This window comes from Kitasatospora sp. NPDC052896 (assembly GCF_044547075.1).
In the GTDB taxonomy this organism is placed as follows: Bacteria; Actinomycetota; Actinomycetes; order Streptomycetales; family Streptomycetaceae; genus Kitasatospora.
This window is the reverse complement of record NZ_JBITZU010000004.1, coordinates 1-52,924: the sequence shown is the minus strand read 5'-3', so window position 1 is coordinate 52,924 and position 52,924 is coordinate 1. Positions and strand designations below refer to the sequence as shown.

At 72.1% G+C, this 52,924-nt stretch carries 48 protein-coding genes and 2 pseudogenes; 25 read left to right on the top strand and 25 right to left on the bottom strand.

Annotated features, from left to right (window positions below; all coding sequences use genetic code 11):
• Positions 1–248 precede the first annotated feature (248 nt).
• From ACIGXM_RS11075 to ACIGXM_RS11060, 4 genes are all read left to right on the top strand, one after another.
• Positions 249–563 carry a hypothetical protein gene (locus ACIGXM_RS11075; protein ID WP_396559269.1) on the top strand — a complete coding sequence of 105 codons (315 nt, stop codon included), beginning with the start codon at positions 249–251 and terminating at the stop codon, positions 561–563.
• Positions 564–707: 144 nt separating this feature from the next.
• A complete protein-coding gene (locus tag ACIGXM_RS11070; protein WP_396559268.1) occupies positions 708–899 on the top strand; it encodes a hypothetical protein in 192 nt (63 codons plus the stop codon).
• Between the two features lie 812 nt (positions 900–1,711).
• Complete coding sequence (locus tag ACIGXM_RS11065) at positions 1,712–2,941, top strand: alpha/beta hydrolase family protein (RefSeq protein ID WP_396559266.1); 1,230 nt, start codon at positions 1,712–1,714, stop codon at positions 2,939–2,941.
• A gap of 12 nt (positions 2,942–2,953) precedes the next feature.
• Positions 2,954–4,186, top strand: coding sequence for an MFS transporter (locus ACIGXM_RS11060; protein ID WP_396559264.1), 1,233 nt, complete (start codon positions 2,954–2,956; stop codon positions 4,184–4,186).
• A 223-nt stretch (positions 4,187–4,409) separates the two neighbouring features.
• On the opposite strand, the gene ACIGXM_RS11055 is transcribed toward ACIGXM_RS11060, so the two are convergent.
• Both ACIGXM_RS11055 and ACIGXM_RS11050 read right to left on the bottom strand, forming a co-directional pair.
• Entirely contained in the window at positions 4,410–4,973 is a 564-nt protein-coding gene (locus tag ACIGXM_RS11055; RefSeq protein ID WP_396559262.1) for a DUF4291 family protein, read from the bottom strand.
• A gap of 136 nt (positions 4,974–5,109) precedes the next feature.
• The gene (locus tag ACIGXM_RS11050) at positions 5,110–6,600 is read right to left on the bottom strand and encodes a carboxylesterase/lipase family protein (RefSeq protein WP_396559260.1); all 1,491 of its coding nucleotides are present in this window, start codon (positions 6,598–6,600) and stop codon (positions 5,110–5,112) included.
• 108 nt (positions 6,601–6,708) lie between these two features.
• Here ACIGXM_RS11050 and ACIGXM_RS11045 point away from each other — a divergent pair, with 108 nt between their 5' ends.
• On the top strand, positions 6,709–7,344 hold the full coding sequence (locus tag ACIGXM_RS11045) for a TetR/AcrR family transcriptional regulator (protein WP_396559258.1): 636 nt from the start codon (positions 6,709–6,711) through the stop codon (positions 7,342–7,344).
• Between the two features lie 100 nt (positions 7,345–7,444).
• Here the strand turns inward: ACIGXM_RS11045 and ACIGXM_RS11040 are convergent, their stop codons facing one another.
• Positions 7,445–8,677: an epoxide hydrolase family protein gene (locus tag ACIGXM_RS11040; protein WP_396559256.1), complete on the bottom strand. Its 1,233-nt coding sequence runs from the start codon at positions 8,675–8,677 to the stop codon at positions 7,445–7,447.
• A 76-nt stretch (positions 8,678–8,753) separates the two neighbouring features.
• Positions 8,754–9,197 carry a nuclear transport factor 2 family protein gene (locus ACIGXM_RS11035; protein ID WP_396559254.1) on the bottom strand — a complete coding sequence of 148 codons (444 nt, stop codon included), beginning with the start codon at positions 9,195–9,197 and terminating at the stop codon, positions 8,754–8,756.
• Between the two features lie 398 nt (positions 9,198–9,595).
• On the opposite strand from ACIGXM_RS11035, the pseudogene ACIGXM_RS11030 reads away from it, so the two are divergent.
• Both ACIGXM_RS11030 and ACIGXM_RS11025 read left to right on the top strand, forming a co-directional pair.
• Positions 9,596–9,835, top strand: a pseudogene (locus ACIGXM_RS11030) (transposase); the annotation flags it as partial.
• A 99-nt stretch (positions 9,836–9,934) separates the two neighbouring features.
• On the top strand, positions 9,935–10,594 hold the full coding sequence (locus ACIGXM_RS11025) for an SMI1/KNR4 family protein (RefSeq protein WP_396559252.1): 660 nt from the start codon (positions 9,935–9,937) through the stop codon (positions 10,592–10,594).
• Positions 10,595–10,834: 240 nt separating this feature from the next.
• Here ACIGXM_RS11025 and ACIGXM_RS11020 read toward each other — a convergent pair whose 3' ends face one another.
• From ACIGXM_RS11020 to ACIGXM_RS10995, 6 genes are all read right to left on the bottom strand, one after another.
• The gene (locus ACIGXM_RS11020) at positions 10,835–11,563 is read right to left on the bottom strand and encodes a sulfurtransferase (protein WP_396559250.1); all 729 of its coding nucleotides are present in this window, start codon (positions 11,561–11,563) and stop codon (positions 10,835–10,837) included.
• Positions 11,505–11,756 carry a hypothetical protein gene (locus ACIGXM_RS11015; protein ID WP_396559248.1) on the bottom strand — a complete coding sequence of 84 codons (252 nt, stop codon included), beginning with the start codon at positions 11,754–11,756 and terminating at the stop codon, positions 11,505–11,507. The genes ACIGXM_RS11020 and ACIGXM_RS11015 overlap by 59 nt, the downstream gene beginning before the upstream one ends.
• A 155-nt stretch (positions 11,757–11,911) precedes the next feature.
• The gene (locus ACIGXM_RS11010) at positions 11,912–13,633 is read right to left on the bottom strand and encodes an FAD-dependent monooxygenase (RefSeq protein WP_396559246.1); all 1,722 of its coding nucleotides are present in this window, start codon (positions 13,631–13,633) and stop codon (positions 11,912–11,914) included.
• A 399-nt stretch (positions 13,634–14,032) separates the two neighbouring features.
• On the bottom strand, positions 14,033–14,248 hold the full coding sequence (locus ACIGXM_RS11005) for a hypothetical protein (RefSeq protein WP_396559893.1): 216 nt from the start codon (positions 14,246–14,248) through the stop codon (positions 14,033–14,035).
• A gap of 134 nt (positions 14,249–14,382) precedes the next feature.
• On the bottom strand, positions 14,383–15,033 hold the full coding sequence (locus ACIGXM_RS11000; RefSeq protein WP_396559244.1) for a YncE family protein: 651 nt from the start codon (positions 15,031–15,033) through the stop codon (positions 14,383–14,385).
• Between the two features lie 1,189 nt (positions 15,034–16,222).
• Entirely contained in the window at positions 16,223–16,816 is a 594-nt protein-coding gene (locus ACIGXM_RS10995) for a TetR/AcrR family transcriptional regulator (RefSeq protein ID WP_396559242.1), read from the bottom strand.
• A gap of 497 nt (positions 16,817–17,313) precedes the next feature.
• Between ACIGXM_RS10995 and poxB the strand changes: the two genes are divergently transcribed.
• Positions 17,314–19,050: a ubiquinone-dependent pyruvate dehydrogenase gene (poxB, locus tag ACIGXM_RS10990; protein ID WP_396559240.1), complete on the top strand. Its 1,737-nt coding sequence runs from the start codon at positions 17,314–17,316 to the stop codon at positions 19,048–19,050.
• 254 nt (positions 19,051–19,304) lie between these two features.
• Complete coding sequence (locus ACIGXM_RS10985) at positions 19,305–20,066, top strand: alpha/beta hydrolase (RefSeq protein ID WP_396559238.1); 762 nt, start codon at positions 19,305–19,307, stop codon at positions 20,064–20,066.
• Between the two features lie 175 nt (positions 20,067–20,241).
• On the opposite strand, the gene ACIGXM_RS10980 is transcribed toward ACIGXM_RS10985, so the two are convergent.
• The gene (locus ACIGXM_RS10980; RefSeq protein ID WP_396559236.1) at positions 20,242–21,618 is read right to left on the bottom strand and encodes a nucleotidyl transferase AbiEii/AbiGii toxin family protein; all 1,377 of its coding nucleotides are present in this window, start codon (positions 21,616–21,618) and stop codon (positions 20,242–20,244) included.
• Positions 21,608–22,309, bottom strand: coding sequence for a hypothetical protein (locus ACIGXM_RS10975; RefSeq protein WP_396559234.1), 702 nt, complete (start codon positions 22,307–22,309; stop codon positions 21,608–21,610). The genes ACIGXM_RS10980 and ACIGXM_RS10975 overlap by 11 nt, the downstream gene beginning before the upstream one ends.
• Positions 22,310–22,756: 447 nt before the next feature.
• Between ACIGXM_RS10975 and ACIGXM_RS10970 the strand changes: the two genes are divergently transcribed.
• From ACIGXM_RS10970 to ACIGXM_RS10950, 5 genes are all read left to right on the top strand, one after another.
• Positions 22,757–22,984: a hypothetical protein gene (locus tag ACIGXM_RS10970; protein WP_396559232.1), complete on the top strand. Its 228-nt coding sequence runs from the start codon at positions 22,757–22,759 to the stop codon at positions 22,982–22,984.
• A gap of 509 nt (positions 22,985–23,493) precedes the next feature.
• On the top strand, positions 23,494–24,027 hold the full coding sequence (locus ACIGXM_RS10965) for a hypothetical protein (protein ID WP_396559230.1): 534 nt from the start codon (positions 23,494–23,496) through the stop codon (positions 24,025–24,027).
• 39 nt (positions 24,028–24,066) lie between these two features.
• Positions 24,067–25,125: a hypothetical protein gene (locus ACIGXM_RS10960; protein WP_396559228.1), complete on the top strand. Its 1,059-nt coding sequence runs from the start codon at positions 24,067–24,069 to the stop codon at positions 25,123–25,125.
• A gap of 252 nt (positions 25,126–25,377) precedes the next feature.
• Positions 25,378–26,607, top strand: a complete 1,230-nt coding sequence (locus tag ACIGXM_RS10955) for an MFS transporter (protein WP_396559226.1) — start codon at positions 25,378–25,380, stop codon at positions 26,605–26,607.
• Entirely contained in the window at positions 26,604–27,668 is a 1,065-nt protein-coding gene (locus ACIGXM_RS10950; RefSeq protein WP_396559224.1) for a sugar ABC transporter permease, read from the top strand. The genes ACIGXM_RS10955 and ACIGXM_RS10950 overlap by 4 nt, the downstream gene beginning before the upstream one ends.
• A 36-nt stretch (positions 27,669–27,704) precedes the next feature.
• Here the strand turns inward: ACIGXM_RS10950 and ACIGXM_RS10945 are convergent, their stop codons facing one another.
• Positions 27,705–28,898: an acyl-CoA dehydrogenase family protein gene (locus tag ACIGXM_RS10945; RefSeq protein WP_396559222.1), complete on the bottom strand. Its 1,194-nt coding sequence runs from the start codon at positions 28,896–28,898 to the stop codon at positions 27,705–27,707.
• 146 nt (positions 28,899–29,044) lie between these two features.
• On the opposite strand from ACIGXM_RS10945, the gene ACIGXM_RS10940 reads away from it, so the two are divergent.
• Positions 29,045–30,817 (top strand): CoA transferase, encoded by a 1,773-nt coding sequence (locus ACIGXM_RS10940; protein WP_396559220.1) that lies wholly within the window; start codon positions 29,045–29,047, stop codon positions 30,815–30,817.
• On the top strand, positions 30,814–32,442 hold the full coding sequence (locus ACIGXM_RS10935; RefSeq protein WP_396559218.1) for a class I adenylate-forming enzyme family protein: 1,629 nt from the start codon (positions 30,814–30,816) through the stop codon (positions 32,440–32,442). Before ACIGXM_RS10940 ends, ACIGXM_RS10935 begins: the two co-directional genes overlap by 4 nt.
• Positions 32,443–32,676: 234 nt before the next feature.
• Here ACIGXM_RS10935 and ACIGXM_RS10930 read toward each other — a convergent pair whose 3' ends face one another.
• From ACIGXM_RS10930 to ACIGXM_RS10900, 7 genes are all read right to left on the bottom strand, one after another.
• Positions 32,677–33,483: an ABC transporter substrate-binding protein gene (locus ACIGXM_RS10930; RefSeq protein WP_396559216.1), complete on the bottom strand. Its 807-nt coding sequence runs from the start codon at positions 33,481–33,483 to the stop codon at positions 32,677–32,679.
• The gene (locus ACIGXM_RS10925) at positions 33,441–34,304 is read right to left on the bottom strand and encodes a metal ABC transporter permease (protein WP_396559214.1); all 864 of its coding nucleotides are present in this window, start codon (positions 34,302–34,304) and stop codon (positions 33,441–33,443) included. Before ACIGXM_RS10925 ends, ACIGXM_RS10930 begins: the two co-directional genes overlap by 43 nt.
• Positions 34,305–34,907 (bottom strand): ATP-binding cassette domain-containing protein, encoded by a 603-nt coding sequence (locus ACIGXM_RS10920; protein WP_396559891.1) that lies wholly within the window; start codon positions 34,905–34,907, stop codon positions 34,305–34,307. It abuts the gene before it with no gap.
• 93 nt (positions 34,908–35,000) lie between these two features.
• Positions 35,001–37,232 (bottom strand): heavy metal translocating P-type ATPase, encoded by a 2,232-nt coding sequence (locus ACIGXM_RS10915; RefSeq protein ID WP_396559889.1) that lies wholly within the window; start codon positions 37,230–37,232, stop codon positions 35,001–35,003.
• A gap of 53 nt (positions 37,233–37,285) precedes the next feature.
• Positions 37,286–37,546 carry a hypothetical protein gene (locus ACIGXM_RS10910; protein ID WP_396559212.1) on the bottom strand — a complete coding sequence of 87 codons (261 nt, stop codon included), beginning with the start codon at positions 37,544–37,546 and terminating at the stop codon, positions 37,286–37,288.
• 32 nt (positions 37,547–37,578) lie between these two features.
• A complete protein-coding gene (locus tag ACIGXM_RS10905; RefSeq protein ID WP_396559210.1) occupies positions 37,579–38,235 on the bottom strand; it encodes a sigma-70 family RNA polymerase sigma factor in 657 nt (218 codons plus the stop codon).
• A 126-nt stretch (positions 38,236–38,361) separates the two neighbouring features.
• Positions 38,362–39,117 carry a hypothetical protein gene (locus ACIGXM_RS10900; protein WP_396559208.1) on the bottom strand — a complete coding sequence of 252 codons (756 nt, stop codon included), beginning with the start codon at positions 39,115–39,117 and terminating at the stop codon, positions 38,362–38,364.
• A 1,016-nt stretch (positions 39,118–40,133) separates the two neighbouring features.
• On the opposite strand from ACIGXM_RS10900, the gene ACIGXM_RS10895 reads away from it, so the two are divergent.
• The gene (locus ACIGXM_RS10895; protein WP_396559206.1) at positions 40,134–40,658 is read left to right on the top strand and encodes a ricin-type beta-trefoil lectin domain protein; all 525 of its coding nucleotides are present in this window, start codon (positions 40,134–40,136) and stop codon (positions 40,656–40,658) included.
• A 548-nt stretch (positions 40,659–41,206) separates the two neighbouring features.
• On the opposite strand, the gene ACIGXM_RS10890 is transcribed toward ACIGXM_RS10895, so the two are convergent.
• The 3 genes from ACIGXM_RS10890 to ACIGXM_RS10880 all read right to left on the bottom strand — a co-directional run bounded on the left by ACIGXM_RS10890 (position 41,207) and on the right by ACIGXM_RS10880 (position 43,457).
• Positions 41,207–41,425 carry a hypothetical protein gene (locus ACIGXM_RS10890; protein WP_396559204.1) on the bottom strand — a complete coding sequence of 73 codons (219 nt, stop codon included), beginning with the start codon at positions 41,423–41,425 and terminating at the stop codon, positions 41,207–41,209.
• A gap of 478 nt (positions 41,426–41,903) precedes the next feature.
• Positions 41,904–42,422, bottom strand: a complete 519-nt coding sequence (locus tag ACIGXM_RS10885) for a DinB family protein (protein WP_396559202.1) — start codon at positions 42,420–42,422, stop codon at positions 41,904–41,906.
• Between the two features lie 165 nt (positions 42,423–42,587).
• Positions 42,588–43,457, bottom strand: a complete 870-nt coding sequence (locus ACIGXM_RS10880; RefSeq protein WP_396559200.1) for a LysR family transcriptional regulator — start codon at positions 43,455–43,457, stop codon at positions 42,588–42,590.
• 70 nt (positions 43,458–43,527) lie between these two features.
• On the opposite strand from ACIGXM_RS10880, the gene ACIGXM_RS10875 reads away from it, so the two are divergent.
• The 3 genes from ACIGXM_RS10875 to ACIGXM_RS10865 are packed head-to-tail and all read left to right on the top strand — an operon-like array spanning position 43,528 to position 45,586.
• Positions 43,528–43,845: a hypothetical protein gene (locus ACIGXM_RS10875; RefSeq protein WP_396559198.1), complete on the top strand. Its 318-nt coding sequence runs from the start codon at positions 43,528–43,530 to the stop codon at positions 43,843–43,845.
• The gene (locus ACIGXM_RS10870; protein ID WP_396559196.1) at positions 43,842–44,594 is read left to right on the top strand and encodes an SDR family NAD(P)-dependent oxidoreductase; all 753 of its coding nucleotides are present in this window, start codon (positions 43,842–43,844) and stop codon (positions 44,592–44,594) included. The genes ACIGXM_RS10875 and ACIGXM_RS10870 overlap by 4 nt, the downstream gene beginning before the upstream one ends.
• Positions 44,591–45,586 carry an amidohydrolase family protein gene (locus tag ACIGXM_RS10865; RefSeq protein WP_396559194.1) on the top strand — a complete coding sequence of 332 codons (996 nt, stop codon included), beginning with the start codon at positions 44,591–44,593 and terminating at the stop codon, positions 45,584–45,586. The genes ACIGXM_RS10870 and ACIGXM_RS10865 overlap by 4 nt, the downstream gene beginning before the upstream one ends.
• Positions 45,587–45,717: 131 nt before the next feature.
• Here the strand turns inward: ACIGXM_RS10865 and ACIGXM_RS10860 are convergent, their stop codons facing one another.
• Complete coding sequence (locus tag ACIGXM_RS10860; protein ID WP_396559192.1) at positions 45,718–46,629, bottom strand: LysR family transcriptional regulator ArgP; 912 nt, start codon at positions 46,627–46,629, stop codon at positions 45,718–45,720.
• 67 nt (positions 46,630–46,696) lie between these two features.
• Here ACIGXM_RS10860 and ACIGXM_RS10855 point away from each other — a divergent pair, with 67 nt between their 5' ends.
• Positions 46,697–47,308, top strand: coding sequence for a LysE/ArgO family amino acid transporter (locus ACIGXM_RS10855; protein WP_396559190.1), 612 nt, complete (start codon positions 46,697–46,699; stop codon positions 47,306–47,308).
• Between the two features lie 350 nt (positions 47,309–47,658).
• Entirely contained in the window at positions 47,659–48,750 is a 1,092-nt protein-coding gene (locus tag ACIGXM_RS10850) for a VWA domain-containing protein (protein ID WP_396559188.1), read from the top strand.
• Positions 48,751–48,768: 18 nt separating this feature from the next.
• Here the strand turns inward: ACIGXM_RS10850 and ACIGXM_RS10845 are convergent, their stop codons facing one another.
• Positions 48,769–49,782, bottom strand: a complete 1,014-nt coding sequence (locus tag ACIGXM_RS10845; RefSeq protein WP_396559186.1) for a GlxA family transcriptional regulator — start codon at positions 49,780–49,782, stop codon at positions 48,769–48,771.
• A 158-nt stretch (positions 49,783–49,940) separates the two neighbouring features.
• Here ACIGXM_RS10845 and ACIGXM_RS10840 point away from each other — a divergent pair, with 158 nt between their 5' ends.
• The 3 genes and pseudogenes from ACIGXM_RS10840 to ACIGXM_RS10830 form a co-directional block, all read left to right on the top strand.
• A complete protein-coding gene (locus tag ACIGXM_RS10840) occupies positions 49,941–50,663 on the top strand; it encodes a DJ-1/PfpI family protein (RefSeq protein ID WP_396559184.1) in 723 nt (240 codons plus the stop codon).
• A 456-nt stretch (positions 50,664–51,119) separates the two neighbouring features.
• A complete protein-coding gene (locus tag ACIGXM_RS10835; RefSeq protein ID WP_396559182.1) occupies positions 51,120–52,148 on the top strand; it encodes a hypothetical protein in 1,029 nt (342 codons plus the stop codon).
• Between the two features lie 75 nt (positions 52,149–52,223).
• A pseudogene (locus tag ACIGXM_RS10830) lies at positions 52,224–52,924 on the top strand (IS5 family transposase); the annotation flags it as partial.

The following is a 52,924-nucleotide window of genomic DNA, read 5'->3' as shown; positions in this document are numbered from 1 at the left end:
CGACGCGGGCCGGGTGCCCGTCGCCCGCGGGCGACGGGCACCCGGCCCGCGTCGGCCGGGGGTGGAGGCCGACCTTGGTGAGGGGTCCGGCCGTTTTCTCACCGCACTCCCGCCGGCGCTGTCACCGGCGACCAAGCCCCCGACGGCGCCTACGCGTTCACCGCGACGCCGAGGTCGCGAGCTTCACCCTCGCCCAACCCGACTGGACCCTCAACCAGTTCCAGGACTCGGACGGCTGAACGGCGCTGGTGACCCTCCAGCCCGACGGCAATCCGGTCGTCTACAAGATGGCCCTGGACCTGCCGGCCACACCACTCTGGGCCTCGGGCACGAACGGCAAGGGCGTGACGCACCTGGACTGGTCGCAGTCGGGTTACGTCAAGTCGGAGAACGCCTCCGGTGGCATCGTCTGCACCATCGGCGCCCTCAACCCCGCACCCGGCGGCCACGCCGAGATGCGGAACGACGGCAACTTCGTCTTCTACAACAGCGCCGGGCAGGCCACTTGGGCCAGCGGCACCTACAACTTCAAGCAGGGCAACCTGGACTACTGCTACACGTGATCGGGCCGCTCCGGCCCGCTGCCGGCCCGCCGGGCGCCTGATCCCCGCCGACGACCACGCGCGGAACAGCGGGGCGGTCGACGGCGTCTGCGCGTTGCTTCTGGAGTGGCTCGCGGATGTCGCCTCGACTGCGACGACGTGTGCGTGGCAACCGGCGACCTCCTGCTCACCAGCAGCCAGCGGTGGCGCCGCCACCAGGCCTTCGACGCCCCGCACGTCTGGGGACACGACACCACCACCGGCCGCACCGGGCCCGGCGACGAAGAGCGCAGCCCCCGGACCGACGGCCCACCCTGGCCCGGCCCCTTCGGTGATCCCGACAAGCCCTCCTTCTGACAGTCCGCCAGTGAGCGCGGACACGACACCATGAGCCACCGTCCGACGCGGTGGCATGCACGGTCGAGTCCGCCATCGCCCGGTACGCCTCGCACACACCCCGGCGGTGGCCCGGCACCCACCAGGCCACCCCGAGGGTCGTCAGCTACCCGCGCTGCTCGGCGGTGGGTCCCAGTGTGAAGTCCCGCTGGATCAACGGGTGGTGGGCGTAACCGGGGTCAGCGAATGGCCCTGGAGGAGATGCTGCAGCCAGGCGCCCACACCGCCGCACCGACGAGCGACTGACGCGCCGGGCGCCGGTGCCGGGGCACCGCCCACCGCCTGCTGCGCACCACTCGCAGCGAAGTCGCCCCCCATCGTGCTCGACGGCGCTTGGCCTTCGGACACTCCCGTGGCTGGACAATGCCGGTGCGGGCAGCCTCCACGGCAACGCGGTCCTCCTGCGCCCCGTGCCCCCTGACGACGTGCCGGCCCACCGCGACGATCCCCGCCCAGCCTGACCGCCACCGCCCACAGAGGCCCTGGTGCTGCCCCTGGGCGTGGTCGGGGGCGAGACCGAAGCCGAGCGCGAAGCCGTCCGATGACTCCCATGCCTGTCCGAGACTGTGCACGCCGACGGCGAGGGCGGCGCGCCCGGGCGCGATGCGGACCGGAACGTCCGCGGTCAGGGCCAGCAGGGGGCAGCTGACCAAGAGGAGCAGCCCCGCGAGACGGAACGGTTGCGTCTCGTTTGATCGAGGCGTACTGTTCGAGTCGAAGTCGAGACGGAACCGTTCCGTCTCACTAACGATTCCCTTGCTCCAGGAGTTCTGATGAAGCCTCTGCTGTTCCCGAACGACGCCCAGTTCTGGTACGAGACCCTGCGCTCGTTCGGCCACATCACCTACGGCGGGGCCGACTTCGGCGAGGTCGTCTCGACGAGCCTGCGCATCGCGGAGGGCGACTACGACAGCTGGCACGACGAGTGGCTGGCCACCGCCGACCGGGTGTCCGCCGAGGCCCGACGAGCCCTGGCGGACGGCCACCCGGTCAGCGCCCGGGACGGATTCCTCCGGGCGTCGAACTACTACCGGTCGGCGGAGTTCTTCCTGCACGGCAACCCGTGCGACCCCCGCCACCACCACGCCTACGACCGCAGCGTGGAGTGCTTCCACGCCGCGGCGGCCCTGTTCACCCCACGGATCGAGCCGGTCCGCATCCCCTACGAGGGCACCACCCTACCCGGCTACCTCTACCGGGCCGACACCACCGGCACCCCGCGGCCGACCCTGATCATGCACAACGGCTTCGACGGCACGGCGGAGGAGATGCACTACTTCGGAGCCATGGCCGGCGTGGAGCGCGGCTACACCGTCCTCGTCTTCGACGGACCGGGGCAGCCAGGGCCACTGCACCGCGACGGACTGGTCTTCCGCCCCGACTGGGAGAACGTCGTGGGCCCCGTCCTCGACTTCGCGCTGGCCCTGCCGGAAGTCGACCGCGACCGGATCGCGCTGCTGGGCAACAGCATGGGCGGACTGCTCGCCCCCAGGGCCGCGGCCTTCGAACACCGGCTGGCCGCCGTGATCGCCCTCGACGGCGTCTACGACCTCGGCCGGGCGATCACCACCATCGTGCCCGGCGACCGTGCCGAGGTCGAGCGTCGCCTGCGCGCGGCCTCGGACCCGGAACTCGACGCCCAGCTCGACCACTTGATCGCCACCAACCCGGTCATGCGCTGGGCGCTGAACCACGGCATGTACGTGATGGGGGCCGACACCCCCCGCGCCTTCGGCGCCGCGTATCTCGACTACCACCTCCGCGACGGCATCGCCGAACAGATCGAGTGCCCCGCCCTGATCTGTGAAGCCGCCGAGGACCTGTTCTTCGCCGGACAGGCCCGGCAGCTCCACGACCACCTCACCTGCCCCAAGGCCCTGATCGAGTTCACCGCGGAAGAAGGCGCCGACGCGCACTGCCAGGCCGGAGCCCAGCGACTCGCCCTCGCCCGGATCTACGACTGGCTGGACGACACGCTCCACCACCGTCCCGCGGCCAAGTAGGAGAACGGCCTCGTGCAGTCGAACTTCCGCTCCTTCGCCTCCAGGCGCCCCGGACTGCGCGGATGGCCGGCGGTCGTGGGCATCGGGTTCTCCTTCGCCGTCACGATGATGGGAACCACGCTGCCCACGCCGCTCTACCCGCTGTACCGGACCTCCTACGGTTTCGGCGAGCTGACCACCACGGTCGTCTACGCCGTCTACGCGGTCGGTGTCGTCGCCGCGCTCCTGCTGTTCGGCCACCGGTCCGACCAGACAGGACGGATCCGGATGCTGCGAGTCGGCGTACTGCTGTCCGCCCTGTCGACCGCGGTCTTCCTCCTCGGCGGGGGAACCGGCTGGCTGCTGGCGGGCCGGCTCGTGTCCGGGCTGTCCGCCGGGATCTTCACGGGCACGGCCAGCGTGGCCATGGTCGAAGTCGCCCCGCCCGGCGGGGCGGCGCGCGCGACCCTGGCCGCGACCGCGGTGAACATCGGCGGCCTCGGTGCCGGGCCACTGATCGCGGGCACGCTCGCCGAGTACGCGCCCTGGCCGCTGCGCCTGTGCTTCCTCGTCGAGTCGGCTCTGACGGTCCTCGGGCTGGTCGCGGTCAGCGCCGTCGCCGAGCCCGTCCGCCCGTCAGCCACGCCGCCGCCGCGGCCCGGAAAGGTCGCCGTGCCCATATCCGTGCGAACGGTCTTCCTCAAGGCCGCCATCCCCGGATTCGCGGGCTTCGCCGTCCTCGGTCTCTTCGCCGCCGTGGCCCCCTCGTTCCTGACGGTCATCCTGCACACGACCAACCACGCGGCAACAGGCCTGGTCGTCGTGGTGCTCTTCCTCGCCTCCATCACCGGTCAGCTGTCATCCGCCAGGCTGGGCGAGCACCGCTCGCTCCTGGCGGGCTGCGCCGCCCTGATCGCTGGTATGGCGTTGGTGGCCCTCGGCCTGGTGACCTCCTCCCTGGCATTCCTGACCCTCGGTGGTGCCGTCGCCGGAGCCGGCCAGGGCCTGGCGTTCCGGGCGGGCCTGGACTCGATCGTCCGACAGGCTCCGCCGAGTACCAGGGGATCGGTCACCTCCGCGTTCTTCGTGGTCCTGTACGCGGGTATCGCCCTCCCCGTGATCGGAGAGGGCGCCCTCGCGAACGCGCTGGGCCTGGTACCCGCCGGAACCCTCTTCAGCGGCTTCGTCATCCTCCTGGGCGTCACCGCGTTGCTGTTCCTCGCCCACCGCCCGCAGGGGCCCGCCGTCGAATCCACCCGGCCGTGACCGGGAGGCCCGGTTCATCATCCGGCGGAACAAGCACGCCGCCGATCAGCGCAGTCGGGCGCGGCGGCACCCTCCCGGACGGCGCGGTCCGAACCCCCACCCCGGGAGCGACCAGCACGTCGGCGAAACGCCGCACGGACATCGATGCCCGGATCGAGCAGCCACTTCCCACTCCACCGTGGAGAATTGATGAGACATCAGAAAAGCTGCCAGGGACGGCGGTTCAGCTCATCCCCAGCCGTTTCGCCACCTCGGGGGCCAGCGGGTACGGCCGCTCGGGCGGCAGCAGCCGGGCGGCCTGGGTGCCGCGGCCGGCCCGGACCAGCTCGGCGATCCTCCGCACCCGCGGGGTCAGGTCGGTGATGTCGACCGTCCAGTCGTCCACCAGGGCGTCGATCACGGTCCGGCCGATGCCGACCTGGATGCTGTAGTGATTGAGCGCGGCGCCGGAGAGCGAGCGTTCCGGGTCCCACTGCACGTGCACGGCGGCCGTGGCGACGGCCGCCGGGTCGGCGGTGGTGAGGACCGCCCGGCCGAGGGCCGTCTCCCAGCCCTCACGGGTGATCCGCACCGCCAGGATCCGCTCCTGACCCGGCTTCCGGGCCCAGTTGCTGCGATGCATCAGCCAGCGGAAGCTGGGCTTGATCCAGGTCATCCGGCCGCGCGAGAAGGGCGGCACGAAGCGGCCGGCCGCCACCGCCGCGGTGGCGATGGCGGGAGCGTAGGCCTGGTAGAGCGTGATGGTGGTGGCGTCGTGGTCGGCACGGATCTCGCGCGGTGCGGTCATTGCCGCGAGTCTGCCGGGTGCGGAGCAGGTGGGAAAGCGGTTTTCCGCTCGGAGCGGATCCCGTCCCGGGGTCGACGCCGGTCGGGGTCGACCCCTCGGTCGGCGAGGTCGAGGAGACCGGGCGCGGGTCGCTGTCCTACCCGAGATCGAAGGGGATCGGGGCGCGGCCCTTCCAGATTCGGCGGGAGGCCTGTTCCGGGTAGGGCAGGGTCTTCGAGTCGGCGTCCAGGACGCGTGTGAGCCGCTGGTCGGGGTGGTAGGCGGCCCATCCGGGGTCGCCGGCGGTGGCGAAGCCGACCCACGCCTGCTGGAGTTCCCGCGACACGGCGATGGCCTCGGGGGTGGACTGGTCGCCGAGGAGTCGTCGCCCGGTGGGGCTGTCCAGCGTGCCGAACGCCAGTGGGACGTCGAGGCTGTGGCAGGCGCCCAGGACTCCTCCCAAGGCCGGCGAGGCCAGTCGCAACTCGAAGAGGAACGAGGTGCCGCCGGCTGCGGCGTTCGCCTCGGCCAACAGCATCGAGGGCATCCGGAAGACGGCGTCGGAGTAGACCGTTTCCAGCAACTCCTCGGGGGTGGCGTGCGGGTGGGCTGCACGGTAGGCGTCCGCACCGTCCGGTGCCGGGGCGAACAGCTCCAGGGCGGTACGGGCGTCCTGCTCGGTGAACGTGCCCAGCCGTCCGAACATGACGCTGAACAGCCGGAACTCGTCGCTGGTATGGCCGGCGAGGAGTTCGATCCCGCTCGCGCGGCCACTGGCCAGTGCGGACCAGGGCGTTTCGGCGAGGACTTCGCCGTCGACCACGGGGCAGATGGCGACCCCGGTCCCGGAGAGCCGTCCCCAGCTCTCGCGGTGACCGTGGAGGTCGGCGCTGAGGGCGGTGACCCCTTCGGCCAGGCGCCAGGGGTCGACGTCGGCCAGGGCCGCGGCGGTGGGCACCGTGCCGAGCCGGTCCGCGAGCGCGGCGGCGACCCGCTGGGCCAGTGCGCGAGTGCAGTGCAGGCCTGGTACCGAGTGGGTGATGGCCCGCCGGAACAGGCCGCGCGCCGGCTTCATCGCCACCAGGGCGGCGACCGACCCCGCCCCGGAGGACTGCCCGGCGACCGTGACCTGGTCAGGGTCGCCCCCGAAGGAGGCGATGTTCTGCCGCACCCACTGCAACGCCGCGATCTGGTCGAGGAATCCGCGGTTCGGCGGGGCGCCCTCCAGGAGCGCGAAACCCTCGGCGCCCACCCGGTAGTTGATGCTCACCACGACGAGCCCGGAACCGGCCAGCGCCGCCGGGTCGAATACCGGGTCGCTCGAGTCCGCCGCCATGTAGCCGCCGCCGGGGATCCACACCAGCACCGGCAGCCCCGCGGCTCCAGGGTCCGGGGTACAGACGTTGAGCGTCAACCAGTCCGTGCCGTCCGGCGAACTCGCGTGAACCGGCCCGGACTGCGGTACCGCCGGTCCGAACTCGACCGCCCGCCTCGTCCCTTCCCAGCGGCGAGGCGGGGCGGGTGCCGCGAAACGGAGCGTTCCCACCGGTGGCTCCGCGTAGGGGATGCCGCGGAACACCGCGTGCCCCCGCCGCCAGCGGCCCTCCAGCACTCCCTCCGCGGTACGCACCGTCGGCTGTTCGGGCATGTCGCTTCCTTCCCCCACAGGCTTCCAGGCTTTATAGGTCAGACGTATTATTTCAGTCACCTGTATTATGTCAACAGTATTGGAACGAGCCCCACGGAGTAGCCGCCGATGCCGAAGCAGGTGGATCACCGCGAACGCCGCGAAACGATCGCGCGAGCGCTGTGGCGGGTGGTGGAGCAGCGCGGCGTGGTGCATCTGACCATGCGCGAGGTCGCGCAGGAGGCTGGTATCTCCCTCGGGCAACTGCAGCACTACTTCGGCTCCCGGGAGGCGATGCTCTCCTTCGCCATGGACTTCGCGTCCGAGCAGGCCTCGTCGCGCATCGGCCAGGGCCTCGCGGAGCTCGGCGACCGGCCGCACCCCCGTGACGTGCTCCGAGTGATGCTCACGGAGATGCTTCCCCTGCATGCCGACGCTCGCGCGACCAGCCGGATGAGCGCCGCCTTCGTCCTGGAGGCGTTGCACAACGAGAGCTTTCACGCCCGGGCACGCGACGGGATGGTCCAAGGGCGCGCCATGGTCGAGCAGTTGGTCCGACAGGCGATCGCCGACGGGCACATCGACCCCGACCGCGACCCGGTGGCCGAGACCAGTCTGCTTCTCGCCCTCACCGGCTTCACCACCCTCATCGAACTGGAGGTGATCGAGCCCCGGGACGTGCTCGCCGCTGTCGATCAGTACCTGGACAGACTGTTCACCGCAGACGATCGACACACCGGAGGCGGAAGGAGCGACGCGGCATGAGCCCCGCGCTCCTCGGCTCCACCTGGTCGCAACCGGCCCCCACCACCAGACGCGCGACGCCTTCCGACTGGTGCACCGGCCACGAGCTCTTCCCGCGGGTTCAGCGCAGCGCGCGGAAGGTGCGGCGGAGGTCGTGGATCCAGGCCTCGGGGTTCTCGTACGGGCCGAAGTGGCCGCCCTTCTGATGGACGTTCACGTCGCGGATGTCCGCGTAGAACCGGGCTCCGCCGTTCCTGAAGATCTCCACGCGTTCCGCGGTGGTCTCCGCGCCGGGGGAGGAGTCGCCCAGCAGGAAGGTGAAGCCGGCCGGCGCCCGTACGTAGGGCTCGCGGTCGTCGACGGGCGCCGGCGGGTAGAGGTTCGCGTTCTTGTAGGCGCGGATCGAGGAGCCGATCGCCTCGTTGACCCAGAAGATCGTGGCGAAGGTGAGGACGTCGTCGACCGGCCACTCGGCCTCGAAGTCCGCGTTCCGGTCGCTCCAGGTCGACCAGCGTTTGAGGATCCAGGCCAGCAGACCGGCGGGCGAGTCGTTGAGGCCGTGGGTGAGCGTCTGCCCGTCCAGGAGGTGGGCGGCGACGTGCGACACGTACCTGGCGTTGCGCCGGTTTAGCCGCGCCCGTGTCGCCGGCGGCAGGTCCTCGGTTCGCTGACCACCCGACAGGTCCCAGAAGCGGTCGCCCTGGAACATCGTGGGTGGCATCTCGTTGCCCAGGTGGATGCCGTACAGCGAGTCGGCGTACTTGTGGCCGAGGCGGGCGCCCACCAGTGCGCCGTAGTCGGCCGCGCCGACGCCGTACCGGTGGTGGCCGAGCACGTCGGTCATCAGGGTGTGGAAGCGGTCGGCCATGTCGGCGTAGTTCTCCCGGGGGTTGGTCAGCGGCGTGGAGAAGCCGAACCCGGGCAGCGAGGGGACGATCACGTCGAAGGCGTCCGCGGGATCACCGCCGTGGGCGGCCGGATCGGTCAGCGGGCCGATGACCTTGTGCCAGTGGTGGTGCGTCCAGGGCCAGCCGTGCAGCAGCAACAGCGGGATCGGCGCCGGGCCGCTGCCGCGCTCGTGGACGAAGTGCAGTGGGCTGCCGCCGACATCCAGGCGGTGCTGGCGGAAGGAGTTGAGCCTCGCCTCCGCGGCCCGCCAGTCGAAGCCGTCCGCCCAGTACTCGACCAGCGGACGCAGGCGGGCCGTGCCCAGGCCGTAGCGTTCGTCGTCGTTGTCGGGGTCGGCCGCGAAGCGCGTGCTCCGCAGGCGGTGGCGCAGGTCGTCCAGGACCTCCTGGGCGACGTGGATGGTGAACGGGGCCGGTGCGGGACCGGATCCGGTGGCGCTGGGCACGGTTCTGCTTCCTTCGGTTCGGTACTGCTCGGGCCGGCGCGGGAACGGCGCGGTGCGGGGCTGGGGCGGGGGAGGGTCAGTCGACGAGTTCGAGCCGCAGTCGGGTGAGCCGGCTGCCGGCGATGCGCCAGCTCCCGTCCACCTTGCGGTAGTCGTCGTGGTAGTGCCCGAAGCCGTGCAGCCGGCTGAAGGGCGCCTCCGGGTGGGCCGCGCGGTCGTGGAGGACGAGGTCCTCCATGGCCCATACCCCCGTGGCGGTGCTTTCGGAGGTGAAGGTGATCTCGTGCGAGAAGAGGTGGTGGACGGGCTGGCCCGCGCCGACCCGCGCCCCGATGGTGCGGGCGAACTCGGCGGCCGGCACCTCGTTGGCGAGGCTTCCGTCCACCCGGTGGAAGCGCATCACGGCGTCGTGGGTGAAGAGCGCGGCCACGGCGTCCCACTGTTTGGTGTCCGCGTAGCGGCAGTAGCGGGCCTTGAGGTCGCGGATCCGGTCGATGTCCGCGAGCGGTGAGGGTGACATGTGGTTCGCCTCGCTTTGATTGGACCAGGTAGTCCAATAGTAGGCGGCAACAATGGACCGTCAAGTCCAAAGGTCGTCCGGGCGCGCATCGATCCGGGGCCGACAACACCACGACAACGCCAGCGGAGCGGAGCGCGCGGCCCTCAACCCGCCGCTACCAGGGCACCTGCCCTCCCCGCGCCCCTGCTGCGCCCGGACCGCCGGTCGGCGGACGCCTCGGCCGGTACTCGCGGTGCGGCTCAGCGCGTCGCGCGGTGCGGCCCGGGAGGTGACACCCGGTTCGGGGAAGGCGCGGCAGAGGTGCGAGCCGATACTGACATCAGCTCTTTGGGGTGATGGATCTGCCGTTTCGCTGACGGACGGGCATCTGTTGCAGTAGACCGTCTGGCATGCGATATGCGGAGGGGGACTGGCTGACGGTGTTCATCCTGCCCGCCTACGCACCGGAGCTGAACCCGGTCGAGTACCTGTGGGCCCACGTCAAGCGCAGTCTCGCGAACCTCGCCAGCGTCGCCCTCGACCGCCTCGAAGCCCTTGTCCGCAACCGTCTCAAGCGACTGCAGTACCGCGCTGACGTCCTCGACGGCCTCCTCGCCGGCACCGGACTCTCCCTCGACCTCCCACCGCCATGGCATTGAAACGTCAAGGTCGTATCCTGGCCGATCATGCGGAGCATTGACTGGGACGACGTCCGGGGGCGGGTGCACGCGCTGTGCGAGGAGCGGGCGTGGCGCGGGGTGAAGGCTGAGCTGGCTGCGCCGCTGGCTGAAAGCCAGGTGGAGGAGGCGGAGCGGCAGTTCGGGATCACGTTTCCGGCGGACTACCGGGAGTTCCTGCTTCGGGTGAGTGCGGGTGGGCGGTGGCCGAGGGAGTTGCGGCGGGGACCTCAGGGGTGGCACTGGGCAGGGGACGCGGACACCCAGCTGGAGCGGCTGCACGTGCCGTTCCCCGATCACGACACCGCACTGGCTGCGAGTGACGAGGTGTGGGAGAAGTTCGTGCGGGAAGAGGACTACGCCGACCCTGCCGACTTCGTGGCTGCCCGGGACGCCCGGAACGAGGTCGTGGATGCGGCGGAGCGGGACCGAGCCACGGGTGGTGTCTTTCTGGCGAGCCATGGCCACAACTTCAGCACGCTGCTCATCGTCAGCGGTCCGGACCGCGGCAGCATGTGGTTCGACGGGCGGCCGACCTGCGATCGCCTCAACCCGCTGCTGACGGATGCGGGGCGACCGGCCAGTTTTGGTGAGTGGTACGTCGACTGGCTGGAACACGAGGAGGGTCTGATGACTCCGGAGCTGGAGAAGGCCAGTCGCAACCTGTGGCACCGCGGTGTGGGCACGCCCATCTGGCTCCGCTGGTTCGACGACTGGGAGGACAATCGTCGTGGTAGATAGCCCACCCCGTCACGAAGCCACCCGTCATTGCCGGGCCCATGGCAGTGGTGCGTGAAGGTACACGCGTAGGCGGTGAAACGGACCGCAAGTGCGACGGCTTCGGCGGGGCACAGGTCGAGATCCATCCATTCACCCCGAAGAGCCGAGCACACCTTCCCTGACTCAGGTCCCGTCCGGGGCTCTGAAGCGCAGGCCGTCGTAAGCGTCTATTTCACCTGCCTGTCGTGGACGACGGTGTGCTCAAACGGTCGGGTGGCGGGGAGCGGTGGGGTTGTTCGGGTTGCTCAGCCACTCCGTCAGGCCGCCGTCGTAGACGCTCACCTTTGTGTGTCCGGCGTCCACCAGGCACAGCGCGACCAGCGGGGCGTTGAGTCCGGAGTTGCAGTACACGATTGCCGGACGTTCGGCGGGGATGTGAGCCAAGAGCCGCCGGCGGTCGGGGCGGGGGCGGAGGGTGGGGGAGCCGGGCCAGTTGATCGACGGGTGGGGAAGGGCCTCTGTACCGGGTTGGCCCAGGGAGGGGAACGGTGCGTCGAGGCTGCCGGGCAGGCTGGTGGACATGACCTGGGCGGTGCCGGGGGGAAGGACGGACACGTCGTCGGGAAGTTCGGGGACGGCGTTGACCAGGGTCGCGCCGCCTGGGTTGGTGATGGCGTCGAGGACTTGGGCGCGGTCGGCCCACATGTCCGTCCTGGGGCGGGCTGTGAAGACGGCCGGGGCGGGCGTGATCTCGCCGGAGGTGATGGGGCGAAACTCGGCCGTCCACTTGCCCAGGCCGCCGTCGAGGAGCCCTACCCGTGTGTGCCCGGCGGCCTTGAGGATCCACCAAAGTCGGGCCGCGTTCTGCCCGAACTCGTTGTCGTAGACGACGACGGTCGTCCTGTCGCCGACGCCCAGGCGCCCGAAGACCTCAGCCGCCCGCCCGCCCGGAGCCGGGGCGGGTGATGCCGAATGGGCTGTCGAGTTCAACGACGTCTTGGACCAGGTCGGCGAACACGGCACCAGGGATGTGTGCGCGCTGGTAGGCATCGCGCATCGGGCGCAGGTGCGGGGCGTCGGGCGCCAGCAGTACCGATGCGTCGAGGATGCGCAGGGCAGGGTCGTCCAGATGGGTGGCGAGCCAGTCGGTGGTGACCAGCGGGCTCGGGATCTCGATGGCCATGGAGCCACATCAACACAGGCGGACGGGCCGAGCGCGTCTTCTTGCCGAAACAGCAACGTGCGGCTCCTGGCGGGCAGTGTGTCGCGTGGCCAGCCCTTGCGGCATGGGCGGCCTGTCGGTAAAGGATGGCGAGCTCAAGCGGTAGTGAGTAACGGTCACCGTGACAGTGCCGCCTGTAGGACCGCTACCGGCGGCGCTTCGCCCGCGGCAGCGGAAGTCAGGAAGGTTCGGCGCAGATGCGTCGTCAGGTGTTCCGGCACGGCCGGGTGGAAGCGTCCGGAGAGGTAGCCGTCCGGGCGGATCAGAAGGGCCTCGCCGTCACGCGGCGCATAGGCGGCGCGGAACTCGCCCGCCGCGTCGCGTACCCGCGGCGGGCGCAGGCCGACCGGGCGGGCGTCCTCCGGTACCTCCGCGGCGGTGACCAGATAGGCGTCGAGCAGGCCGTGGGCGGCGCGATGTGCCTCGGCGGCGCAGGCCTCGAGTCGGGCGGCGCCGTCGCCCGAGACGTGCTCCGGGCCCGCGAACAGCAGCAGCACGTGCCGCGGGGTGCGCAGCAGGTCGAACAGCCGCCGCCGGTAGGTGGCGAGGTCGCTCAGCAGGCCGCGGCAGTCCGGTGCCCGGTCGCCGGGGGCGGGACCGGCCGCGGGTATGCCGTCCGCCGCCTGCGGCTGGATCAACGGGCTGTCCGGGTAGGAGACCAGCAGTTGGGCCTGGCGCCGTAGCATCATCTCGGCGTCGTCCCCGTTGTTGCCGAGGCCGGTGCGGGCATGGCTGGAGGTGCGGGCATGGCGGACGGTGCGGTCGACCACCTCCTGCGCGACCGGGTGGCGTTCGGCGTGATAGCTCTCCAGTACGTCGTCCGTGGCCATACCGCGGATGGTCAGGGCCAGCTTCCAGGCGAGGTTGTAGGCGTCCTGCACGCCGGTGTTCAGACCCTGGCCGCCGATCGGCGGGTGGATGTGCGCCGCGTCCCCGGCGACGAAGAGGCGGCCGTTGCGGTAGCGGTCCACCAGACGGTGGCTGATCCGGAAGGTGGACGACCAGCGCAGCGTGGAGGCGGTCGTCGGCTCCGGGGACAACCGGTCGAGCACGGCCTGGATCTCGCCGAGGTCCGGTCCGCGGCCATCCCTCATCCCGTCCGGCGCGCTCGAGTCGTCTTCGCCCCCGGCTTGGGCGCAGGGGCGCAGCATCGACAGGCAGTACCGCCGAACGCCCGGCATCGGAATGCAGACGAGCATGTCGTCCACCGCACCGTTCGCGTCCAGGTTCACGGCCCGCATGCTGTAGCCGGCGGGCAGGTCCCAGTCGAGCTCGACGTCGCTGATCATGTACTGCTCGGGGAAGGCGTTGCCCTCGAAGGTTAGCCCGGCCGCCTTGCGGACCGTGCTGTGCGCGCCGTCGCAGCCCACGACGTAGCGGGCGTGCAGACGCTCGATCCGGCCGTCGGCGTGCGCGAGGACGGCCTCGACCTCGTCCGGGCGTATCTCCACCGAGCGGAGCTCGGTCGGCCGCTCCACCTCCGTGCCGAAGCGCGCAAGATGCTCGGTGAGCAGCCGCTCGGTCGCGTACTGGGGAAGCGTGGCGAAGGGATAGGGGATCTCTGGCGGCAGAGTCAGCTCGACCCGGGGGCCCGGCTTGCCGTCGATGAAGACCAGCTGGCCCAGGTGCGGCACCGCGTTGTCCAGCGCCCTGCGGGCCAGGCCCATGGCGTCCCACGCCTCCAGCGTGCGGGGCAGGACGCCGATGGCCTTGGCATAGGGCTCCGGGACGGCCAGCCGGTCGACGATGCGGCACTCGACGCCGTGCCGCCGTAGCTCGGCCGCCGCCGTCAGTCCCACAGGGCCCGCGCCCACCACGAGTACGTCGACAGCGGTCATGATCAGACTCCCTCGCCGTTCGGAAATGGCCCCCGAGCCAGTGTGCTTCACCAGGCTGCGCCAGCCAGACCGGATTGAGGCCCCCACCGTGCGGTAGTTGCCGATCCGCTGGTCAGGACAGGTTGCCCGGGTTTCACGTTCACTGATTCGGCCGTTGCCGGGATGGCGTAATACTTCTCCTCGAACTCGACAGCGCTCCGTGCCGCTTTTCTTGGCGGCGCTCGTCGGGCGACCCGGGGTACTGACTTCGGTGCTTCGGGGTGATGGATCGGCGCGTTCTACTGGTGGACCGTCGCAGTGACCGGCGCAGCCGTTCCCAAGATCTGCCACTGCCGTCACCTTCAAGCGCCGAGGTCAGTAACTGCGTGCGCGTGCCGATCTCCTCTCGGGTGCCAGTGATCAGGTGACCTGCCGGCTCAGGGCGGAGTGTCCGTTGAGGTTGCGGCGGGGGCCGGTGGGCCTGTGGGAGCGGGCTCCGTACGCCGAGGCCGGGTGGCCGTCGTGCCCGTACCTCCGGGCGCCGAACTGGTGGCGGTGGGCGCCGTTCCAGCCCATGGTGACCTGGATGACCGCGTGCAGCCCGGACAGCGAGGTGGTGTGTGAGTGGACGTGGATGCGTCGTCATGCGACCGGCTCGGTGTCCGGTCCCGTCACTTCCCCCCGCTCGGGCCGGTGGACGGCCTCCTGGTGGTGGGCGAGGAGGAGCACGTCGGGATTGTCGAGGCCCACCTTCACGAGAACCGGGCGGGTCAGTAGTTCGCGATCTGCAGCACGGCGGTCTGGCCACTGGTGCCGCCGAGGTAGAGGGTGTCGTTGCCGGGGCCCACGGCGAGGCCGTAGAGCTCGGTCTCGCCGGAGGTGACCGTGTCGCCCGGCACGGCCGCGCCGGTGGTGGTGTCGAAGGCGAGGACCGAGCCGGCGGTCGTGTAGTTGTTGTCGAGCATGAACAGGGTGCTGCCGTCCGGGCTGACCTGCAGGTCGCTCAGTACGGCGTTGGCGCTGGTCACGGTGAAGGTCCCGGTGACGGTGTCGGTGGCGGGGTCGATCACGCCGGCGGTGGTGGTGACGCCGCCGCTGAGCGCGAAGATCTTGCCGCCGTCCGGGGTGAACGCCAGGTCGTAGTAGCCGGTGGCGGGCACGCCCTGGACGGTGCCGACCACGGTTGGCGTGGTACCGGCCGTGTTCAGGTGGAGCACGCTGTTGTCACCACTGACGTACAGGTCATGGCTGTGCGGCCGGAGCACCGGCTGGCCCAGTTGGCTCGCCGCCACCTGCACGCCGGTGGTGAACGCCCGCTGGGCCGTGCCGAACTCCAGCACCCGGCCCTGGCCCTGCTGGCGGTAGGTCTCCGGGCCGTTCTGCGACACGTACAGGGTGCGGCCGTCGGCGCTGAGTGCCATGCCCCCAGGCAGGCCCGGGGTCCAGCCGGCTGGGCTGGGTCGGCAGCGGGACGGTGGCCAGGACGGTCAGCGAACCGGTGTCGACCACCGAGAGCTCCAGCCCGTTGAGCACGTAGAGCCGTGAGCCGTGCCCGTCGAGCGCCAGGGACGCGCCGAACTGCGCGGTCCCGAGGATGATCTGGCCGGTGACCGTGTCACCCTGGGTGTCGACCTTCTGCAGCGTCAGACGGTCGTTCCCGTCGATCACCGCCACGTAGGCGGTGGCGCCGTCCGGGCTGACCACCGGGACGGGCTCGCTCACACCGACGGTGACAGTGCCCGCCGTGCCGGAAACCGGCGCGTCTGCCCTCGCCGCGCCGGCCCCGCCCGTGAGCCCTATCAGGGCTGCCAGGGCCAACCCCGTGACACCCCAATGAGCCTTGTTCACAAGAGACTTCATGCTCGCACCCACCCCCTTCGGCGCCGCCCTGCGCGGCGCCGTGCGGCACGCTAGTGCCTCGCCCGCCGGGCTGGGCGACGTTTCGCGAAAGCCGTCGATCAAACATGACGAACCGTCAGTTCCGAGGCCGGGAAGAGTCGGCTCGCCAAGCATCGGGGTGATGTGCTGCGCGCACGACAGCACGGCCGCCCCGACAGCTCCTGCTCGCGATGGGCCCGACGGATTCTCTCTCTCCCTGACCCCCGACCGTGATCAACAAGCACGGTGTGACGGCCGAACGGCCCAGAGGCTCCTACTACTCCGAAAGCGGCATGTCACACACCACCACGTCACGTGCTGCCCACCCACCCCGAAAAACCCGGAGGCACACAGGCCCAGTCGCGCCACGTCCCAGGGCTGGAGCCGGGCCGGGTCGGTGAACACCTGCTCCAGGCGGGCGCGCAGCCCCAGGCCGTCGCGGGCCACCGCGCCCGCCTCCCGGTGCATCGCCGTGAGCGGGTCCACCCGGTCCCCGAGGGAGTCGAGGATCCGCTCGGTGCGCTGCCACGGCTCCTGGTGGCCCGCGTAGTAGGGCCATGGTCACCAGGACGTCGGCCGCACGGACCAGCGTCTCCGCGTCGGCCCGCGCCGCCCGGTCCTGCCACTGCCCGATCGCCGCCGCCGGCCGACGGAAGGCGGGTCCGACCGCACCGGCCCGGAGGAAGTCCGCCTGGGCGTCGGCGACCACGACAGGACTGTTTTGACGGGCCGCTAGGTCGCAGTCGCCACAGTCCACAACGGGCGGGTCGTGGCGTCCAGCGCCGCCTCGAGGTAGTCGGTGCGACCGGTCGCCTGGAGCATCACGATGCCGCCCTGAAGCGCGGTCAGGATGCCCCGCGCGCACTGCGCCGAGGCCGCGGAGTCGAGGCGGGTGAGCGCCCGCACCCCACGGGTCAGGGCCGCCTCCCACTCGTCGAAGAGCGTGCAGACGATCGCCCGGGCCTGCTCCGAGGACTTCCCCAGCTCGGCGGTGAGGCTTCCGAGGGGGCAGCGCGGGCCCAGTTCCGCGTAGTGGTCGACCACCGTCTGCCGCCAGGCCTGCCACGACTCCCAGGTCGACAGGTCGCCGAGGTGGGGCTGCTGGAACTCCAGCACCTGGCCCGCCTCGTGCTCCGCGACGGCGGTGAGGAGGTCGGAGCGCCCACCGGGGAAGTAGTGGAAGAGCTGGCTCTTGCTGGTCGCGGTCGCCGCGCGCACGTCGTCCAGAGACGTCTCGCCGGCCCCCCGCTCCCTGATCAGTCGGGCGGCGGCGACGACGATCCGCTGCCGGGTCGCCCGGCCCTTCGCAGTCAGTCCCTGGTTCACGCGGCCATCATCGCAGGTTTTGGACCCTTCGGTCCATCATGGGCCGATATCGCCCTCGGCCGGATGGAGACCGGGCATCGGACGGGCCAACGACCGAGACCCGTGCGAAACCGAGCCGGCCCATCCATGCGTGTCGGCGGGAGACCTCGCTCGGGCGAACCTCACCGCGGGCAGGTTCCGTCTCCTCCAGCCGAAGAACCCCGGCACCGCCAAGGCCCACCGCAAGGACCGGGAACGCCCTCCAGGTTGCCCGCGTCGCCCACGTGAGGTGGCCGTCGGTCGGGAGCGGCGGGCCGCACCGCCGCGCCCGACGGTCTGGTCCACCTCACCTGGCCCGGCCTCGTTCACCGGGTGCGGGAGCTGGCGGACCGGGTCATGCTGGTGCCGACCGCCTGCGCGCGTCCGCCGGCGGCCGTCAGCACGTCTGAGCAGGCCCGTTCGGGTGGGCGCTTGGCATGGATGGCTGCCCCAGTGCGCAGCCCTGTTCGGGAGGACCGATGGCCGGCACCATTGCGGAGCTGATCGTTGCCACGCTCAGGGCGTCCGGAGTGCGGCGCGTGTACGGTCTGCCGGGCGACTCGCTCAACGGGTTCACCGACGCCCTGCGCCGTGACGGCACCATCGCCTGGGGCCATGTGCGGCACGAGGAGGCCGCCGCGTTCGCCGCGGCGGGCGAGGCGGGCACCACCGGGGGCCTGGCGGTGTGCGCGGGCAGCTGCGGACCGGGGAACCTGCACCTGATCAACGGCCTGTTCGACGCGCAGCGCAGCCGGGTGCCGGTGCTGGCGATCGCCGCGCACATTCCGCAGGAGGAGATCGGCAGCGGCTACTTCCAGGAGACCCACCCGCAGGGGCTCTTCCGTGAGTGCAGCGTGTACTGCGAGCTGGTCGCCAACCCCGAGCAGGTGCCCCGGGTGCTGCACACGGCCATGCGCCATGCCGTCGAGCGTGGCGGCGTGGCGGTCGTGGTCGTCCCCGGCGGTCTGTTCCTGGCCGAGGCTCCCAAGGGGGCCACGCCGCGCCCGGTGCTCAAGTGCTCCTCGCACGTTCGGCCCGACGAGGCGTCACTGGCTCGCGCAGCCGAAGTGCTCAACGCGGCCGAGCGGGTGGCCATCCTGGCCGGGGCGGGCTGCGCCGACGCGCACGACGAGGCCGTCGCGCTGGCCGACGCGTTGAAGGCGCCGATGGTGCACTCGCTGCGCGGCAAGGAGTACCTCGAGCACGACAACCCCTACGACGTCGGCCTCACCGGGCTGATCGGCTACAGCTCCGGCTACCGGGCGATGGAGCACTGCGACGCGCTGCTCATGCTCGGCACCGACTTCCCCTACCGCGAGTTCTACCCGGACAGCGCGCCCGTGGTGCAGGTCGACGTGCGCGGGGAGCACATCGGCCGCCGCACCGCCGTGGAGGTGCCGCTGGTCGGTACGGTCAAGGACACCGCCCAGGCCCTGCTGCCGCTGCTCCACCACCGCACCGACGACTCCTTCGCACGCCTCATGACCGGCCACTACCGGCGGGTGCGCGCCCGCCTGGACGCCCTCGCCGAGGGCAAACCCGGCGACTCACCACTGCACCCGCAGTGCATCGCCGCCACCGTCGACCGGCTGGCGGCACCGGACGCGGCCTTCACCGCCGATGTCGGCACCCCGACCGTGTGGGCGGCCCGCTACCTGCGCATGAACGGACGGCGGCGGCTGATCGGCTCGTTCAACCACGGCACCATGGCCAACGCACTCCCACAGGCCATCGGGATCCAGGCGGCCCACCCCGACCGCCAGGTCGTCGCGCTGGCCGGCGACGGGGGCCTGGCCATGCTCCTCGGTGAGCTGCTGACGCTGCGCCAACTGAACCTGCCGGTCAAGATCGTGGTCTTCAGCAACGCCGCGCTGTCCTTCGTCGAACTGGAGATGAAGGCCGCCGGGTTCGTCAACTACGGTACCAGCCTGCGCAATCCGGACTTCGCCGGACAGGCCCGGGCCGCGGGCCTGCACGCGGCCCGGGTGGAACGCGCCGGCGACCTGGAGGAGGCCCTGCGCACCGCCTTCGCGCACGACGGGCCCGCCCTGGTCGACGTCGCCACCCAGCGCCAGGAACTCTCCCTCCCGCCCAAGCTCACCTATGAGCAGCTCAAGGGATTCACCCTCTTCGCCACCCGCACCATCCTCTCCGGCCACGGCGACGAGATCCTCGAACTGGCCCGCACCAACCTGCGCCAGCTCAGCCTCGAATAGCACGCTGTCGGATCCGGAGCCGGTACCGCCGCATCGGTGGCAGGTGTCGTAGGTGCCGTGACCCCGGCCCGGGTCAACGCCAGTCCGGTCCGAGGTGGGCGAGTCGATCGAACCGCGCGGGGGTGAGGTCGGCCCGGTCGGGGCGACGGGTTCTCTTCCTGAGCCAGCGGTCGCTTGCTCCGGCCAGTTGTCCAGGCAGCCGACCCGCGTTGGTACCGTGACGTTGTTCGCGGTCTACGAGTGGGGGTGTCGCGATGGCTACAGAGGTCGTCGTCAGGACGGGGATCAGGTACGGGGCCAGTGGCAAGCTCATGGACGTCTATCAGCCTGCGGGCGCGTCGGAGCCTGTGCCCGTGGTGCTGCTCTGGCATGGCCGGGGCCCCGACGAACGGGACGTCCTCGCGCCGCTCGCCCGCGCCGCGGCGGAGCTGGGCGTCATCGTCCTGGTGCCGGACTGGCGACCCGACGCCCCGGACGGCGGGCGAACGCACCTGAGGGAGTCGGCCGTCTTCGGACGGCAGCACGTGGCCGACTTCGGTGGGGATCCCGAGCGGATCACGCTCGCCGGGTGGTCGCTGGGTGGCAAGGCCGCGGTGGGTGTTGCCCTGAATCCCGCCGCGTTCGGCAGCTGGAGGCCGCAAGCCGTCGTGGGAATCGCCGGTGCGTACGGATCGGCGGCACCGACCACCGGCACCGTTCCGATCGACGACCTCCGCCTGGGCGGCGGCGCGCTGCCGCCCAGGCCGGTGTGGCTGGTGCACGGCACCGCTGATCCAGTGGTGGACGTCGAGCGTTCACGCGAGTTGCGCACCTCTCTCGAGGAACACGGCTGGCCGGTGTCGCTCAGCGAGGTCGCGACCGATCACGCCGGTGTCATCATGACCGAGTTCGTCCCCGAGCACGACCGCTGCCTGCCCAGCACCGCCGACCACGCCGTCGAGGCGGGGTCGCGGACCGCCGAGGTACTGGCCCGCGCCGCAGGGATCACCGCTCGGCACTCCATCCGTCGATCGTGATCTCGCCGGTCGAAGTCGGTGCGGAGACGGCCTCGGTGTTCCCTCGCGGACTGTCGAGGCACCTGGCCGGCAGCTGGATCGGAACCTGGCCGACACCGCCGCAGGACCCGCACCATCGGCAGCCTCGTCCGCCCGGCGCCGGCGCCCGGCCCACGCGGTTCGCACCGCCGCCGGGTCAGCGCCGCTCGGCGGCCAGCCGGTCGGCCGCCTGCCGCAGCCCGTTGAGCCGCAGGTCGGTGTCGGCCAGGGGCTCCGAGGCGATCCGGTACGCCTCGCCGATGTCGCACCCCAGCAGTTCCGCCGTGACGACCAGGCTGTCCACCAGCCGCAGAGCGGGCTTGCCCAGCATCCTGCGCTGGACCTCGTCCATCCCCGCCTCCTCCAGCAACTGCCGGTACTGCGCGACCACGGGAGCCAGCCAGTCGGCGCGCAGCGCGTACTCGGAGCGGCCGGCGAAGGTCGGCGCGAGCGCGGCCAGCAGCCGGTCCGGGTACTCCTCGGCCAGATCCGGGTCGTCCCCGTCGTCCTCGGCCGGATCCGGGTCGTCCTCCTCGTCCTCGTCGTCCTCGACCCGGTCCGGGTAGTCCTCGCAGTGCTCGGCCAGATCGGGGTAGTCCTTGTGGAACTCGTCCCAGTCCACGCACAGGTCGGCGATGTCGGCCGGCACCAGGGGATACCGCTGCCAGCTGGGGTCGGACAGTTCGAAGACCCGCCGCAGCAGCTCGTAGGGCACCTCGGTGGAGCGGGCGAGCAGGAGGGCGTCGTAGAGGTCCTTGCCCTGGGGGTGGCTGTCGGAGACCAGCCAGAGGATCTTCCACGCGAGCGAGAGCTGCGGCGCCGCGGTGAGCAGCCGGCTCGGCGCCAGGCCGTGCTGCGGCTCGGCCGGGAGGATCTCGGTGAAGGTGAAGTCGAGCTGGATCGCGCCGCCCGGGACGCCCTCGGCCGACCAGGGCAGCACCAGACGGCGGCCGGGGACGCGACTGTACGTCCAGATCTCATCGGTCGCGGCGGCGTCGGCGTGCAGGCGCACCCGGGCGGGCGAGCTCTCCGCGGCAGTGATGTCCTGCGCTGCCGCGGCAGCGGTGGCGGCGATGTCGTGGAGCATGGTCCCGGTGCGGGCGTCCTCCAACTGCCATTCCCGCGGCTGGACGACGAAGTCCAGGTCGCCGGGCTCGCGCGCCTCCTCGCCGTACCAGGCCCGCAGCAGGAAGCTGCCGCGCAGGACCAGGTGCTCGGCCCAGGGGGAGTCGGCGATGGCCGACAGCACGGTCTCCAGCGCCTCCCGACGGGCGGCGAGCCACCGGGCGGCGAGTGCGGGATCCGCGAAGGCGGGCTCGCTCGGGCGCAGCGCCCGGGTGTACGCCGTGAGGGCCGGATCGAAGACGGGCTGCTGGGCGGCCGCCTCGTGGTCGATCGGCCACAGGCCCCTGGGCAGGTTGAGCCGGGCCCGGGTGCTCTCCGAGGGGGCCTCCCGGGGCAGGGGGACCTCCTTCCACGGTCCGTAGCCGAGGTCGTCCCACTCGGTGTCCGTAGCGGTCGGGTCAGTGCTCATCGGGTCGTGCCCTTTCTTCCGTGCCGGGGTACTCGTCGATCCAGCCCGCGTCGAGCGTCTCGTCGCTGTCCAGCACGACGAACTCCCGCTCCACCGAGGCGACGGGCCAGCCGGCCGCGCCCAACTCGGTGAGCAGGGCCGCCAGCTGACGGCCGGCGGTCGCGAGGCCGACCAGGCGGGCCCGCTGGGTGACGAACCGTTCGCGCAGCCCGTCGGCGCGCACGCGGCGGGCGTTGCGGGACAGGTGCGCGCTGTGGCGGGTGGCGATGGTGGCGAGCGCGCCCGTGTCGGCGTCCCCGGGCAACAGCAGTTTGACATGGTGTTCGAAGTAGCGGGCCGGCCCCAGACGGGCCGCGTCGCCATCCGACTGCGGAAGCCCCTGCGCCCACGGGGCCGCCTCGATCTTCACCCGCAGCACGGCGAACCCCGCCTCGGCCAGCCGTCCGGCGGTCCGCCGCGTCTGCGCCGCGACCTCCTGGAACCGACCGGAGCCGCGCAGGGTGAGCATCGGCTGTGAGGCGGCGGCTCCCCGGGCCAGCAGGATGTGGGTGAACTTCAGGCCGTGTTCGGCCGCCCAATCGGCCAAGGAGTCGGCGGACTCCGGACGCACCGTCAGGTGTACCTCGAAGTCGCCGGACACCTCGGGCAACGGGGGGCTTCCGAGGGCCGGGGCAGGCCGGGTGGCGATCATGCGGGCATCCTGGCAGGCGCCGCCGACAGCGGGCCCGGCGGGTCGCCCGCTGGTGGGCGGGTACCGCCCCACGGAAGCCTCGGCGGGGGCGAAGGACCGCACAACGCTCTCCCGCAGGGCCGGCACCGAGGGCCGCCCTCGCCGCCGGCGACGACAGCACGTGAGCCGGACCGACGACCCACCGCCCCTCGGCCCGACCCGTGCGCTCCCGTTCCACCCGGCTCCGCAGCCCCTCCGGGGTGGAACTCCGGGTCAGGCCGGGACCCCGTGACCCGTTTGGCGCACATACGGGGTGAGGGAGCGCGTCGTTGGTGGTCGCATGAGGAGAGCGAATATGCCAGCCACCTATGCGAGAAGAGCGGAGCCCTCGATGTGGGTGACGCAAGCCTTGGGTCGAACGGGACAGCGAATGGAGGCGGCAGTGCCCGAACGGTCGGAAGGTGGCGGATGAGGAACCCCGAGAACCGTGTGGAGTACGGGCCCCATGCACTGGACGGCGAGCTCGCCGCGGACGCCGTGACCGGCCGCCGGGGTGTGGTGACCGGTCAGGCCGTGGAGTACTCGCGGTGGACCGGAAAGGCCGTGCGGTGCGAGGTCTTCCTGCGGCCGGTGGGCGGTGGCGTGGAGTGGACGGTGGACGACCACGATCTACGGCCGGTGTTCGGGGCGGCCTGAGCTCGGACCGGGCAGCCGATGGCCGCCGCGGCGGTCGACCCGGCTCCCCTTCGAGGGCGGGCCGCGTATTTCCGCGGCGGGAATTCCGGGCGGAAGTCCGACGCGGTCGACGGCTGTGCCCACGAGCACCCGGCGCTCTCCGCCGGCCGGCCGCACCGACTCGTGAGCGGAAAAGCCGTGCGCGGGAGAACCGCGCGCACGGTTCGAGGGAGCGGGGACCGGAAACGGAGCGACAGTCACCGTGCCAGTGCCCGACCTTGCTCAGGAACCCCACGTGCTCAGGGCCGGCAAGCCTGCCCGCCCTGAGCGTTATTTAATGACGAGCCCTCTCGAATTACGTAAATTGTGCATTCCTGGATGGATTTGCCAGGGGTGCGCCGGTCTCGGATGGCACCGATCGAGTGAATATTTGAATGTCAACGAACTAGCGCGACCTTCGCCAATTCCTTCGTCGCTACTTTGACGCCCGGGGCGATCGCCCTTTCAGTGGAACCATGGAGGACCAAGGAATGCGCAAGAGTAATATCATCGCCGCACTGCTCGCGGGAGCGCTGGGCATGACGGCCTACGCCGTCCCCGCGTCGGCGCAGACCACCGCGACCACGCCGGTCACGGCCGAGGTCACCAGCGGCGCGCTGGAGATCAGCGCACCGGCGGGGCCGGTGGACCTCGGTTCCGTCGTCGCCAGCTCGAGCCCCCAGACGGTCAGCAGCCAGCTCGGCAACGTCACGGTGACGGACGGCCGAGGCGGGACCAGCGGCTGGACGGCCACCGCGAACGCGGTGGACTTCACCGGGCCCCAGAACATCTCCGTCTCCGCCGTCGGCAGCAGCAGCTACACCAGCCCGACGGCCACGGTCACCGGCACGGCCACCGTCACCAACAGCAACCTGAGCCCGCTCTACCCTCCTGGTGCCGTGCAGACCGCCACCGGGGTGTCGGGGATCAACTCCGCCGTCTGGAACCCGACCATCTCCCTCACGATTCCGGCGAACGCCCTGATCGGAACGTACAGCTCCACGATCACCCACTCCGTCTCCTGACCGCGGCAGACTGAGTAGTCAGCAGAGGTTCCTTACACCGTGCGCAGTTTCGTTCTCGCATCGGTGCTGACGGCCGCGGCGCTCGCCGCGGCCGTCAGCACCGTCTCGCCCCCCGCCCGCGCTTCAGTCCCGGCGCAGCGGCCGACAGCAGCCGACCCGGGCAGCCTCGGCCTGCGGCTGGTCGACATTCCCGCTGACCTGTCCAAGGACTCCCGGGCACGGCAGTACGTCATCGACAATCTGACGCCCGGCACGACCGTGCACCGACGCGTCGAGGTGTCGAACACCACCGCCGCCCCGTTGCACGTGGACCTGTATCCGGACGCCGCCAGCATCACGCACGGCTCCTTCGTCGGCGCCCCAGGAAGGACGGAGAGCGAGCTGACCAGCTGGACGACGCTGGACCACGACAGCGTCGACGTCGCTCCCGGGGCCGTCGTCCGCGACACCCTGACGATCGCGGTGCCCAAGGACGCGGCCCCCGGTGAGCGGTACGCCGTGATCTGGGCGCAGGCCAGTGGCCGCCACGACGGTGGGAGCATCGCCCTGGTCAGCCGTGCCGGCATCCGGGTCTACCTCTCGGTCGGCGGCGACAACCCCCCTGCGCCGAAGTTCACCGTCGACACGATGACGGCCCAACGCGATCCCGACGGGCACGCGATCGTGCAGGCCCAGGTCCACAACATCGGTGGCCGCGCCCTGGATCTGAACGGCACCATGAAGTTGTCCGCCGTGTCCGGCAGTCTCAGTGCCGGTCCGTACCAGGTTCAACTGGGCACCAGCCTGGCCCCCGAGCAGTCCGAGCCGGTGAAGGTCCCGGTGACCGACCAGCTCGCGGACGGTCCGTGGAACGCCACCATCGAGCTGAAGAGCGGACTGCTCGCCGAGACGTACCAAGCGCGGATCACCTTCCCCCACGAATCCGGCGTCGCTCCGGCGGCAGTCGCGCACCCGGTGACCCTCAGCGCGCACCCACTGCTCGTCGGCGCGCTGGTGGTGCTGACCCTCCTGTTGGGCGCGGCCCTTCTGGTGGTGGTCGTCAACCGCCGCCGCAGGAGCGGCAGTCGCGGGCCGGAGGTGCAACCCGGCACGCTGTGACGGGTGCTGACGCACTGCTCCGGTCGCTGTCGACCGCGCCCGGCGACACCGGAGCAGTGGACCGCCCTCCCCCTGGAGACGCCTTGACCGGCACGGCCAGGATTCCAGGGGCACCGGGCGGGAACCGGTCCGCGTAGTGGCGCCGGAGGCCGGACACCGCACCGGTGGCCACGGGAACTCGGCGGCCCGTCAGGCCGACTGTCTGATGAAACGCTTGCAGTAGGCGTTCTCTTCGGAAGGACGGTCGTGCGGATGACGAGCGGTGGCGGGCTTGCGGACACCCGGGTGCTGGCCGGGAGCGGCCGGGCAGGTACCGCGGGCGGTGTGGTGGCGGTGTTGCTGACCTGCGTCATGGCGTTCTCGATGATGCAGCTGTACCTCCTCGGGGCGCTCGGGCCGCGGCTGGTGGCGCAGCTCGGCATCTCCCGTACCGAACTCGGCCTGACCACCACCGCCGGCTTCGGCACGGCGGCGCTGCTGTCGCCGCTGGCCGGCCGCTTGGTCGACCGGGTGGGCCCGCGGCGGTGCGTGGTCGCGCTGCTGCTGCTCGCGGCGGTCTCGCTCGCCCTGATCGGGGCCGCGCCGGACGCCGCCGTGCTGCTGGGCGCGGTCGCGCTGGGCGGCCTTCCGCAGGCGCTCGCCAACCCCGCGACCAACAAGGTGATACTCGCCTCGTTCGACCCGGGGCAGCGGGCGGTGGTGACCGGTTGGAAGCAGTCGGGCGTGCAGTTCGGCGCGTTCCTGGCCGGGTTGCCGTTGTCGTTGCTGGCCGCCGCGCTGGGGTGGCGCGGCGCGGTCTGGGTGGCGGCGGGTGCTGCCGCCGTGGCCGCGGCGTGGGCGGTGCGCGCCCTGCCGGCGGAGGCCCCGGCGGTGCTGTCCGCCGACCGCTCGGCGGGCGCCAAGGGCGCCAGGGGCGGCCTGGTCGGCAGGTTGACGGTGTTCTCACTGCTGCTCGGCTGCGGGGTGGCATCGGTGAACACCTATCTCGCGTTGTTCGGCACCCAGCGGCTCGGGCTGTCGGCGGCGCTCGCGGCGCTCCCGGTGGCCGTGCTGGGCCTGTCCGGGATCGCCGGCCGGGTGGGCTGGACGCGCGACGCGAACCGGGCGGGCCGGGCCGAGGTGCTGCTGACCACGCTCTCGCTCGGTGCCGTCGGGGCCGCGCTGCTGCTCGCCGCCGCCGTCCTGGTGCATCCGCTGGTGTGGCCGGGGGCGGCCGCGGTGGGCGTGTTCGCGGTGTCGGCGAACGCCGTGTCGATGGTGCTGGTCATCCGCGGCCCGGCACCCGGCCGGGCGGGGCAGGACTCGGCGATCGTGTCGGCGGGATTCTTCGCCGGGTTCGCGGTCGGCCCGCCGCTGTTCGGGCTGATGGTGTCGGTCGCCGGGTACGGGCCGGGCTGGCTGCTGGTGGCGGGCGAGTTCGCCGGTGCCGCGGCGGTCACGGCGTCGTTGGCGGCGCGCCGGGGACGGGCGGCGGCCCGGTGAACGCGGCCGACCCGGACTGGGCCGAGCGAGCCCTGGGCGCGGTGATCGACCGGGTCGGCGTCACCGCCGAGCAGGTGGGGGAGCGGTTCCCGCTCTTCGCCGACCCGGACGGCGGGCGATGGACGACGAGCGCCCGGGGCTCCTGGACCGGCGGGTTCTGGGCCGGGCTGCTGTGGCTGCGGGCGTTGGTGACGGGGGACCTGGCGGACCGTACGGCCGCCCGGGAGTGCACCCGGCGGCTGGCCGGCTGGGTGGACCAGGACGCCGCCGTCCGGGGGATGATCCTCTGGTACGGCACCGCCCTGGCCGACGGGACGGGGGCCGGGCTGCGCGAGCGGGCCGCCCGCCGGTGTCTCGCCGCCTTCGAGCCCGCGTTCGGTGTGGTGCCCTGGGGCGGCGCGTTCGGCGGGCCCCGGCTGCTCGCCCGTGCGGACGGCGTGCCCGGTCTGGTACCGCTGCTCGCGCGGTCGGGGGAGGCCGGCCTGGCGGCCGCCCGCGCCCATCTGACGCTACATCTGGAGCTGTGCCTCGCCGAGGAGCCGCCGCGTCCGGCCTGGGCGGCGCTGCCCGGTGGCGGCTGGCGGGGCTGCGACGAGCCCGAGCCGGGCTGGAGCCGGACGGTGGGCTGGCTGCTGCTCGGTGTGGCAGACGCCCTGGCCGTGCCGGGCCTGGACCGCGACGGGGCAGTGGCGGAGGCTTCCCGACGGCTCGCCGCCCTGCGCCTGGGTACCGCCGCCGCACCGGTTCCCGTGCTCGCCGGTGGCCTGCTCGACACGTCGGCGGCGGCCATCGAGGCGGTGGCCGCGCTGAAGCTGGCGGCCCTCGCCGGCACGGCGGAGGAGCGCGAGCAACTGGCGGTGCGGGCGAGGGTGGTCCTGCGCGGGCTCTGCGAGCGTCATCTGACGTCGGCCGGCGGCTCCCGGCCGGCGGGGATGCTGCTGGACGGCTGCTACGACGTGCGCCGCGGACTGGCGGTCCGTCATGAGCTGGTGTGGGGTGACTTCTTCCTGGCGTTCGGGCTGGCGGTGCTCACCGGGCTGGTGGGGCCGTTCGCGGCGTGAGGTGGCACGAGCGGCGGGCGGAGGGTGCGGTGACGGTCAGCGTCCGGTCCGCAGGACCCGCCGGGCCACCGACGAGACGTGCAACTCGTCCGGGCCGTCCAGCAGTCGGGCCGCGCGCCCGGCGCGGAACAGTCCGGGCAGCGCGGTGTCCGGTCCGAGTCCGGCCGCGCCGTGGACCTGGATCGCCGCGTCGGTGACCTGCTGGAGCAGGCGGGCCGCGGCGACCTTGGCGAGCCCGGTCTCCACCCGCGCGTCCCGTCCGGCCTCCAGCAGGGCCACCGCCTCGTACACCAGTGGCCGGGTGGTGCGCAGGGCGAGCAGCGCGTCGAAGACGAGCTGCTGGACGAGCTGGTGGTCGCCGAGCGGTCCGTCGGCGTGGCGCCGGGAGCGCGCCCGCTCGCACATCAACTCGTAGGCGCGATGGGCCTGGCCCAGCCAGCGCAGGCAGCGCAGCACCCGGCCGAGCCGCAGCCGTTCGCCGGCGATCCGCAGGGCCTGCCCGCGTGCGCCCACCAGGTGGTCGGCGGGCACGGTCACCCCGTCCAGCGCGACCTCCCACTGCCCGCCGGCGCCGAGGACCGGCAGTTCGCGCACCACCCGGAAGCCGGGCGCGCTGGTGGGGACCAGCAGGAGGGAGAGCCCGTCGCGGTCCGCCCGGCCGCCGTCGGTGCGGGCCAGGACGGTGACCAGGTCGGCGTCGGCGGCTCCGGTGGTGAACCACTTGCGCCCGTGCAGCGTCCACCGCCCGTCGGGGCCGGGCTCGGCCCGGGTGGCGGTCAGGGTGGGATCGGTGCCGGGGGTGTCGGGCTCGGTCATCGCGTAACAGGTGCGCAGTTCACCGCTGGTGATGCGGTCGAGGTAGCGGCGCCGGACGGCGGCCGAGCCGTGGCGCTGGAGCATCAGCACGTCCAGCAGCGGGGCGGAGCCGAGGACGGCCGGGCCGTGGTCGCTGGCGCCCTCGGCCTCCGCCAGGTGCGCGTACCGCGACAGCGGCAGACCCTGGCCGCCCAGCTCGACCGGCAGCGCGAGCGCCCAGAGGCCCGCGTTCTTCGCCTCCCGCTGGAGCCGTGCCAGCTCCGCCCGGGCGTCCGGGCCGCCCGCGTCGAGCACCGCCTCGCGGGGCATCACCCGCTGCCGGACGAACTCCGACACCCGGGCGCGTAGGTCGGCCATCTCGTCCGGACAGGCGGGCAGCCCGAGTCCGTTCAGCGGTGCTTTGGGATCATTCATGGCTTTCCTCCGGATTCATCGGGAACCCGATGAAATGACGATCCGACTTCTCTGCTGTGGAGCTGGTCGGCTGTGGAGGTCGCCGAGTTCCCGGATTCGTCCCAGTGACCCGCGCAGCAGTTCTCCGGCTGCCGGAGAGGAGAACCATGGCCCATCCTGCCCCCACCCTGGTGGCCCGGCCGCTCGGAGCCGTGCCGGTGCGCGTGTCCGGGCCACCCGCGCTCACCGCCCCTGCCCTGGCGCACCTGCGGGCGCTCGGTGCGGCGCCGGTGGACGCCGGGAGTTCGGACGGTCCGGCCCGCTTCGAGGCGCCCGGAGGCGTCGGCTCCGAGGTCGCCTGGGCGGACGTGTGCCCGGCAGTGGACGCGGCCGACGAGGCGACCGTGCAGGCGCTGACCGGGATCACGCACGTGCACGGCAGACGGGACGGCGAACCGCGCGCGCTCGCCGCCGACTACGCCGCGACCTGCGCCTCCGTCCTCGGCGTGCAGGGCCTGCTCGCCGCCCTGGTCGGCCGGGCCCGGGGCGCGGCCGGGGCACGGGTGGTCACCGGCGCCGACCGTGCCGCCCTGCTGACGGTCTCCCAGTACCTCGCCGCCGCGGGCGCGGACGAGGAGGAGGCCGCGCCGCTCGGCCCGGGCGGGCCGCCGTTCACGGCCGCCGACGGCACCCGGTTCGAGCTGGAGGCGCTCGAACCGGCGGCCTGGGCCGGGTTCTGGCGCCGGCTCGGAGCGCCGGCCGACGCGGTCCGGGCGGGCTGGCGGCCGTTCCAGTTCCGCTACGCGACCGCCTGCTCCCCGCTGCCCGAGGCGCTGCACGCGACCGCCCGGGCGGCCGGGTGGCCGCAGATCGAGCACGCGGCCGCGGCCGCCGGCGCCGACGTCTGCCGCCTCCACTCGCTCGCCGAGCGGTCGGGCGAGCCGGCCGCCGACGCACCCTGGTCGTTCCGGCCGGGCTGCCCGGCGGAGGTGATGAGCCGCGCCGGGACCGGCGCGGTGCTCCCGCTCGCCGGTCTGACCGTGCTGGAGGCGGGCCGGCGCATCCAGGCCCCGCTCGCCGCACACCTGCTGGGCCTGCTCGGCGCGGACGTGCTGCGCGTCGAGCCGCCGGGCGGCGACCCGCTGCGCGGCATGCCCCCGTGCTGCGACGGCGTCTCGGCCCGCTGGCTCGCCCTGAACCGCGGCAAGCGCGCCGTTCAGATCGACATCAAGTCCCCGGCCGGGCAGACCGAGCTGCGCGAACTCGCCTCCGGTGCCGACGTGTTCCTGCACAACTGGGCACCGGGCAGGGCCGAGCAGTTCGGCCTGGACGCCGGAGCGCTCTCGCTCACCAACCCCGGCCTGGTCTACGCCTACACCGGCGGCTGGGCCGGGCGGCTGCCCGGCGCACCGGTCGGTACCGACTTCATGGTGCAGGCCCGTACCGCGATGGGCGAGGCGGTCCGCCCGGTCGACGAGCCACCGGCACCCTCCCTGATGACGCTGGTCGACGTGCTCGGCGGCCTGCACGGCGCCGAGGCCGTGCTCGCGGCGCTGCTGCTGCGCGAGCGCACCGGGCGCGGGGTACGCGCCGAGTCCTCGCTGCTCGGCGCCGCCGAGACGCTCACCGCGCCGGCCCTCCGCCGGGCCCGTACCGGCGCGGAGCCTCGCCGGCCCGCGGGCTTCCGCCGCCCGTTGCCGACCGCCGACGGGTGGGTCGCCCCCGCCGACGACTCGGCCGCCGCCGCCCGACACCACGCCGAGGACCTGCGGTCGCTCGGCACGGCACAGGCGGTGGCCCGGCTGCGCCAACACGGCCTGACCGCCACCGCCGTCAGCACCGACCTGCGGGCCCTGCCCGCCGACCACCGCCTGCGCCACGCGCTGACCCGCGACGGCCACGGTGCCCTCGCCGTCCCCACCCCCTGGAGGTTCCTGTGACAGCCCCGATCCCCGACCTGGTACCGGCCGCACTGCGCAGGGCCTGGGCCGCCGACGGCAGTTACCCCGACCTCGACCTCTACGCCCTGTTCCGGGCCCGACGCACCGCCGACCCGCACGGTACCGCCGTCATCGACCGGAGGGGGAAACTCTGTTACACCCAACTCGACCGTAGGGCACGGGCGTTGGCTGCTGGTCTGCGTACGGCCGGGATCCTGGCCGGTGACGTGGTGGGCGTCCAACTCCCCAACAGCCGGGCGGCGGTGATCGCGGATCTGGCCCTGGCGGCGCTGGGAGCGGTGGCGCTGCCCTTTCCGGTCGGCCGCGGCAGCCGGGAGGCGCGCTCGCTGCTCGGCCGGGCCGGGGCCCGTGCGGTGATCGCCGCCACCGAACACCGAGGGGTCGAGCACGCCCGTGAACTGGCCGAGCTCGGCGGGCAGTTGCCGGATCTCCAGACGGTCGTCGCGGCCGGCCCGGGTGCGCTGCCCTACGGGTGCCTGCGCTACGCCGAGCTGCTGCGCACGGACGCCACCGGCTTCACCCCGGCCCGGCCCGGCCCCGACTCCGCCGCCAGGATCCTGGTCTCCTCGGGCACCGAGGCCGAGTCCAAGATGGTCGCCTACTCCCACAACGCGCTCGCCGGTGGACGCGGCAACTTCCTCGCCTCGCTGCTGACTTCGGGTGCCGCACCGCGCTGCCTGTTCCTGGTGCCGCTCGCCTCCGCGTTCGGCAGCAGCGGTACCGCCGTGACGCTCGCCCGGCACGGCGGCACGCTCGTCCTGCTGGACCGTTTCACCCCCACCGACGCCCTGGAGGCGATCCGGCGCCACCGGCCGACCCACGTCCTGGGCGTGCCGACCATGGTCCGCATGATGCTCGACCTGCCGGCCGCACCGCTGCCCGGGCTGACCGCCCTGGTGCTGGGCGGCGCACCGCTCGACCGGTCCACCCGCGAGGAGGCCGAACGCGCCTTCGGCTGCCCGGTGGTGAACCTGTACGGCTCGGCGGACGGCGTCAACTGCCACACCGGACTGGACGCCAAGGGACTCCCGGGCGACGGGCCCGGCATCGCGGTCGGCCGCCCCGACCCTGCGGTCACCGACATCCGGACGGTCTCACCCGACGACGGGTCCGCCACCGCTCCCGGCGAGATCGGCGAGATCGTGGCACGCGGCCCGATGACACCGCTGTGCTACGTCGGCGCGCCCGAGCTGAACCGGCGCTACCGCACCGAGGGCGGCTGGGTGCGCACCGGCGACCTGGGGGTGTTCGACGCCGACGGGGTGCTCCGGGTGGTCGGGCGGTTGAAGGACATCGTCATCCGGGGCGGTGCGAACATCAGCCCCGCCGAGGTCGAGGGCGAGCTGTCGGCCCACCCGGACGTCCGCGACGTGCTGTGCACCGGCGTCCCCGACCCGCTGATGGGCGAGCGGCTGGCCGCGTGCGTGGTGCCCCGACCGGGTCGCCGGCCCACTCTCGAGGACCTGTGCACCCATCTCGACGGCCGGGGTGTGGAGCGCTACAAGCACCCCGAACGGCTGCTGTTGGTGGACGAGTTGCCGCTGACCCCGGCGGGCAAGCCGGATCGCGCCGCGTTGCGCGACCTGGCCGGCGACCGAGGCTGACGACACGTCGAAGCAGGGGTTGCCGGTGGGCAACCCCTGCTTCGACGTCGCGCTGCCCGAGCCGGGCCGGGTGATGTGCGGGACGATGCGGCGTCCAGGCAACCATGTGTGGCGCCACGGAGGCCGAGACCAGCGAGGCGGTCGAGGTGGGCTACCGCTACGGCGGTACCGCGGCGCTCGTGATCGGTGTCAACGCGTTCACGAGCTGACGAGGTCGAAGCCCGGCACACCCACTCAGGAGCCGGCGAACTCCTTCGTCAGCTGGGCCGCCGCGTCGCGGTACACCGTGAGCAGATCCAGGTCCGCGCCCGGGTAGTTGACGATGTCCAGCTGTCGGGCTCCGGAGTCGGGCAGTACCGTACCGGTCGACATGTTCTCGTTGTCGAAGACGAACTGTGGCTTCTTCGCCGAGAGTTGGGCGAGCTGGACGGGCGTGACCGCGTCCGGGCCGTAGGTCCCGACCGGCTGCACTCCGACCATCTCGGCCACCCAGGTGGTGAACGTCTGAGTGACCACGACCGGGGGCCTGCCGCCGGGCCACTCGCCCTTCAGCTGCTGCGACAACTCGTCGAACTCGGCGGTGAAGGCGGTGTTCCACCGCGCGGCCGTCTGCTCGGTGCCGAAGGCCTTGCCGAGCATGGTCACCTGCGCTGTGGTGTTGTCCCGGTCGTCGTCCAGGTTGACCTCGATCATCTCCGCCTTGGACCCCGCGGCGTCCCTGACCCGGCCGGCGAACGGCTCGAACGACGCGTACAGCACGAAGTCCGCGCCCTTCACCGCGGTGAGGTCGGTGGGCTTCAGGTCGTAGTCGGGTGCGTGCTTCACGGTGGCCGGGACGAGGTACCTGACGTCCTTGGCCCCGGCGGCCTTGGCGAGCGCGGCCTCCCAGACGGTGGTCGCCACGACCACCGGGCCCTGGGCGGCCGTCGGCGAGACGGCGTCGGCGGCGATGCCGCTGGTGGTGCCGGCGCAGCCGGTCAGCGACAGCAGGCCCGCGCTCAGTGCGACGACGGGACGGACGAGGACGCGGTTGCGCGCCATGAGGTGGTTCTCCGTTCGGGGATCAGATGGGCGGCGAGGGCGACGGCCCCCGCGGCGAGGACGAGCACGGGACCAGGGGGGAGGTTCCAGGCGAGTGAGACCAGGAAGCCGGCCAGGTTCACCACCAGGCCGATGCCGACCGCCCAGCAGGCGATCGAGCTGAGCGAGCGGCCGAGCCGGCGGGCGGCGAGGGCGGGCAGCAGGGTGAGCGAGTCCACCAGCAGCGCGCCGGTGAGCCGGATGGCCGAACCGACCGCGACCGCCACCAGGATCAGCAGCAGCATGGTCATCCGCTGCACCCGGACACCGGAGCAGAGCGCCAACTCCCGGTCGTGCAACAGCAGCGCCAGATCACGGCGGCGCCAGACGACCAGCGCGGGAAGCGCCACGGCGAGCCCGCCCAGCACCATGAGGTCGGTCGGCCGGACGGCCAGGATCGACCCCCACAACAGGGCGAAGGCCCCGTTGGCGTTGACCCCGGACACCGACAGCACCAGCAGTGCCGCGGCGATCGCCAGGCTCATCAGCAGGCCCATGGCGCCCGAGAGGCTGTCGGCCGTCCGGGCCAGCGGTGCCACGCCCGCCCCCGCCAGCGCGCACGCCACGATCGCGCTGAGCCCGGGGTCCAGGCCCAGGATGATGCCCACCGCGATACCGAGCAGCGCGACGTGCATCATCGCGAACCGTACCGGCATGATGTCCAGGCCGACGATCACCACGCCCACCAGTGGCAGGCCGAGGGCGGCCAACAGCAGGCCACCGGCGGCGCGTTGGACGGGCAGCAACTGCAGGAGCGTGCCGACCTGTTCGAGCGCGTTCACTCAGACCTCCCGCAGCCGGCCGGCCGCCATCTCCAGAACGCGGTCGCAGCGCGCGGCCAGCGCCCGGTCATGGGTGACCACCAGCAGGGTCACCGGCAGACCGGTGAGCAGTTCGGCGGCCTCCTCCTGTCCCGCGAAGTCCAGTGCGGCGGTGGGCTCGTCGGCGAGCAGCACACCCGCACCCGCCGCCACGCAGCCGACCGCCCTGGCCAGGTGCATCCGCTGCAGCTGACCGCCCGACAGCGCGGTCAGCGGGCGGTCGGCGAGACCACCCACGCCGAGCCGGTCGGCCGCCGCGGCGGCCTGCGCCGCCGCGCCGCTGCTGGCCAACAACTCCCGTGCCAGCAACGGGAAACGGCCGACGGCGGGCCGCTGCGGGATCCAGCCGCAGGCCCGCCTGCGCCAGGCCCATTCGGCTGCCGTCCGGGTGCCGCGCCCGCCGACCAGCAGCTCGCCGGCGACCTGCCGGTGCAGGCCGAGCACCGCGCGCAGCAGCGTTGTCTTGCCCGACCCGTTGGTGCCGGTCAGTGCGATCCGCTCGCCCTGCGCCACGTCGAGGTCGACACCCTGGACGGCCTCCAGGCGGCCGTGTCGGCACACCACGTCACGCAGCCGGATCGGCAGCCCGGAGTTCGGTATGTCCCTCTGCCGGGCCGCGACCGCGCCCGGCTGTTGCCTGTTGTACTCCACGGGACGTTAGTCGGGCCGTGGAGCCGCCGAGTTCCCACGAGGTCCGGGACGGCCCGCACCCGGTGCCGTCCCGCTCAGCCGGCGCGGGACGTGCCGCCAGGTGCGCAGCCGCAGGCTGTTGGCCACCACCAGTAGCGAGCTGGCCGACATCGCGGCGGCCGCGAGCATCGGGTTGAGCAGCCCCGCGGCCGCGAGGGGGATGAGCACCGCGTTGTAGCCGAACGCCCAGAGCAGGTTGACCCGGACGGTGGCCAGCGTCCGCCGGGCCAGTCGTACCGCGACCACCAGGGACTCGATGTCCCCGCGCACCAGGGTGAGTCCCGCCGCGCCGATCGCCGCGTCCGTGCCGGAGGCGAGGGCGATCCCGAGATCGGCCGAGGCCAGCGCCGCCGCGTCGTTGACACCGTCCCCGACCATGGCGACGGTCCGTCCGGCGGCGCGCAGTTCGGCGACCAGTTCGGCCTTGCGCTCGGGCGAGGCGGCGGCGTGTACGGTGCGGATGCCGAGTTCTCCGGCGACGGTGCGTGCGGCCCCCGGCCGGTCCCCGGTCAGCAGCACGGGTTCCAGGCCCAGCCCGCGCAGCCTGTGCACGGTCCGCCAGCTGCCGGGGCGCAGGGCGTCGCCGACCACCAGGACCCCCGCCGCACGGCCGTCCAGCTCCACCAGCACGGCCGTCCGTCCCTGGGCCTCGGCGCGCGCCACCACGTCCCGCAGCTCATCAGGGAGTTCCGACTCGTCCTCGGGCCGCACCAGCCGCACCTTCCGCTGCTCGACCGTACCCGCTACGCCGAGACCCGCGGTCGCCGTGAAACCCGTGACGCCCGGCAGCGGCGGCCCGCAGCGTTCCCGCGCGGCGGCCGCGATCGCCCGGGCGATCGGGTGCTCGGAGCGCTGCTCCACCGCCCCGGCCAGCCGCAGGACCTCCTCCACCGTCTCGCCCGGAGCAGGGACGGCCTCCGCCAGCCGCATCCGCCCGGTGGTCAGCGTGCCGGTCTTGTCCAGCAGGACGGTGTCGATCCGCCGTAGGCTCTCCAGTACCTCCGGACCACGGATCAGCACGCCCAGTTCGGCGCCCCGGCCGGTCGCCGCCAGCAGCGCCGTCGGTGTCGCCAGCCCCAGCGCGCACGGGCACGCCACCACCAGCACCGCCACCGCCGCCGTGACCGCCGCCTGCGGCCCCGCACCGGAGCCCAGCCAGTACCCGAGCACGCCCACGGCCACCGCCAGCACGCCCGGCACGAACACGCCGGCGACGGCGTCCGCCAGCCGCTGCGCCCGCGCCTTGCCGGCCTGGGCGTCGGCCACCAGCGCGGTGATCCGGGCCAGTTGGGTGTCCGCACCCACCGAGGTCGCCCGTACCACCAGCGAACCACCGACGTTCAGGGTCGCCCCGGCGACCAGGTCGCCCGGGCCGACCTCCACCGGTACGCTCTCGCCGGTCAACAGGCCGAGGTCCAGCGCCGAGTTCCCCTCGACCACCACCCCGTCGGTGGCCACTTTCTCGCCCGGCCGGACCGCGAACTCCTGTCCCGGCAGCAACCGTTCGATCGGGACGAGGCGTTCGACGCCCGCCTCCAGGACGCTGACCTCCTTCGCACCCAGCTCGGCCAGCGCCCGCAGCGCCGAACCGCCGGCCCGCCGTACCCGGCCCTCCAGCTCGCGGCCGCACAGCACGAACAGCGGCACGCCCACCGCCGCCTCCAGGTAGACGTGGGCGCCACCACTGCCGGCCGTCAGCGAGAACGGCATCCGCATCCCGGGCGCTCCCGCGCCGCCGAGGAAGAGCGCGTAGGCCGACCAGCCGAAGGAGGCCACCACCCCCAGACTCACCAGGGTGTCCATGGTGGCGGTCGCGTGCCGCAGGCCCCGCAGGCACCGCTGGTGGAACCCGGCCGCCCCCCAGCCCACCACCGGCGCGGCCAGTGCGAAGCAGAGCCACTGCCAGTCGCGGAACTGCAGCGGCGGCACCATCGAGAGCACCAGCACGGGCAGCGCCAGCACGGCCGTCACCACCAGCCGGGTCAGGTCCCCGGCGGGTTCCGCGACGGCGGCCGGTCGGTCGCCCACCGGCTCGGCGGTGTATCCGGCCCGCTCGACGGCGGCCACCAACGCGGTCACCGGAACGTCCACCGGGTGCACCACCCGGGCGCGGCCGGTCGCCAGGTTGACGCCCGCCGTCACCCCCTCGATCCGGGCCAGCCGCTTCTCCACCCGTGACACGCAGGCCGCGCAGGTCATCCCGCCGACCTCCAGGTCGGTGGTGGCGAGCCCGTCGAGTCCCGTCGGGGCGGTCACCGTGCCATCCCCATGGTCATCCCCGGCATGTCGTCACCGGAGTGATCCGTCGAGCCGGGCGCCGGCCGCGGGGAAGACGGTCCGACGGCTCGGCCGGCGGCGAACGCGCCGGCGAAGATCAGGAGCAGCAGCAGGGCGAAGCCCAGCAGCACGAGGGGCGGTCGAGCGCCCGATGGTGTCTGTCGCACACCACAGCAGTCGGGCCCGGTCAGCTGGAAGTTCCCGTCGCCGGCCGAGCGGGTGGGGCACGCGGTCACAGCCGTCTCCACGTGCCCCACCCGGCGGCCCGTCAGGCCGCGCAGACCAGCTCGGCCGGTGTCTGCGCGGCGGTCGCGGGAAGCACCTCGTCGGTGTGCCGCTCCGCCTCGGCGAGCAGGGCGACCAGCGCCGTCCGGGCCCGGAACACCCGCGAGCGCACCGTGCCGACCGGACAGCCGGTCAGCTGCGCCGCCTCGTCGTACGGCAGGCCCAGCACGCTCGTCAGGACGAACGCCGTGCGCCGCTCGGCGGGCAGCGTCGCCAGCAGGTCGGCCAGCGCCACACCCTCCTCGAAACCGGGCAGGCCGCACGGCTGGGCGCACTCGGCCACCGTCTGCCAGTCGGCGGTGTCCAGCAGCCGGGGCCGGGCGGCCGCGCACCGGAAGCGGTCCACGACGGTCCGGCGCGCGATCGACAGCAGCCAGGTCCGCGCGGAGGACCGGCCCTCGAAGCGCGGCAGGCTGCGCAGGGCCCGTAGGTAGGTGTCCTGGGTGAGGTCGTCGGCGGACTGCGGGTCCGCGCTCAGGTGTGCCACGTAGCGCCAGACGTCGCGGTGCGTCGCGCGGACGAACGCCTCCACGGCCGTCGGGTCACCGTCGCGAGCGGCGAGCGCGCAGTCGGTCACCGCCGCGTCGTCGCAGGGTGGTTGACGTCGCGCCGGGCGGGGGCGCGGCAGGGCAGGGGTCATCGCCTTGGGTCCTTGTCAGAACGGAGGGGAGCGGCGGACGGCCGCGGGACGGTGCCGGGGCACGCGGCAGCGCCACCGCACCCGGCAGGGCACGGTGTTCAGCGGCGCGGTCTCGGCGCGGAGCTGTCAGACGACAGCGGTCCCGGCGGGCGGACCCCGAGAGGTGATGGCGTGGACGAGCAGCAGGCGACGCAGCCGCTGCGAGGTGCCGCGCGCTGCCGGCCGCAGGCGCGGCCGGTGCGGCGGGCGGGCGAGGCGGAGCAGCAGGAGCAGCGGGGCGAACAGGCGGATCGCGAGCGTCCGGCCGAACCGGAACACGGCGTGCTCACCGGCCGACAGCCACAGGCCGAGCAGGAGCGCGGCGACCAGGTGGGCCGCCAGCATGCCCACCGCCCCGCCGCCGTGGGACGCCATGTCCATCGGCGGGACGGCCTGCTGTGGACCCATGCCCATGTCCATGCCGGGCATGCCCGGCATACCGGCAGGCGGTGGGGAGAACCGATCGCCGAGGCCGGCCGCTTCCAGGAACTGCACCGCCTGGGCGGGCGACGGCGCGCTCCGGCTGCACAGCAGCAGTTGGGCCCACTGCTGCGCGAGGCCGCTGCCGGCCGGCGCAGGCGAGCCGACCGCCGCCTGGCTGAGCGAGAAGAAGACGTGCAGGGCGGCCTGCGCTCCGACCGTCAGACCGGTCACCAGCAGCGGGCCGCGCTCCCGGCCGGTCAGCCACCAGGCGGTGACGCCGACTCCGGCGAAGGCGACGGCCAACGCCCACTCCGGGACGGGCTCGCCGGACATCAGCGCGTGCCCGAGCGCGCCGAGCAGCACGCAGGCGGCCGCGAACACCGCGGCCCGTCCCGTTCGTGCGCCTCGTCCGACTGTCATGGCGGCCCATCGTCGCATCCGGCGACCGCCGCCCGCAGGCCCGGGGTCGGCCAAAAACGGCAGTGCGGCCGCAGGGTCCCACGCGTGATCGGCATCACACGGAGGGCTCGGAACTCATCGGTCGCCGGAACCGACGAACAGGGCGGGCCGGATCCCGCACTGTCCTGCGATCGGATCAAGTCGTATGCGCAGCATCCTTCTGTGGGTGGGCTGCGGGATGGGGCGGGAGTCAGCGGCCGACCCGCTGAGGCAGGGGCGTGTCGACGCGGTGAGAAAGAACACCGCGGGGTTCGCCGCAGCACCACCGGGCAACCGTCAACACCGGTCGATGCCGGTCGGCCCGCAGTGTCGCCGTCCGCGGTGACGACCGCACCGGCTCCGCTTCCCAGGGGGCTCCAGGGTGCCACCGAGCACGGGGTGCCATGAGGTGGCCGCCATGTTCGCCTCCGCCCCTTCCACCTCCCCGCGCCGGCACGCTCCGCGGCACTCGACTTCCGAGTGCCGCGCGCCGTGCCGTGCGCGACGGTCTGCGCGATGAAGGCCCGGTTCTGCTGCAGGTGCGACCGCACCGCCGCCGCCCCTGCTCCGGTGGGGACCATCGAGCGCCTGAGCGGCCCACCACGGCTCGTGTGGCCTGCCGTGACTGTGAACCAGCCGTCAGCCGACTACTGCACGGGAAGTGAGCGCCTGGCCCGCCTTGGCTACCGCCCTCCCTACCTGGGGCCTGCGCCCGTTACACGAGAAGGACGTAGTCAAGGGCGGCTGAGCGCCACGGCACCCATGAAGGGTCGCCCAGCCGTCGCGCTCCGGTCTCCTGCCCAGGTGGTGATCGGATTTCAAACCATATGTCGCCCTATGGGATGAATGTGGTTCGTGTCCGGGCGTGTCGCAGCTGCCCGCTGCGAGTCTTGCCCATGCCAGGCAGGTATGCCGACTGCACCTTCCGGCAGGCCCTGCCCACGTCCGACCACCCCACCGGGAGCCGACACCCGTCGGTGCACTTGCGGAGGTACATCATGTCCCGTTCCACTACTGCGCTCGCTGCCCTGGCCGCCGCCAGCCTGATCACCTTGGCGGCGCCCGCGGCTGCTGTGGCCGCGCCCCGCGCGGCCACCAACACCATGTGCCTGGACGTGGGTGGTTCCCGCAACAACGGGGACCACGTCAAGATCTGGCAGTGTCAGAGCCCCGGCTTCGGCAATCAGGACTTCGTCGTCGACAGGGGCCAGATCAAGGTCAGGGACACCATCGGAACCGGCCGGGAGATGTGCCTGGACGTGGGTGGTTCCCGCAACAACGGGGACCACGTCAAGATCTGGCAGTGTCAGAGCCCCGGCTTCGGCAATCAGGACTTCGTCGTCGACAGGGGCCAGATCAAGGTCAGGGACACCATCGGAACCGGCCGGGAGATGTGCCTGGACGTGGGTGGTTCCCGCAACAACGGCGACCGGGCCAAGATCTGGCAGTGCCAGAGCCCCGGCTTCGGCAACCAGGACTTCGTCATCGACAGCGGTCAGATCAAGGTCAGGGACACGATCTGACCGGCCGGCGCGGGGCAAGGTGATGACCTTGCCCTTTGAGAACGGTCAGTCCTGTTCGGCCTTCCGGGAGGCTGATCTCCGCCTCTGCGGGAGCTTCGGCAAACGACCCCCTCGGTCATGAGGGTGATGGCCAAGCGACGGTGAACCTCCGCTGAGGACGCCGCAGCACGACCGACAGGTGTCACCCGCGAGAGCCTCTGCCGATCCAAGCGAGCCGGCAGGGGCCCTCGCCGTTCCCTGCGTCAGCTGCGTGAGGCCCAGTTCAAGACCAGCAATTGCGGTCAGGCCCAAAGGCCCCGCCCGATTCGCGGACAGCTTACGGCCCCCCGGCCATGCCCGACCCCACCACCGGCAGGACCCCGCCCATAGCTTCCCCTCACCGCCCGCGCGCCAGCCGGCCGCCCCGCCTGCCGGACCACCAACAAACCCGCCCACCTGCACTTTCAGCAGGTGGGCGGGTTTGTTCTGACTTCGAGTCAGGTGGACTGTGTTTTGGCGGAGGCAGCCGATCGATGTACCGCCCCAGCCCTCGCCTTCGTCGCCGTCCGTCAGGCCGGCGTCGCGAACAGGTCGTCCAGGGCACCGCTCTTGGCCTGGGCGACGAGGTCGCGGAACTGCTCCTCGCTCATCTGGACCTGTTGGCCGAAGTCGTCGGTGATCCGGATCCGCTTCTCCACCGGAGCCACTTCGTCGACGAAGAGCTGCGGGCAGCCGCAGTTGCAGTTTCCGCAGAAAGTCGCGATCGGTTCCTTGTCGATGTCGTGCATGGGTGCCGCCTCGGGTGCCGCTGGTGCGTAGACGCTGCTGTCACCTGCTGGATGCCCGGCGCCCGAAGTACGGCAAACGCGTAACCGTCGCCGTCCGATCGACGCGGCGTCAGGTTTGGACGACTGGCAGGAATTCCGCTACGCCGGGAAATCCCGATCCAGCCCCGGGAACCCGGCCCGTGATCGGGACGACTACCTGGGTAGGGCTCGTGGCGGACATTCGAGCGGTCAGCGGTCAGCGGCGCCGTGGTCGCACCGGTGAGGTGCCATGAGGCGGACCGTTGTCAGAACAGTGCGTCCCGCTGAGGGCAGGGGCGTTCCAAAGGTCCAGTGATCTCGTGGACGGGCTGGTGGCCGAGGTCATGGAGGCGGCCGGGGAGCTCGCCGGCCGTCGCCGCGCTGGCCTGCTGGGAGGGCTGGATCCGGCACGCCTGCCGCGAGTTGCCCGGCGACCCGCTCGGACCCAGGCCTTCGGGCCCTACTCGCCGGCGAGGCCGTCGGTGAGCTCCCTGACGATGTCCAGGTGGCCCACGTGGCGGGCGTACTCCTGCAGCACGTGGAACAGGATCCAGCCCAGCGTGGGCCGCGCCGAGCCGTCCTCCGGGAACCGGCCGCCGGCGGCGGCAACGGCGGTCAGCGGGGTGCCCGAAACCACCTTTCGGGTGTGCTCGCCGCCCGTGTGCAGCGCGACCAGCAGCTCCGCAGCCGTCTCAGCCGGGCCGACGTGCCATCGGTCGTCCGGCCCCCGGTCGCCCCACGGTGCCGACACCTGCTCGCCCAGAAAGCCCCAGCGCAACCAGCGCTGCTCCATGTGGATCAGGTGTTTGAGCAACTCCAGCGGGCTCCACCCGGAGGGCACCCGGCTGGCTCGCAGCTCCTGGTCCGACAGGCCCACGATCTTGGCGCTGACCGCCGACCGGTAGTAGTCGAGATAGCCCAGCAACAGCTCGCTCGGATCCGAGAGTTGCTGATCCGGCTCGGGCAGGGAGAGAGTCATGCCGCAGAGTCTGCCATCCCACGCCACTCCGGGCTGCCGCTGGGAGCGAGGGGGAGTTGATGCCCTGACAGCCGATCCGCAGCCCGCGCCCGGAGCCGGCAGGCTCGCCCCGGTCACCGCACGTCCTCGGGTGCGAGCCACTGGTTGTCCGAGGAGAGCGGCGCGTCAGGTGTGTCGATGCCTGATCGGGTCCTGTGCCGGTGTGGCCTGGAGTGCGGCGGCCACGAACGAGGCGACCAGCGGCCGGCGGTCCTGCTCGACCCAGGCGAGCACCAGGCGGCTGGGCGGCGCGTCGGTCACCGGGACACAGACCAGGCCGGCCGGGGCCGGTTCGACCAGCGAGCGGGGCAGCACCCCGATCATCCGGCCCACCGTGATCATCTGGAGCAGCTGGACCACGTCGGCGACCTCGGGGCCGGTGCCGTCGCCCCCTGGAATTCCCTTCCAGCGTGGCAGCGTCTCACTCTCCAGATCGGCCACGCGTACCGAAGCGCGCCCGGCCAGCCGGTGCCCGGACGGGACGATGACCACGCGGTCCTCGGCGTGCAGCGTCTCGTGGGCCAGGCCGTCCAGGGAGTCGAACGGCGCGTAGAGCAGGCCGACGTCGGCCCGTCCATCGCGTAGGAAGTCGGCGCGATCGGCCGGCCCACTGAACAGGATGTCCACCTGGCGGGCGTCGGGCTGCTGTGCGTATGCGGCCAGGATCCCGGACAGCAGGCCGGCGTCGCCGCCGGGTTTGAGCACAAGCCGGAGGTGGGGCTGGGTGTCGCCGGCACGCTGGGCGTGCCGGACGGCGGCGCCGACCGCGTTGAGCGCGTGCCGGCCGTGTTCCTGCAACGCCTTCCCGGCCGGGGTGAGTTCGACGTGCCGGCTGGAGCGGACGAAGAGCGGGACACCGAGCCGGGTCTCGATCCGTCGGATGGCCTTCGACAACGCCGGTTGGGCGATCGAGAGCCGGACGGCGGCCCGGCCGAAGTGCAGCTCGTCGGCTAGTGCGATGAAGTACTCGAGCTCGCGGGTCTCCAGGTCGATCATGCCTCCAGGTTATCGATGAGTGCCGAACCGGTCTTGGACACCAGCGGCGTGGGCCATCAAGAATTGAGGCATGATCAACCACACGATGATGGTCTCCTTCGACCAGCCCCTGCCCGCCACCGAGCTCGATCAATATCTCGCGGACATCGAACGAGTCATGCTCGACAGCGGTGTCGTGCAGTCGGTCGTGGCCCGGCGCCACATTCCCGTCCCCGGCGAGGAGGCCATTCCGGCACTGATCGCGACCGCGATCGTGCAGATCGCCGTGGCCGACACCGAGGCACTGGCGAAGGCGTTCACCGCGCCCGGCATCCACGAGATCATCGACCGCTGGCAGTCGCGGCACCCGTACAAGGTGGGCTGGGCGAACCACGAGCCGCTGGCATGAGCGGCGTCTTCCGAAAGCTGGGACTGGTCACCGGAGCCGGGAGCGGGATCGGCCGCGCGACGGCGCTGGAGTTCGCCCGGAGCGGCGCCGCGGTGGCCGTGCTCGACATCGACGCGAGCCGAGCGGCCGAGACCACCGAGATGATCAGGGAGGACGGCGGGGAAGCCCTGGCAGTCACCGTGGACATCGCCGACGAACGCTCCGTCCGGACGGCCGTCGAGCGCACGGTCGCGGCGTACGGCGGTCTCGACTTCGCCGTGAACAACGCCGGCATCGCCTCGCACCATCGCAGGCTCGACCAGATGGCCCCGGACGAGTTCGAGCGCGTGGTCCGCGTCAACCTGACCGGGACCTTCCTGTGCATGAAGTACGAACTGCCCGCGCTGCGGGGTCGTGGAGGCGGCGCGATCGTCAACATCGCCTCCAACGGCGGTCTGTACGCGATTCCGACCGCTCCCGCCTACGTGGCCGCCAAGCACGGCATCGTCGGGCTCACCAAGGTCGCCGCGGTCGACTACGCACCGGACAACATCCGGGTCAACGCCGTGTGCCCCGGCCCGACCCGCACGCCCGCGTTCGAGCGGGTGGCGGCCGGCACCGACATGATCGCGCGGCAGGAGGCGGTCACGCCGCTCGGCCGGCTGGCCACGCCGGAGGAGGCCGCTGCGGCGGCGGTCTGGCTCTGCTCGGACGCCGCGTCCTACGTCACCGGGATCGCGATGTCGGTCGACGGGGGGCGACGGGCATGAGGGTCATCGCGGTCGAGGAACACCTGGCAACCGAGGCGTTCCTGCGTGTCGCGCACGGCCTGGACGTCGTGCCGGGTGACGAGACCGAGATGGCTCTGATGCGCACGGTGGAGAGTCCTGCTGGTGTTCGCGCCCGGCTCGTCGATCTCGATGCCCGGCTGCGGGAGATGGACGCGCTCGGGCAGGACATGGCGGTGCTCAGCCTCAATCCGCCCGGGGTCCAGCCCTATCCGCTGGCCGACGCGGTGCCGCTGGCCCGGGAGTTCAACGACGCGCTGGCCGCGATCGTGCGGCGGCACCCGGCACGGTTCGGCGGACTGGCCACAGTGGCGCCGCAGGATCCGGTCGCCGCGGCCGCCGAGATCGAGCGGGTCATGGGCCCGCTCGGACTCCACGGCATCATGATCAACTCGCACACCGGTGGACGGTACCTGGACGAGCCGGAGTTCACGCCGCTGCTGGAGGCGGCCGAGGCGAACCGGGCACCGGTCTACCTCCACCCGCGAGCGCCGAGCATGCTCGCCGCGTACCGCGACTACGGGATGCCCGGAGCGATCTGGGGATACCAGGCCGAGGCCGGGCTGCACGCCGTGCGGCTCATCCTCAGCGGCACGCTGGACCGCCACCCGGGGCTGACCGTCGTGCTCGGGCACCTCGGCGAAGGCCTCCCGTACTGGCTGCGGCGGATCGACAACCGGCACGCGTTCGCCACGCGGACACCAGGGGCGGCCACACCGATGCCGAGCCTGTCGCTCACACCGAGCGAGTACTTCCGCCGCAACTTCGTCATCACCACGAGCGGCATCGACGATCCCGACGTGCTCGGGCTGGCCCTGCGCTCGGTCGGCGAGGACAGCATCATGTTCGCGATCGACTACCCGTACGAGGACCCGGCGACTGCCGTGGCCTTCCTGCGGGAGGTGCCGCTGACCGACGGTCAGCGGACGGCGATCGGTCACCGCACGGCTGAGCGCGTGTTCGGTATTGCTTAGCGCCCGTCCCGGTGGCTGGTACCGAGTTCCTTCCGCAGCTGCCGGCGGGATCAGCGCCAATGGCCACCGAACGGTGAGGCGCGGCTGACCGTCGTGCTCGCGGAGGTGTTCGGTGGCCCGGGGTGGCGCACCTACCGCAGGGCCCGCTCGGCTTCCGCGGCTACCGCCGTGGCGACGGTTGCCAGGGCGGGCGAGTCGAGGCGCCACTGCTGCCAGTAGAGCGGGACCTGGACCGTGCGGCCCGGGAGGAACCGGACCAGCGCGCCGCTGTGCAGCCGGGGCTCGGCCTGGTCCCGCGGGACCAGGCCCCAGCCGAGACCGGCCGCCACCGCGTCGGCGAAGCCCTCGCTGGACGGGACGTAGTGCCGTCGGGCGCTCCCCGGTCGGCCGCCCGTCAGATCGCGGACGAAGGCGTCCTGCAGATCGTCGCGGCGGTCGAAGCAGACCACCGGGGCGTCCGGAAGCAGCACGGCCGCGTCGCCGTCGAGCCAACGAGCGGCGAACCGCGGTGCGGCGACCGGGAGGTAGACCATCGCGCCGAGCCGGTGCACCGAGCAGCCCGCCACCGGACGGGGCGAGGAGGTGACCGCCGCCATCACCTCGCCCGCGCGCAGCAGGGCGGTCGTGTGCGCCTCGTCCTCGCGGCGCAGGTCGACGTGGATCCGGGCGTCCCGCGCGAGCGGGGCCAGCGCGGGCACGAACCAGGTCGCCAGCGAGTCCGCGTTGACCGCGATCGGCAGCCAGGTGGGGCCCGACGGCCCTGCGCCCTCCCCGCCCTCGGGCATCCCGAGGGCGTCGCGCGCGTCGCCTTCCAGGCGGGCGAGCTGGCGGCCGAAGCGCACCACGACCTGCCCGGACTCGGTCGGCCGCACCGGCCGGGAGCGGGTCAGCAGCACCCGCCCGGTGCGCTGCTCCAGCGCCTTGATCCGCTGGCTCACCGCCGAAGGCGTGACGTGCAGGGCCGCCGCGGCGGCGTCGAAGGTGCCCTCGTCGACCACCGCGAGCAGGGTCCGGACCAGGTCGTGGGGGAGCTCGCTCTTCACGAGCGCTAATGATACGTAAAAATGTTTAGCTGGCCTTGTGCTGCACCTGCTGCCTACGGTGGCGCCCATGGGAAGCACGCTCACCGCCACCGCCGCCGGGTTCGGGACCGGACTGTCACTCATCGTCGCCATCGGGGCGCAGAACGCCTTCGTCCTGCGCCAGGGCATCCGCCGGGAGGCGGTACTGCCCGTGGTCGCGATCTGCGCGGCCTCCGACGCGGTACTGATCGCCTGCGGCGTGGGCGGGCTCGGGGCACTGATCACGGCATGGCCGCCAGTACTGACGGCGGTGCGCGCGGTGGGCGCGGCCTTCCTGCTCTGCTACGCCGTGATCGCCGCGCGCCGCGTCTTCCGGACCTCCAGCCTGGAGGGCGGCGGACCAGCCGTCCGCTCCGGCCGTCGCGCGGTTCTCAGCTGTCTGGCCATGACCTGGCTCAACCCGCACGTCTACCTCGACACGGTGCTCCTGCTCGGCGCCGTCGCGGCCACCCACGGCACGCTGCGCTGGCAGTTCGCGCTCGGCGCCGCACTGGCCAGCCTGTGCTGGTTCGCCGCCCTGGGCTTCGGCGCCCGCCTGCTCGCCGGCTTCTTCCGCCGCGCCTCCTCCTGGCGCGTCCTGGACGCCCTGGTCGCGACGACGATGCTGCTCACCGGCCTGTCCCTGGCCGTGGGGGGCTGACACCCGCGGAATCGGGCCGAGCACCTCACGACGGAGCGGCCGCAGCCGCGAGTCCGACAGCTCGATGACCTCAACGCTGGCCGCGGCGGTTCCGGATGCGGATGTGCGAGTGCGTGACGCGCACGTGCGCGTCACGCACCTGGGCCCTCGCCGGAAAGCCGAAGAACAGGCTCTCGTCCGACCGGTGCCTTCTGGCCGTCCGTCGGTGACCGCCCTCCTGAAGTACGGCGGTCGGCTTCCAGGGAACCCCGGGTCGGAAGGCATTGTCAGTGCCCCGCCGTAGTGTGGAAACAACGTCGGAGGGGGCGCCGGAAAGGGCGCCGGAAGAGCGTTGGAAAAGGGGCGGAAGCATGTCTGCGAACCGTATCAAGCACAAGGTCAACCACGTCTCGCTCGTGGTCGACAAGTCCGGCTCGATGCGCCAGCACGAGGCGCAACTCGTCCGCGTGGTGGACGAGTTCGTGAAGGGCCTGCAGGAGGAGTCCGACCGGCTCGGTCACGAGACCCGCATCAGTCTCTACGCTTTCGATCACGAGGTGCGGAACCTGGTCTGGGACATGGACGTCAAGCACCTGCCATCCCTGCGGGGCCTTTACGAGGTCAACAACGGTGCGACGGCGTTGATCGAGGCGGCAGTGAAGTCGGTCGACGACCTGAAGAACATCTGGGAAGGGTACGGGGAACACTCCTTCCTCCAGGTCGTCGTCACCGACGGCGAGGAGAACGCCTCCGGTTTCTCGGAGAGCGGTCAGATGCACACCCGCATGGGCGGCGGTCGGGGCACCGACGTCCTGCGCGGGTGGATGGGCCGCATCCAGGGCGCCATGGACAACCTCCCCGGCCACTGGACCTCGGCGATCCTGGTCCCGAACTCCCTGGCCAAGCGCACCGCTCAGGAGTACGGCTTCCCGGCGGGCAACATCGCGATCTGGGACGCGGATTCCAGCAAGGGCGTCGAGGAGGCCATCGGCACCGTCAAGTCGGCCGCCACGAACTTCCTGCGGGGCCGCGAACAGGGCGTGCGTGGTACCAGGAACCTGTTCGCCATGGGCCAGGATCTGAGCACCGCCGAGGTGAAGGCCAGTCTCGATGCCCTGGACACCGGCAAGTACATCCTGATCCCGGTCGACCAGCAGACGCAGATCCGCGAGTTCGTCACCAGCGCCGGGCACCTGTACAAGACCGGCTGCGCCTTCTACGAGCTGTCCAAGCGTGAGAAGGTCCAGGGCAACAAGCAGCTCGCCGTGGCGGAGAAGGACCCGGCCACCGGCCGGATGACGGGCAGGGTGTTCTCGGGCCCGGCGGCCCGCCAGCTCCTCGGCCTGCCGGCGTCGGAGGTCACGGTGAAGCCGGGCGACAACCCGTCGTACACCGTCTTCGTCCAATCGACCTCCGTCAACCGGAAGTTGGTGCCGGGCACCAAGCTGCTCGTCATCCTGTAGCCGGGAACGGCGATCCGGTCATGGATGTGGTGGGAGTGACCTGCCGCCACCCTCAGGTGGGTGGTGGGCTGTTCGGAAGGCCGCGCGATGGGCGGACGGGGCGCTGGCGTAGCGAGCCTGGAACGCCTGGCGGAGCGTCTCGGTGGAACCGAAGCCGCAGCGGCGTGCCACGGTGGCCAGGGGGAGCGAGGTGGACTCGAGGAGTCGGGCCGCGGCCTCCGTGCGGGCGGTGCGGATGAAGCGGGCCGGTGGCTGGCCGAGTTGGTCGAGGAAGAGCCGGCACAGGTGCCGCTCGCTGACGCCCACCCGGGTGGCGAGGGTGGCGGTGGTGAGGTCGCCGTCGAGGTGGCTGGTGATGTACTGGACGGTCTCGCGAAGAAGTTGGTGGCTGGGCGGCTTGGCCGTGACGAAGATGGACAACTGGGCCTGGTTCCCAGGGCGTTGCATGTAGGTGACCAGCCAGCGGGCGATCGAGCGGGCGAGCTCGGGGCCGTGGTCGACCTCGACGAGGGCCAGGGTGAGATCGAGCGCGCTGGTGACACCGGCGGAGGTGCAGACGTCGCCGTCGATGATGTACAGCGGCCGTGCGTCGACGGTGACCGCGGGGTGGCGGTCGGCCAGGTCGCGCGCGTAGGCCCAGTGCGTGGTCGCCCGCCGTCCGTCCAGCAGGCCCGCCGCGGCCAGGATGCTCGAGCCGGTGCAGACGGAGGCCACCCGGCGGCTCCGGGCGGCCAGTTCGGCCACGTGACGGACGAGCCCGGCGTCGTCGGCTGCGGCGGCGTGGCCGGGCCCGCCGACGACCACCAGGGTGTCCAGCCTGCCCCGGACGCGTTCGACACCGGTGTGCACCGCGAGGACCAGTCCCCCCGCGGAGTGGATCGGCCGCTTGTTCGGGGAGGCCAGTTGCACTCGGTACGGGGGCTCCGCGCCGAGCCGGTTGGCCGCGGACAGGGTGTCCACGACGCAGGCGATGTCGAGGAGTTCGGCCTGCTCGTAGCCGATCACCAGCACGTGCCGGGCTTCGGTTGTCATGGCTGCCAATCTAGCCGGCCGGCCGTGTCCGACAGACGGGGATCGCAGGATTCCGGACGCTCTGTCCCGGTGCCGCTTGCCGCTGCGGGCGGAGTCGGAAACGGTGAGGTGACGGCCGATCGGAGCCGTCTCCTCGTCCTCGAGAGTCAGGAATCACCATGACCCAGTGGTCTGCCGAGCGGACTGCAGCGCCCGACATGACGATCGCCTTCGTCGCCTATCCGGGGATCACCATGCTCGACCTGGTCGGCCCGCTCCAGGTCTGCGCCGCGCTGGCGGAACTCGTGCCGGGCTACCGCACGGTGGTGCTCGGCGAGCGGATCGAGCCGATGGGCACCGACACCCCGCTGGCGGTGGTGCCCAGTCACACCTTCGACGAAGTCCCCGATCCGGACGTGCTGCTGGTGCCCGGCGGCCTGGTGCCCACGTTAGCCGCGATGGCCGACGAGGAGCTGCTGGGCCGGCTGCGCCGGGCCGCGGCCGGTGCGTCGGTGGTCGGTTCGGTGTGCACCGGCTCGCTGCTGCTGGCCGCGGCCGGGCTGCTGGAGGGCTGCCGGGCCACCACGCACTGGCTGTTCCGTGACCTGCTCGTGCCGTTCGGCGTGACCCCGGTGGCCGAGCGCTGGGTGGAGGACGGACGGTACCTCACGGCGGCGGGCGTGGCGGCCGGTATCGACATGGCGCTGCACCTGGTCGGCCGGGTGGCCGGCGCGGACGTCGCCCGGTGGGTGCAGCTGATGATCGAGTACGACCCCCAGCCGCCGTTCGGTGGGATCGACTGGGCTGCCGTCGACCCCGCGGAGCACGCGCCGTTCAGGCAGCAGGCCCTGGTCCGGGCCCTGGGCGACCACCCCGAACTGCTGGCCCGGCTCAGCGGCTGAGCCCCTCGGAGCCAGGACCCCCGCCCCGGCCGCCGCGGCCAACTCGACGGCTGTCCCCAGCTGCTGAAGGGGCATCAACCCGATCGAACCGCCTGGGCGTCGCCGTCCCGGACCGGCGGGGAGGGGGCTTCTGGGATACCCTGTCCACGGCCGCCGAGCAGACGTAGTTGGAAAAGAGCGCGACCTGGTGCCCACTGGTGCTGCTACCAGACCCGCAACGGGATCATCCGAGCCGACCTCACCCTCCGACCGGCCGCCGAAGCAGGGCGGCGAACCCCCGAACGGGCGCCGCGCGCGGGTGGCCCGCACCGGGCGAGCGGCGACTTCCGGAGAGCTCGTGACCAACAGCGGCAGCGGCGGGCAGGGCGGCCGCCGACGGGCACAGTGAAAGGCAGGCGAGGCAAGCTCATGGTTTCCCCGGAGTCCGGCGGTCGTATCTCCGTCCCGGAAAGGTTGATGCGCATAGGGCTGGCCAGTTATCCCGCGCCGGTGGACCTCAGGCATTTCTATCCGGCCCTGTCGCTCTACCGGGTCGGGGCCGTCTTTCCGGTAGAGGACTTCGAGCGGGCGGCGAACCGCTATCTGCGCGGCAATCCGTTCTTCTCCCGATTCCGTCTGGTCGAGCGCCGGTTCGACTCGGTCGAGGACTTCCCGTTGTCGGCCTTCCAGGCGTTCGTCAACGACGAGTACACCGAGCGCTCGAACTCCTTCCTGCTGGCATCGATAACCTACGCGGACCGCCCGGACACGCAGGGAATATTCACCGCGTTCCCGATGCCCATGCAGGACGGGTACCGGTGCTTCCTGTTCCACCAGGCTCTGATGAAGAGTCTCAAGACGGGCCGGGACGAATTCGGGATCGCCGAGACGTTGGCCGCGCTGGAGGTCGATGCGGACGGTCTCGCGCAGTGCGTCCCGGAGACGGTGGGAACCCCCGCCGGCGTCAGGGACGACATGCGGCTGCTGCCCTTCGAGACCAGGGAGAGAGCGGTCCCGGCGGCGAAGGTCGACAGGTACCTGGATGACATCAGGCAACGGTTCCTGGACAGATCGTGCGAGAACCTGATCGTCATCAAGAACGCCCTGTACGAATCGACCCTGACCCTCGGCAACTTTCTGATGTTCCTGCACGTGCCCCGGGAGGACGTCGTCCGGAGCAGTGGCCGGGAGATACGCATGAACTACCATGCCCGGCAGGACGAGTTCAACCATCACGTCCGCTCCCTGGAGAGTCCGGACGAGCTCTCCGAGGCAGGCGGCCGGATCATTCGGGGCATCCACGAGCGGCGGCACAGATTTGTCGTCAACAATTACGGTGACGTGTCCGGGCACGATGGTTCCGACTGTGCTCCGGACCGGGCCCTGCTCGTGAAATATCAATGGCACATGCCGAACGTCGTACTGCACACGATGACGGGCGAGGGCGCCGGCGCCGACTGGACGGTCACCATCAGGGGCGACGCCTTCAGGTTCTCCTCGTTCTGAGACCGTGTTTGAGATCTGCCGTGTCCCGTTGCTGAGGCGTTCGTTGAGCTCACCGTGGGCGGTGGTGGGGGTGAATATCCGTCGGACCTGACGGATGAGCAGTGGGCGTTGGTGGAGCCGTTGCTGCCGCCTGCGCGGGTGGGTCCGAAGGGTGGGCGTCGGGAGAAGCATCCGCGGCGGCGGATCGTGGACGCGATCTTCTACGTGGTGCGGACCGGGTGTGCCTGGCGGCAGTTGCCGAAGGACTTCGCTCCGTGGCCGACGGTGTACTGGTACTTCACGTGGTGGCACGACGACGGCACGGTTGAGCGCATCCACGACGTCCTGCGTGGCAAGGTCCGTGAAGCTGACGGTCGCGACGTGGAGCCGAGCGCCGGGCTGATCGACTCGCAGTCCGTCCGCAGCGCCGACACAGTCCCCGCTGCCACCAGGGGGTTCGACGCGGGCAAGAAGGTGAAGGGCCGCAAGAGGTTCATCGTCACTGACACCCTCGGATTGCTCCTGGCCGTCCATGTCGTCGCGGCGAGCATTCAGGACCGCGACGGCGCGAAGCATCCGTTGCTGTGGACCAGGCTCGACCACCCCGGCGTCAAGAAGGTTTGGGCGGACCAGGGCTTCGCCGGCCGCCTGGTTGAGTGGGCCGCCCAGATCCTCGGCCGCGACCTGGAGATCGTCCGAAAAGACCCGGACCAGCGCGGCTTCCAGGTCCAGCCCAAGCGGTGGGCGGTGGAGCGCACCTTGTGCGCCACGAGGCGCTCTGTTTGTATCCCCGGCTC

Coding starts and splice junctions, on each gene's coding strand:
- ACIGXM_RS11065 (WP_396559266.1), top strand. CDS start 1,712: ATGAAGCCTCTGCTGTTCCCGAACGACGCCCAGTTCTGGTACGAGACC.
- ACIGXM_RS11055 (WP_396559262.1), bottom strand. CDS start 4,973: ATGACCGCACCGCGCGAGATCCGTGCCGACCACGACGCCACCACCATC.
- ACIGXM_RS11050 (WP_396559260.1), bottom strand. CDS start 6,600: ATGCCCGAACAGCCGACGGTGCGTACCGCGGAGGGAGTGCTGGAGGGC.
- ACIGXM_RS11045 (WP_396559258.1), top strand. CDS start 6,709: ATGCCGAAGCAGGTGGATCACCGCGAACGCCGCGAAACGATCGCGCGA.
- ACIGXM_RS11035 (WP_396559254.1), bottom strand. CDS start 9,197: ATGTCACCCTCACCGCTCGCGGACATCGACCGGATCCGCGACCTCAAG.
- ACIGXM_RS11015 (WP_396559248.1), bottom strand. CDS start 11,756: ATGGCCATCGAGATCCCGAGCCCGCTGGTCACCACCGACTGGCTCGCC.
- ACIGXM_RS11010 (WP_396559246.1), bottom strand. CDS start 13,633: ATGACCGCTGTCGACGTACTCGTGGTGGGCGCGGGCCCTGTGGGACTG.
- ACIGXM_RS11000 (WP_396559244.1), bottom strand. CDS start 15,033: ATGGCACTCAGCGCCGACGGCCGCACCCTGTACGTGTCGCAGAACGGC.
- poxB (WP_396559240.1), top strand. CDS start 17,314: ATGGCCGGCACCATTGCGGAGCTGATCGTTGCCACGCTCAGGGCGTCC.
- ACIGXM_RS10985 (WP_396559238.1), top strand. CDS start 19,305: ATGGCTACAGAGGTCGTCGTCAGGACGGGGATCAGGTACGGGGCCAGT.
- ACIGXM_RS10980 (WP_396559236.1), bottom strand. CDS start 21,618: ATGAGCACTGACCCGACCGCTACGGACACCGAGTGGGACGACCTCGGC.
- ACIGXM_RS10975 (WP_396559234.1), bottom strand. CDS start 22,309: ATGATCGCCACCCGGCCTGCCCCGGCCCTCGGAAGCCCCCCGTTGCCC.
- ACIGXM_RS10970 (WP_396559232.1), top strand. CDS start 22,757: ATGAGGAACCCCGAGAACCGTGTGGAGTACGGGCCCCATGCACTGGAC.
- ACIGXM_RS10965 (WP_396559230.1), top strand. CDS start 23,494: ATGCGCAAGAGTAATATCATCGCCGCACTGCTCGCGGGAGCGCTGGGC.
- ACIGXM_RS10955 (WP_396559226.1), top strand. CDS start 25,378: ATGACGAGCGGTGGCGGGCTTGCGGACACCCGGGTGCTGGCCGGGAGC.
- ACIGXM_RS10945 (WP_396559222.1), bottom strand. CDS start 28,898: ATGAATGATCCCAAAGCACCGCTGAACGGACTCGGGCTGCCCGCCTGT.
- ACIGXM_RS10940 (WP_396559220.1), top strand. CDS start 29,045: ATGGCCCATCCTGCCCCCACCCTGGTGGCCCGGCCGCTCGGAGCCGTG.
- ACIGXM_RS10930 (WP_396559216.1), bottom strand. CDS start 33,483: ATGGCGCGCAACCGCGTCCTCGTCCGTCCCGTCGTCGCACTGAGCGCG.
- ACIGXM_RS10915 (WP_396559889.1), bottom strand. CDS start 37,232: ATGACCTGCGCGGCCTGCGTGTCACGGGTGGAGAAGCGGCTGGCCCGG.
- ACIGXM_RS10905 (WP_396559210.1), bottom strand. CDS start 38,235: ATGACCCCTGCCCTGCCGCGCCCCCGCCCGGCGCGACGTCAACCACCC.
- ACIGXM_RS10900 (WP_396559208.1), bottom strand. CDS start 39,117: ATGACAGTCGGACGAGGCGCACGAACGGGACGGGCCGCGGTGTTCGCG.
- ACIGXM_RS10895 (WP_396559206.1), top strand. CDS start 40,134: ATGTCCCGTTCCACTACTGCGCTCGCTGCCCTGGCCGCCGCCAGCCTG.
- ACIGXM_RS10890 (WP_396559204.1), bottom strand. CDS start 41,425: ATGCACGACATCGACAAGGAACCGATCGCGACTTTCTGCGGAAACTGC.
- ACIGXM_RS10885 (WP_396559202.1), bottom strand. CDS start 42,422: ATGACTCTCTCCCTGCCCGAGCCGGATCAGCAACTCTCGGATCCGAGC.
- ACIGXM_RS10880 (WP_396559200.1), bottom strand. CDS start 43,457: ATGATCGACCTGGAGACCCGCGAGCTCGAGTACTTCATCGCACTAGCC.
- ACIGXM_RS10875 (WP_396559198.1), top strand. CDS start 43,528: ATGATCAACCACACGATGATGGTCTCCTTCGACCAGCCCCTGCCCGCC.
- ACIGXM_RS10870 (WP_396559196.1), top strand. CDS start 43,842: ATGAGCGGCGTCTTCCGAAAGCTGGGACTGGTCACCGGAGCCGGGAGC.
- ACIGXM_RS10865 (WP_396559194.1), top strand. CDS start 44,591: ATGAGGGTCATCGCGGTCGAGGAACACCTGGCAACCGAGGCGTTCCTG.
- ACIGXM_RS10855 (WP_396559190.1), top strand. CDS start 46,697: ATGGGAAGCACGCTCACCGCCACCGCCGCCGGGTTCGGGACCGGACTG.
- ACIGXM_RS10850 (WP_396559188.1), top strand. CDS start 47,659: ATGTCTGCGAACCGTATCAAGCACAAGGTCAACCACGTCTCGCTCGTG.
- ACIGXM_RS10845 (WP_396559186.1), bottom strand. CDS start 49,782: ATGACAACCGAAGCCCGGCACGTGCTGGTGATCGGCTACGAGCAGGCC.
- ACIGXM_RS10840 (WP_396559184.1), top strand. CDS start 49,941: ATGACCCAGTGGTCTGCCGAGCGGACTGCAGCGCCCGACATGACGATC.
- ACIGXM_RS10835 (WP_396559182.1), top strand. CDS start 51,120: ATGCGCATAGGGCTGGCCAGTTATCCCGCGCCGGTGGACCTCAGGCAT.